At 44.6% G+C, this 54,471-nt stretch carries 59 protein-coding genes, 3 pseudogenes and 1 other annotated feature (1 of these 63 cut by a window edge); of the genes and pseudogenes, 43 read left to right on the plus strand and 19 right to left on the minus strand.

The window, feature by feature from the left end; all coding sequences use genetic code 11:
• The 3 genes in view from fdhF to AR335_RS14765 are tightly spaced (at most 15 nt apart) and all read left to right on the plus strand, a layout consistent with a single transcriptional unit that may run on beyond the window.
• Positions 1 to 254: the 3' portion of a formate dehydrogenase subunit alpha gene (fdhF, locus tag AR335_RS14755; RefSeq protein WP_062237318.1), read on the plus strand. Its footprint begins 2,722 nt before the window's first position; 254 of the gene's 2,976 nt are visible here — the last part of the coding sequence; its start codon lies off the left edge, out of view; its stop codon occupies positions 252 to 254.
• Entirely contained in the window at positions 229 to 726 is a 498-nt protein-coding gene (locus AR335_RS14760; protein WP_062237319.1) for a DUF1641 domain-containing protein, read from the plus strand. The genes fdhF and AR335_RS14760 overlap by 26 nt, the downstream gene beginning before the upstream one ends.
• Positions 727 to 741: 15 nt before the next feature.
• Positions 742 to 963: a heavy-metal-associated domain-containing protein gene (locus AR335_RS14765; RefSeq protein ID WP_062237320.1), complete on the plus strand. Its 222-nt coding sequence runs from the start codon at positions 742 to 744 to the stop codon at positions 961 to 963.
• Here the strand turns inward: AR335_RS14765 and AR335_RS14770 are convergent.
• Positions 957 to 1,418 carry a hypothetical protein gene (locus AR335_RS14770; RefSeq protein WP_156419011.1) on the minus strand — a complete coding sequence of 154 codons (462 nt, stop codon included), beginning with the start codon at positions 1,416 to 1,418 and terminating at the stop codon, positions 957 to 959. The two genes, AR335_RS14765 and AR335_RS14770, sit on opposite strands and share 7 nt — an antisense overlap.
• Positions 1,419 to 1,646: 228 nt before the next feature.
• Between AR335_RS14770 and AR335_RS14775 the strand changes: the two genes are divergently transcribed.
• From AR335_RS14775 to AR335_RS24160, 8 genes are all read left to right on the plus strand, one after another.
• Positions 1,647 to 3,149, plus strand: a complete 1,503-nt coding sequence (locus AR335_RS14775) for a spore germination protein (protein ID WP_062237993.1) — start codon at positions 1,647 to 1,649, stop codon at positions 3,147 to 3,149.
• The gene (locus AR335_RS14780; RefSeq protein ID WP_062237328.1) at positions 3,139 to 4,260 is read left to right on the plus strand and encodes a GerAB/ArcD/ProY family transporter; all 1,122 of its coding nucleotides are present in this window, start codon (positions 3,139 to 3,141) and stop codon (positions 4,258 to 4,260) included. Before AR335_RS14775 ends, AR335_RS14780 begins: the two co-directional genes overlap by 11 nt.
• A gap of 1 nt (position 4,261) precedes the next feature.
• Entirely contained in the window at positions 4,262 to 5,338 is a 1,077-nt protein-coding gene (locus tag AR335_RS14785; RefSeq protein WP_062237331.1) for a Ger(x)C family spore germination protein, read from the plus strand.
• 212 nt (positions 5,339 to 5,550) lie between these two features.
• Positions 5,551 to 7,062 carry an FTR1 family iron permease gene (locus tag AR335_RS14790; protein ID WP_156419012.1) on the plus strand — a complete coding sequence of 504 codons (1,512 nt, stop codon included), beginning with the start codon at positions 5,551 to 5,553 and terminating at the stop codon, positions 7,060 to 7,062.
• Complete coding sequence (locus AR335_RS14795) at positions 7,052 to 7,444, plus strand: hypothetical protein (protein WP_062237333.1); 393 nt, start codon at positions 7,052 to 7,054, stop codon at positions 7,442 to 7,444. Before AR335_RS14790 ends, AR335_RS14795 begins: the two co-directional genes overlap by 11 nt.
• A 243-nt stretch (positions 7,445 to 7,687) precedes the next feature.
• On the plus strand, positions 7,688 to 8,116 hold the full coding sequence (locus AR335_RS14800; protein ID WP_062237340.1) for an ASCH domain-containing protein: 429 nt from the start codon (positions 7,688 to 7,690) through the stop codon (positions 8,114 to 8,116).
• Positions 8,117 to 8,301: 185 nt separating this feature from the next.
• Complete coding sequence (locus tag AR335_RS14805; RefSeq protein WP_062237343.1) at positions 8,302 to 8,709, plus strand: DUF2690 domain-containing protein; 408 nt, start codon at positions 8,302 to 8,304, stop codon at positions 8,707 to 8,709.
• Positions 8,710 to 8,744: 35 nt separating this feature from the next.
• Positions 8,745 to 8,891, plus strand: a complete 147-nt coding sequence (locus AR335_RS24160) for a hypothetical protein (RefSeq protein WP_156418804.1) — start codon at positions 8,745 to 8,747, stop codon at positions 8,889 to 8,891.
• 73 nt (positions 8,892 to 8,964) lie between these two features.
• Here the strand turns inward: AR335_RS24160 and AR335_RS14810 are convergent, their stop codons facing one another.
• The gene (locus AR335_RS14810; protein ID WP_062237344.1) at positions 8,965 to 9,837 is read right to left on the minus strand and encodes an AraC family transcriptional regulator; all 873 of its coding nucleotides are present in this window, start codon (positions 9,835 to 9,837) and stop codon (positions 8,965 to 8,967) included.
• A gap of 282 nt (positions 9,838 to 10,119) precedes the next feature.
• On the opposite strand from AR335_RS14810, the gene AR335_RS14815 reads away from it, so the two are divergent.
• The 9 genes from AR335_RS14815 to AR335_RS14850 all read left to right on the plus strand — a co-directional run bounded on the left by AR335_RS14815 (position 10,120) and on the right by AR335_RS14850 (position 17,656).
• Positions 10,120 to 11,037: a phytanoyl-CoA dioxygenase family protein gene (locus AR335_RS14815; RefSeq protein WP_062237346.1), complete on the plus strand. Its 918-nt coding sequence runs from the start codon at positions 10,120 to 10,122 to the stop codon at positions 11,035 to 11,037.
• A gap of 152 nt (positions 11,038 to 11,189) precedes the next feature.
• On the plus strand, positions 11,190 to 11,756 hold the full coding sequence (locus tag AR335_RS14820; protein WP_062237348.1) for a GNAT family N-acetyltransferase: 567 nt from the start codon (positions 11,190 to 11,192) through the stop codon (positions 11,754 to 11,756).
• A 447-nt stretch (positions 11,757 to 12,203) separates the two neighbouring features.
• Positions 12,204 to 13,178, plus strand: coding sequence for a nuclease-related domain-containing protein (locus AR335_RS14825; protein WP_062237350.1), 975 nt, complete (start codon positions 12,204 to 12,206; stop codon positions 13,176 to 13,178).
• Between the two features lie 210 nt (positions 13,179 to 13,388).
• Positions 13,389 to 13,796 carry a hypothetical protein gene (locus tag AR335_RS14830; protein WP_062237352.1) on the plus strand — a complete coding sequence of 136 codons (408 nt, stop codon included), beginning with the start codon at positions 13,389 to 13,391 and terminating at the stop codon, positions 13,794 to 13,796.
• A gap of 118 nt (positions 13,797 to 13,914) precedes the next feature.
• Positions 13,915 to 14,871 carry a Gfo/Idh/MocA family protein gene (locus AR335_RS14835; RefSeq protein WP_199805097.1) on the plus strand — a complete coding sequence of 319 codons (957 nt, stop codon included), beginning with the start codon at positions 13,915 to 13,917 and terminating at the stop codon, positions 14,869 to 14,871.
• The gene (locus AR335_RS14840; RefSeq protein WP_062237356.1) at positions 14,868 to 15,836 is read left to right on the plus strand and encodes a Gfo/Idh/MocA family protein; all 969 of its coding nucleotides are present in this window, start codon (positions 14,868 to 14,870) and stop codon (positions 15,834 to 15,836) included. Before AR335_RS14835 ends, AR335_RS14840 begins: the two co-directional genes overlap by 4 nt.
• 474 nt (positions 15,837 to 16,310) lie before the next feature.
• On the plus strand, positions 16,311 to 16,691 hold the full coding sequence (locus tag AR335_RS14845; protein ID WP_062237357.1) for a VOC family protein: 381 nt from the start codon (positions 16,311 to 16,313) through the stop codon (positions 16,689 to 16,691).
• A gap of 49 nt (positions 16,692 to 16,740) precedes the next feature.
• Complete coding sequence (locus tag AR335_RS24165) at positions 16,741 to 16,887, plus strand: hypothetical protein (protein WP_156418804.1); 147 nt, start codon at positions 16,741 to 16,743, stop codon at positions 16,885 to 16,887.
• Between the two features lie 397 nt (positions 16,888 to 17,284).
• Positions 17,285 to 17,656: a cyclic-phosphate processing receiver domain-containing protein gene (locus AR335_RS14850; protein ID WP_062237359.1), complete on the plus strand. Its 372-nt coding sequence runs from the start codon at positions 17,285 to 17,287 to the stop codon at positions 17,654 to 17,656.
• 359 nt (positions 17,657 to 18,015) lie between these two features.
• Here AR335_RS14850 and AR335_RS14860 read toward each other — a convergent pair whose 3' ends face one another.
• The 3 genes and pseudogenes from AR335_RS14860 to AR335_RS14865 all read right to left on the minus strand — a co-directional run bounded on the left by AR335_RS14860 (position 18,016) and on the right by AR335_RS14865 (position 19,890).
• Positions 18,016 to 18,951: a bifunctional helix-turn-helix transcriptional regulator/GNAT family N-acetyltransferase gene (locus AR335_RS14860; protein ID WP_062237363.1), complete on the minus strand. Its 936-nt coding sequence runs from the start codon at positions 18,949 to 18,951 to the stop codon at positions 18,016 to 18,018.
• 202 nt (positions 18,952 to 19,153) lie between these two features.
• A pseudogene (locus AR335_RS25555) lies at positions 19,154 to 19,238 on the minus strand (NAD(P)H-binding protein); the annotation flags it as partial.
• Between the two features lie 181 nt (positions 19,239 to 19,419).
• Complete coding sequence (locus tag AR335_RS14865) at positions 19,420 to 19,890, minus strand: DinB family protein (protein WP_062237365.1); 471 nt, start codon at positions 19,888 to 19,890, stop codon at positions 19,420 to 19,422.
• A 517-nt stretch (positions 19,891 to 20,407) separates the two neighbouring features.
• On the opposite strand from AR335_RS14865, the gene AR335_RS14870 reads away from it, so the two are divergent.
• Positions 20,408 to 21,754, plus strand: coding sequence for an MFS transporter (locus AR335_RS14870; RefSeq protein ID WP_082316109.1), 1,347 nt, complete (start codon positions 20,408 to 20,410; stop codon positions 21,752 to 21,754).
• Between the two features lie 198 nt (positions 21,755 to 21,952).
• Positions 21,953 to 22,175: a binding site (T-box leader), on the plus strand.
• 180 nt (positions 22,176 to 22,355) lie between these two features.
• Positions 22,356 to 23,624, plus strand: coding sequence for a threonine ammonia-lyase IlvA (gene ilvA / locus AR335_RS14875; RefSeq protein ID WP_062237367.1), 1,269 nt, complete (start codon positions 22,356 to 22,358; stop codon positions 23,622 to 23,624).
• A gap of 178 nt (positions 23,625 to 23,802) precedes the next feature.
• On the opposite strand, the gene AR335_RS14880 is transcribed toward ilvA, so the two are convergent.
• From AR335_RS14880 to AR335_RS14890, 5 genes are all read right to left on the minus strand, one after another.
• Positions 23,803 to 24,357: an MEDS domain-containing protein gene (locus tag AR335_RS14880; RefSeq protein ID WP_062237369.1), complete on the minus strand. Its 555-nt coding sequence runs from the start codon at positions 24,355 to 24,357 to the stop codon at positions 23,803 to 23,805.
• A gap of 62 nt (positions 24,358 to 24,419) precedes the next feature.
• A partial coding sequence (locus AR335_RS24990; protein ID WP_234293309.1) for a hypothetical protein occupies positions 24,420 to 24,614 on the minus strand: 195 nt, incomplete at its 5' end.
• Positions 24,615 to 24,674: 60 nt separating this feature from the next.
• Positions 24,675 to 24,821 carry a hypothetical protein gene (locus AR335_RS24170; RefSeq protein WP_156419006.1) on the minus strand — a complete coding sequence of 49 codons (147 nt, stop codon included), beginning with the start codon at positions 24,819 to 24,821 and terminating at the stop codon, positions 24,675 to 24,677.
• A 124-nt stretch (positions 24,822 to 24,945) separates the two neighbouring features.
• Positions 24,946 to 25,167: a hypothetical protein gene (locus AR335_RS14885; RefSeq protein WP_062237371.1), complete on the minus strand. Its 222-nt coding sequence runs from the start codon at positions 25,165 to 25,167 to the stop codon at positions 24,946 to 24,948.
• 226 nt (positions 25,168 to 25,393) lie between these two features.
• On the minus strand, positions 25,394 to 26,287 hold the full coding sequence (locus AR335_RS14890; RefSeq protein WP_062237373.1) for a PdaC/SigV domain-containing protein: 894 nt from the start codon (positions 26,285 to 26,287) through the stop codon (positions 25,394 to 25,396).
• Positions 26,288 to 26,606: 319 nt separating this feature from the next.
• On the opposite strand from AR335_RS14890, the gene poxB reads away from it, so the two are divergent.
• The 3 genes and pseudogenes from poxB (at position 26,607) to AR335_RS24175 (ending at position 29,747) form a co-directional block, all read left to right on the plus strand.
• Complete coding sequence (gene poxB, locus AR335_RS14895; RefSeq protein ID WP_062237376.1) at positions 26,607 to 28,331, plus strand: ubiquinone-dependent pyruvate dehydrogenase; 1,725 nt, start codon at positions 26,607 to 26,609, stop codon at positions 28,329 to 28,331.
• A gap of 496 nt (positions 28,332 to 28,827) precedes the next feature.
• A pseudogene (locus AR335_RS14905) lies at positions 28,828 to 29,530 on the plus strand (polysaccharide deacetylase family protein).
• 37 nt (positions 29,531 to 29,567) lie between these two features.
• Entirely contained in the window at positions 29,568 to 29,747 is a 180-nt protein-coding gene (locus AR335_RS24175) for a hypothetical protein (protein ID WP_156419013.1), read from the plus strand.
• Positions 29,748 to 29,813: 66 nt separating this feature from the next.
• Here AR335_RS24175 and AR335_RS14910 read toward each other — a convergent pair whose 3' ends face one another.
• The 3 genes from AR335_RS14910 to AR335_RS24995 all read right to left on the minus strand — a co-directional run bounded on the left by AR335_RS14910 (position 29,814) and on the right by AR335_RS24995 (position 32,555).
• On the minus strand, positions 29,814 to 30,263 hold the full coding sequence (locus tag AR335_RS14910) for a hypothetical protein (protein ID WP_062237382.1): 450 nt from the start codon (positions 30,261 to 30,263) through the stop codon (positions 29,814 to 29,816).
• 107 nt (positions 30,264 to 30,370) lie between these two features.
• Positions 30,371 to 32,113: an ABC transporter ATP-binding protein gene (locus tag AR335_RS14915; protein ID WP_062237384.1), complete on the minus strand. Its 1,743-nt coding sequence runs from the start codon at positions 32,111 to 32,113 to the stop codon at positions 30,371 to 30,373.
• A 109-nt stretch (positions 32,114 to 32,222) separates the two neighbouring features.
• Complete coding sequence (locus tag AR335_RS24995) at positions 32,223 to 32,555, minus strand: hypothetical protein (RefSeq protein ID WP_062237386.1); 333 nt, start codon at positions 32,553 to 32,555, stop codon at positions 32,223 to 32,225.
• A gap of 88 nt (positions 32,556 to 32,643) precedes the next feature.
• Here AR335_RS24995 and AR335_RS14925 point away from each other — a divergent pair, with 88 nt between their 5' ends.
• The 5 genes from AR335_RS14925 (at position 32,644) to AR335_RS14945 (ending at position 36,728) form a co-directional block, all read left to right on the plus strand.
• A complete protein-coding gene (locus AR335_RS14925; protein ID WP_062237388.1) occupies positions 32,644 to 33,036 on the plus strand; it encodes a hotdog fold thioesterase in 393 nt (130 codons plus the stop codon).
• A gap of 201 nt (positions 33,037 to 33,237) precedes the next feature.
• Positions 33,238 to 34,194, plus strand: a complete 957-nt coding sequence (locus AR335_RS14930; protein ID WP_062237390.1) for a sugar kinase — start codon at positions 33,238 to 33,240, stop codon at positions 34,192 to 34,194.
• A gap of 21 nt (positions 34,195 to 34,215) precedes the next feature.
• Positions 34,216 to 34,863 carry a bifunctional 2-keto-4-hydroxyglutarate aldolase/2-keto-3-deoxy-6-phosphogluconate aldolase gene (locus tag AR335_RS14935; RefSeq protein ID WP_062237391.1) on the plus strand — a complete coding sequence of 216 codons (648 nt, stop codon included), beginning with the start codon at positions 34,216 to 34,218 and terminating at the stop codon, positions 34,861 to 34,863.
• 82 nt (positions 34,864 to 34,945) lie between these two features.
• Entirely contained in the window at positions 34,946 to 35,947 is a 1,002-nt protein-coding gene (locus tag AR335_RS14940) for a LacI family DNA-binding transcriptional regulator (protein ID WP_062237393.1), read from the plus strand.
• A 22-nt stretch (positions 35,948 to 35,969) separates the two neighbouring features.
• A complete protein-coding gene (locus tag AR335_RS14945; protein WP_062237395.1) occupies positions 35,970 to 36,728 on the plus strand; it encodes a sugar phosphate isomerase/epimerase family protein in 759 nt (252 codons plus the stop codon).
• Positions 36,729 to 36,734: 6 nt separating this feature from the next.
• On the opposite strand, the gene AR335_RS24180 is transcribed toward AR335_RS14945, so the two are convergent.
• Positions 36,735 to 36,887 (minus strand): hypothetical protein, encoded by a 153-nt coding sequence (locus tag AR335_RS24180; protein ID WP_156419014.1) that lies wholly within the window; start codon positions 36,885 to 36,887, stop codon positions 36,735 to 36,737.
• Positions 36,888 to 36,948: 61 nt separating this feature from the next.
• Here AR335_RS24180 and AR335_RS14950 point away from each other — a divergent pair, with 61 nt between their 5' ends.
• The 12 genes and pseudogenes from AR335_RS14950 to AR335_RS15000 all read left to right on the plus strand — a co-directional run bounded on the left by AR335_RS14950 (position 36,949) and on the right by AR335_RS15000 (position 47,441).
• Positions 36,949 to 38,235 (plus strand): MFS transporter, encoded by a 1,287-nt coding sequence (locus AR335_RS14950; protein ID WP_082683546.1) that lies wholly within the window; start codon positions 36,949 to 36,951, stop codon positions 38,233 to 38,235.
• Positions 38,232 to 38,873 (plus strand): 3-hexulose-6-phosphate synthase, encoded by a 642-nt coding sequence (gene hxlA / locus AR335_RS14955; protein ID WP_062237399.1) that lies wholly within the window; start codon positions 38,232 to 38,234, stop codon positions 38,871 to 38,873. The genes AR335_RS14950 and hxlA overlap by 4 nt, the downstream gene beginning before the upstream one ends.
• Positions 38,866 to 39,414 (plus strand): 6-phospho-3-hexuloisomerase, encoded by a 549-nt coding sequence (gene hxlB, locus AR335_RS14960; protein ID WP_062237401.1) that lies wholly within the window; start codon positions 38,866 to 38,868, stop codon positions 39,412 to 39,414. The genes hxlA and hxlB overlap by 8 nt, the downstream gene beginning before the upstream one ends.
• A gap of 250 nt (positions 39,415 to 39,664) precedes the next feature.
• On the plus strand, positions 39,665 to 39,757 hold the full coding sequence (locus AR335_RS25000) for a putative holin-like toxin (RefSeq protein ID WP_231689193.1): 93 nt from the start codon (positions 39,665 to 39,667) through the stop codon (positions 39,755 to 39,757).
• 80 nt (positions 39,758 to 39,837) lie between these two features.
• Positions 39,838 to 40,400: pseudogene (locus tag AR335_RS14965) on the plus strand (shikimate kinase).
• A 347-nt stretch (positions 40,401 to 40,747) separates the two neighbouring features.
• Positions 40,748 to 41,413, plus strand: a complete 666-nt coding sequence (locus tag AR335_RS14970; RefSeq protein ID WP_234293311.1) for a M15 family metallopeptidase — start codon at positions 40,748 to 40,750, stop codon at positions 41,411 to 41,413.
• Between the two features lie 57 nt (positions 41,414 to 41,470).
• Positions 41,471 to 43,060: an ABC transporter substrate-binding protein gene (locus AR335_RS14975; RefSeq protein ID WP_062237405.1), complete on the plus strand. Its 1,590-nt coding sequence runs from the start codon at positions 41,471 to 41,473 to the stop codon at positions 43,058 to 43,060.
• A 22-nt stretch (positions 43,061 to 43,082) separates the two neighbouring features.
• The gene (locus AR335_RS14980) at positions 43,083 to 44,087 is read left to right on the plus strand and encodes an ABC transporter permease (protein WP_062237407.1); all 1,005 of its coding nucleotides are present in this window, start codon (positions 43,083 to 43,085) and stop codon (positions 44,085 to 44,087) included.
• A 10-nt stretch (positions 44,088 to 44,097) separates the two neighbouring features.
• Entirely contained in the window at positions 44,098 to 44,979 is an 882-nt protein-coding gene (locus AR335_RS14985; RefSeq protein ID WP_062237409.1) for an ABC transporter permease, read from the plus strand.
• Between the two features lie 12 nt (positions 44,980 to 44,991).
• A complete protein-coding gene (locus AR335_RS14990; RefSeq protein ID WP_062237411.1) occupies positions 44,992 to 45,957 on the plus strand; it encodes an ABC transporter ATP-binding protein in 966 nt (321 codons plus the stop codon).
• On the plus strand, positions 45,954 to 46,895 hold the full coding sequence (locus AR335_RS14995) for an oligopeptide/dipeptide ABC transporter ATP-binding protein (protein ID WP_082683547.1): 942 nt from the start codon (positions 45,954 to 45,956) through the stop codon (positions 46,893 to 46,895). The genes AR335_RS14990 and AR335_RS14995 overlap by 4 nt, the downstream gene beginning before the upstream one ends.
• A 12-nt stretch (positions 46,896 to 46,907) precedes the next feature.
• A complete protein-coding gene (locus tag AR335_RS15000; protein ID WP_062237413.1) occupies positions 46,908 to 47,441 on the plus strand; it encodes a helix-turn-helix domain-containing protein in 534 nt (177 codons plus the stop codon).
• A gap of 184 nt (positions 47,442 to 47,625) precedes the next feature.
• On the opposite strand, the gene AR335_RS15005 is transcribed toward AR335_RS15000, so the two are convergent.
• The 5 genes from AR335_RS15005 to AR335_RS15025 all read right to left on the minus strand — a co-directional run bounded on the left by AR335_RS15005 (position 47,626) and on the right by AR335_RS15025 (position 54,005).
• Positions 47,626 to 48,153 (minus strand): DinB family protein, encoded by a 528-nt coding sequence (locus AR335_RS15005; RefSeq protein ID WP_062237415.1) that lies wholly within the window; start codon positions 48,151 to 48,153, stop codon positions 47,626 to 47,628.
• Between the two features lie 119 nt (positions 48,154 to 48,272).
• Positions 48,273 to 49,670, minus strand: coding sequence for an amino acid permease (locus AR335_RS15010; RefSeq protein ID WP_082683548.1), 1,398 nt, complete (start codon positions 49,668 to 49,670; stop codon positions 48,273 to 48,275).
• Between the two features lie 47 nt (positions 49,671 to 49,717).
• Positions 49,718 to 51,094: an NAD-dependent succinate-semialdehyde dehydrogenase gene (locus AR335_RS15015; RefSeq protein ID WP_062237417.1), complete on the minus strand. Its 1,377-nt coding sequence runs from the start codon at positions 51,092 to 51,094 to the stop codon at positions 49,718 to 49,720.
• A 19-nt stretch (positions 51,095 to 51,113) separates the two neighbouring features.
• Complete coding sequence (locus tag AR335_RS15020) at positions 51,114 to 52,454, minus strand: aspartate aminotransferase family protein (RefSeq protein WP_062237419.1); 1,341 nt, start codon at positions 52,452 to 52,454, stop codon at positions 51,114 to 51,116.
• A gap of 153 nt (positions 52,455 to 52,607) precedes the next feature.
• The gene (locus tag AR335_RS15025) at positions 52,608 to 54,005 is read right to left on the minus strand and encodes a sigma-54 interaction domain-containing protein (RefSeq protein WP_062237421.1); all 1,398 of its coding nucleotides are present in this window, start codon (positions 54,003 to 54,005) and stop codon (positions 52,608 to 52,610) included.
• A 205-nt stretch (positions 54,006 to 54,210) separates the two neighbouring features.
• On the opposite strand from AR335_RS15025, the gene AR335_RS24185 reads away from it, so the two are divergent.
• Positions 54,211 to 54,384 (plus strand): hypothetical protein, encoded by a 174-nt coding sequence (locus AR335_RS24185; RefSeq protein WP_156419016.1) that lies wholly within the window; start codon positions 54,211 to 54,213, stop codon positions 54,382 to 54,384.
• Positions 54,385 to 54,471: the final 87 nt, after the last annotated feature.

Raw genomic sequence — 54,471 nt, forward strand, 5'->3', positions numbered from 1 at the left:
AAGCGGTAAATAAGTTAACGAGCAGCTACCATGACACGATTACACATACACCGGCCTACAAAGAAATGGATGTCAGGATGGAAGTACTGGAGGCGTCAGGAGAACCGCCGCTTCCGAAAGTGAATCACCGTTTTGGCAACCGCATTCCCCAGATCAGTGTTCGTGTAGAAGGCAAGTGGAAGCGTTCGGATTTTACGCCAATAGAAGATTTAATAAGGGGGGACGAATATGGCGAAAGCAATCAAGCAAATTAAAAAGCAAATTCACACCCGGGAAGAAGTGCAGGAAGAAGCGGTTTCAGGCATTGTCAATGAGCTTGCAAACAACAGCGAGGCCATTCTGACCATGATAGGAATCGTGAAAAACCTCCATGAAATGGGTGCCCTGGATACGCTTTCGGCACTGATTGAAAAACGCAATGATGTGGGAGTGATCGCCGTTCAACAATTGAATAAGCCTGAGATGCACAAGACGATAAAAAACGGAATCAACGCTTTTAACTTCTTAGGCACCTTAAACCCGGATCAACTGAAAACCATGCTGTCGGGACTCAGCAAAGGGCTGGAACGGGCGGCCGAATCCGTTGAAAAACAGGAAAAGCCAAGCCTCTGGGAATTAGGCAAAAGGATGAGAAACCCTGAAACGAGGGCAACGATGTCGATGATGACAGAGTTTTTGCAGGGCATGGGTGAAGGTATTTCGGATGTACCAAGACATAATAAATAAAGGGTGAAGCCAGGATTGGAAACAAAAATCATAAAAATCAAAGATATCGTAAATGAACAGGATGCCGATAAAATTGCCCATGTGCTTCAGCACGTGTGGGGGATTGGACAGCTTGATGTAAATATAAAACGGGGAGAGGCAACCATAAGTTTTGATAAAAATATGGCTTCCTATGAGGACTTTGTTCAAGCCATCCATGAAAGCGGCTATGCTGTTGAAGATGGTGGGCTTCAATAATTCTGATAGGCTAAAGGAGAAGGCACATCATGAAGAAATGTGAAATCTGTGGAATGGAAGAACAGAGGGAAAACGACCAAACCAGTATTCCTGCTAAAATCCTGCACATCTGTGAAAACTGCCAAAATGACCGTAAGCTGGATATGTACGATGGAATCGTATAAGAGCGCGATAAACGGGGCTGTCCTGAAAGTCAAAAATTGACCTTCAGGCAGCTCCTTTTTTGCGCAAAAAATCTTCAATGAAAAGTTGATTATAGTGGAAGGTGCGAGATCCTCGAAAATGAAAATCACATTTTCTTCGTGCGACGCACCGCTGCCGCAGCGTTCCTTGTCCTGCGGGACTAGCGTGACAGGTGAGACTCCCGCCGGTGCTTGCACCAAAAAGTAGGCGTTCACGCCGGTAAGGCTCACCGCACGCCCCGCGGAAAGCGAGCAGCCTGGAACGGAAATCAACGTCTTCCAGACTTCTTGGACAGCCCCTGTTTTTTTAGCATGTACCATACGTTTTTTATTCTTCCAAACTTAACGCCGATTTACATCATCTAGTTAAGGCTTTTTTTATTTTCAACCTAATACTAACCTAATACGATCAACCGTTAAAACCATTTGGATAAAACTGCATCTCCGGAACATAATAAAAAGAAGAGACTATCCGAGGAATTTGGCAGGTGGGATTTAATGATGTTTTGGAAAAAGAAGAAGGCAGCAACCAGCCAAGAAGAAAAAGAACAGAAGACGAGTGTTCCACATGAAGCCGTTACACTGGAAGCATTTAAAAAAATTACGGCAAAAATGGATGATGCCGAAATCGTTCAACGGCAAACCAACAGTGGCATTCCCTTTTCTCTTGTCTACATACAAACCTTAATCGATCATGAGAGGTTGAATGAATCAATCCTCAATCCGATCATTCATAGCACGAACAAACAATTTGTCCAATGTATCGCTACGTGCAAAGTAATAAAGATGAATTCCATGGAAGAAGCAAAGAATTATTTGCTGATTGGGTGTGTCCTTGTCCAGGATGTGGAGAAGAACGAGTGGTGGGCCATTAAACTGGAGAACCCGTTAAGCAGGGCCATCGAAAATTCGGAAACTGAAACGATCGTGTATGGACCGAAAGACAGTTTTACGGAAAGAGTTGAGCATAATCTATACATGATCCGCAGGCGGCTGCCTCTGACTGAACTGAAGACAGAAAAATTTCAAGTGGGTTCCCTGACAAAAACACAAGTTCAATTGTTGTACATAGAGGGGATTGCCAATCCGGATATTGTAGATATTGCAAGGAAAAATATTTCGGAAGTGAATTTTGATCTTATTCTGGAGTCATCGAACCTTTCAGCTTTTATGGATGATCATACAAATAGCTTGTTTCCTCAGTCTATGCAGACGGACCGTCCAGATTCATGTGCTTATTCTCTCGGGCTTGGTAAACTCGTCATTTTGCTTGCCAATACACCATTTGCCCTCATAGCTCCCATTACTTTTTTTCATCTTTTCCAATCACCAGAAGATTATGTTCACCGCTGGGTCATTGCTAGTTTTTTAAGAACCCTTCGCTATTTAAGTTTCCTTATCGCCATTTTACTCATTCCGCTTTATGTAGCGTTAGCGACCCATCATTATCAGATGATCCCGCTCCAAATTCTATATGTGATGATGGAATCGCGGAGCAAATTGCCGTTTACTCCGTTTTGGGAAGCGTTGATCATGATGATTATCATTGAAATCATTAAAGAAGCCAGTTTGCGGATGCCGACCAAAACGAGCCAGACGATCGGGATCATTGGCGGTATTGTTATCGGACAGGCCGCAGTAGAAGCAGGGTTTGCAAGTAAGGTATTGATTGTTCTTGTGGGAATATCTGCGATTGCTTCCTTTTTGGTGCCAAATTATTTAGTAACAAAAGCTACAACGGTCATACAATTCCTATTTCTAATTTTATCGTCGTTTATCGGTATTTTGGGAATTGCGCTCGGGTTAATTCTCCTATTGGCCCATCTGAATGGACTATCTTCCCTTAAACAGCCTTTTTTTGCTCCCGTTGCACCTCTTCATTGGAAGGATTGGAATGACCTTTTTGTTAGAATACCGTTACCCTGGATAAAGCAGCGGCCGCAATATTTACAGCCACTGCAAAAATGGAGGGTGAAAAGAAGGAGGGGATCGAATGAGCAGTAGGTTTGTCTTATTCGATAATACGGCCATCACGGGAACCGGCTATATATTTGCCATGGTGAACCGGATGCAAATGCTGTATTATATTCTCATTTTGCCGAAACACTTAATGCATCCCTATATGATTTTAGGAATTATCGGAGTGGGGATCCTTTCGCAGATTAACCTTTTGATCTTGTCTTACTATTTAAAATCAAATTATTCCTCTCAAGGTTATCTTGGCTTTGTACAGTTATTTGGTGAGAGGCTCGTCCGTTTGTTTGCATTTTTTGGTCTTTTTGTCATTTTAGTAAAAGTAATTGTAACAGCATTGGGCTATGTTGAGATTATTCACCAATTTATGTTTCCCTCCATGAAGACGAGCTGGCTCATTTTCTTCTTGATGGCCTCAAGCTTTTACATTGCCTCTCAAGGAATGGAGAAGACCATCCGGCTTGGCCTTATTGCTTTTTTAGCAACGATCTGGATTATTGTCCTTTATGTCCCTTATTTCCTGCCTCCCATTGCCGAGATACATCATCTGTATCCATTGGTACCTGGAGAGATTTCGATTCATTCCTGGTATGGGTTTCTAATGATTTGGTCAGCTCTTTCCGGACCGGAATATTTAATCTGTTTAGGCCCATGGATTGGACCGAAGGAAAAGATTTTAAAAGGGTTAAGTATTGGGAATGCTCTCTCTGTCATTGAATATCTCATTCTATTTGTCGCTTGTCTTTTATATTTTGGTTCTAATTATCTCGAGAAAATCAGTTTTCCTGTTGTAAACATGCTCCGCTATTTGCAGTCACCGGTGTTTGAGCGCATTGATCTGATAATAATTTCTCTCATCATGATTTACGTTTTATTTTTGATCGCTCTCTTATTATTGTATTTCTATGGTGCAGTAAGAATTGCAGCAGGGAGAATAAAAGTTCCCACGAATCGTAAAGGCTTTTTGGGAAGCGCTGCCGCCATTTTTATTTGCATGCTGATTATTGATGGCTGGTACTGGAGGGAAGGGAAAGAGCTGAATATATGGACAACATTGCAGCTCTGGCTGGGTGCGATTACTTATTTTCTCGTGCCTTCATTCCTTCTTATTGCAATGAAATGGAAGAGAGGTAGCTCCTAGTATGAGATATATAAAGAGGGTTATTTTGCCGCTGCTTTGTTGTGTACTGGTTCTTTCGGGCTGCTCCTCACCATTTGTTGAGGATAATACAGTTGAAGAAGTTGCTCCGGTAACCTTTTGGTCGCTGAATAAAGGGGAAAATGGCAAATTGGAAATTACTACACTTGTTCCTCCCGTTATGAATGAGAAAAAGCGGCTATTTACACTGGATGTGGATTTATTAAAGCAGGGAAAAAAGGATTTCAACTTAAAGTTTTACCGGGAACTAAAGCTTGGTCAGCTCCGAATGCTGTTAATCAATGAAAATCTGGCGAAGAAAGAAGTCATTTCTTTAATGAACACCATCCTTTCAGATCCGGATGTATCCCCTCGTCTTTATGTTGTGCTGGTCAGAGGGAACTTTGAGAAGTACTTAGAGAAGGAAAAGAACGAACACAAGAACTTGGATTATTTTCTATATCGGATGTTCAGGCATTATGAAAGAAGAAATCAGGGAGAAATGACGATTGTCAATATTCATGAGTTTATGGAAAAGGTCTATTCTCCTTATTCGGATCCTGTGCTGCCGATATTTAAAGTGAATGAAAAAAAAGTTACGTACGAAGGAACAGCCTTTTTTAAAAATAATGATTATGTGGGCTCCGTTAAGGATATGGAAGATCAGATGTTCCAGCTGTTAGCCAACGACCATTACTTAAAGAATCTTCCTCTTTCTCCTTTGAAGGTTTCCTTGGGCCAAGTACGTTCCAGGGTTCATATGAAGGTGGACAGGAATTATAAAACGTTATCCATCAAGGTACATGTGAAAGGAAGAATAGATGAATACAGAGGACATCGAAATATACTCAGCAGCAGTGAAATGAGAAAGCTTAACAAAGACATCGAGTCCTATTTGCAAGGACAATCAATGGATTTGGTGAAGAAAACACAAAAATTAAAGGCAGAGCCTCTTGAAGTAGGAGCACATACTCTTTCTCCATTGCTGCAGCCGATGAGCCGAAAAGAATGGCTGAATTATTATGAGAACATGAAAGTCAAAGTGGATTATATTGTGAAAATTGAACCGTTGAGTTTATAAGACAACAGGAAGAGGAGGGCTTATAAAAAAACCCTTATTATTAAGAGAAATCCTTTGATTTTTAAGGATTTCTCTTTTTTGCATACAAAAATCTTAGTAAAATGTAATTGACAATGATTATCATTAACAATATAATTTGAAAGTGAGTAACTGACAATGATTTTCATTAACTAAAAATAGATATAACATTATTGAGAAGTGAGGGGATTACATTGAAGAATAAGGTTCAAATCATTCTTGCCATACTTCTGGCTGGTGTCATGATTTTACCTTTACATAGCTTTGCGAAGGGGAATGCAAAGGGTGATATGGCAGAAGCAAACAAGCTCGTAACACAAGCTATGAATGCATCTCAGCAAGGGGATATCACCAAGGCATCCAGCAAGTTCAAAAAGTTTTCAAGCACTTGGCTGTCCATTGAGGATGGAGTAAAGGATCAATCGACAACTGCTTATCATGATATTGAGGATGCGATGGGACAAGTTCAGTTCGCTCTCGCTCAACAGCCAGTAAACAAGAAAAATGTAACCGCTGGGCTGGAACAATTAAAGCAAATGAACCAAAAATTCATCGACGGGAAGTTTCCTGCCGCATCCAAGGATAAAAAAAGCGGTTCAAGTAAAGAGGGAGACGTGGCTGGCCTTGTTTCCTTACTGGACCACTCTTTGAAGAATATCGATCAAAACAATATTCAAGGGGCTAAAGCCGACATTGAAAAGTTTAGAAAATCCTGGTTAAATGCTGAAGGTGCTGTACTTACCCAATCTTCAAAAGTTTATAGCAGCGCTGAACGGGATATGGTTACTTCTTATGCCCAGCTATCATCAAACAATATAGACGGTGCTAAAAAAACCATTCAGGATATGCGGGATTATCTGGCTCCCATCGCCATGAAAACAAGCTATAACATGATGGATGCCACAACCATTCTGCTTCGTGAAGGACTTGAGGCTTTGCTTGTCGTAGTAGCACTGCTTGGTTTCTTGAAAAAAGCCGGGCACGAAGACAAAAAACAATGGATCTGGATGGGTGTAGGTTCAGGAATTGGCGTCAGTATTATCCTGGGTGTCATTGTGAATCTCCTCTTTTCAGCAGGAGCCTTTGGAAGCAACAATTTCTTGATTGCAGGCTGGACAGGAGTTTTTGCGGCTGCGATGCTGCTATACATGAGTTATTGGCTTCACAGCAAATCCAGTCTTGCGGAATGGCAGCGATACATTCGCACAAAAAGTACAAATGCACTGAACACAGGAAGTTTATTTTCACTAGCCGCCCTGTCTTTCCTTGCCGTTTTCCGTGAAGGAACAGAAACGGTATTGTTTTTCATAGGAATGGCGAATTCGATCAAGCTGCCTTCGTTATTAACAGGTATTGGTATAGGAGTTTTGGTTCTTGTTATCCTTTCTTATTTCATTCTTAAGCTAGGGTTAAGAATTCCGATGCGCCCTTTCTTCTTAGTATCCAGTGTTCTCATGTTTTACCTCTGCTTCAAGTTTACAGGTATGGGGATTCACGGATTGCAACTTGCTGGATTATTGCCTGTGACACAAGTGAATTCTTTAACAACTATTGATTTTCTTGCGTTTTACCCAACGCTCGAAAGCATGATTCCACAGGCTTTTCTTATTTTGGTCGCCATAGTGGCAGCAATTTTGAATAGAAAAAAAGATATCAAATTAAAAATCGAACTCAAACATCAGGGGGAACTTCGAAATGCAAACTAAAAAATACATCGTACCTATCGTACTAGCAGCTTCTCTTACATTATCAGCTTGTGGAACTAAAGATAACGGATCAGAAAAACCGAAAGAACCGACGATCGCTGAAGGATCCAAAGAAATGAAACAAACACTTGCCGACCTCAAATCTCAATTAAAAGCGAACGAAGCAGATAAAGTGAAAGAATCTGGAGAACAGTTAGAGGAATCATGGGAAAAATTCGAAGACGGCGTTAAAGAAAAAGACGCCGATCTTTATGAAAAAGTAGAAACGCCGCTGCACACCATTGAAGCGGGTGCAAAATCAAAGCCTCTGGATGCAAAGACTTTAACTAAGGCATCTGATGAATTAAATAGTGTTTTATCAAAAGTTGAAAAACTGAAGTAAAATTAAAAGCCCAAGAATGTGGATACATTCTTGGGCTTTTTTCATGGTTGGTTTTATTGAAGATAAAGAGTTAAAAAGCATAGCCGAAAGTATTGAAGGAGCCCTTATCAACGTTTTGGACAGAAGCAAGTAACGATTTTAAGCCACTTTCTCTAAATGGAAGGTGGCTAAAATACTTATATTATTCTTTTACATGGACACTCTATAGACATAGTAAACTTTCATAGGTTGGAGGCCGCGAGAATGAAGGTTTTATCAATGATCCAGCCTTGGGCAAGTCTATTTGTCCTGGGGGAGGCCATATATGAAACAAGGTCATGGAGAACGAATTATCGTGGTCCGCTGGCGATTCATACAAGTAAAAAAATGGATAAGACTTTCTGCAGCCATCCGTTAATTGAGTTATTGCTTGGTAAGCATGGTTACTCAAAGGATAATCTTCCAACTGGTATGATCATTGGTGTATGCAACCTTGAAAATTGTTTGAAGGTAAAGGAAAATAACGGAACGCAGGCAATACTGGAAAATGGACAAGTGGTAACAGGCAATACTTATTTTTTAGGAGACTTTCAAGTGGGAGGATACGCTTGGGAAGTGCAGGACATGCAGCAGCTGGATGTCTTTATACCAGCGAAAGGAAAGCTTGGATTATGGGAGCATGTTTTAGAATGATGGACAAAGAATAAGAAATGATTCGGGTGCAAAAAAACTGGTTATCATTTTTTATTTCTACAGAAGGCATTACGAGCCTCTTGATTAAAATCATATAACCTAACTTTCAACTAGCTTCCAGCTCTGCCTCTACGATGAGGTGGAGCTTTTTTATGAGAAAATAAATTCCTCCGGTTTATATTACAATGGCTTCTTATAACGGTAAGAACCCTATTTCCACCGGATGTTCAAAGGACGATAGAACCGCTCGTTCAGCTGACATCGTACGTGAAGAAACTGATTTAGTGAGAGGAGAAGTTTATATTCGTCATAGTAACAAATGTCATGCCTCATGGGCGCAGGTTTACTTTGGATTCCCTTTGGAAAAGGGTGAAACCGGAAACGCTGAAATACGTCAATTCGATAGTCACAAAAATTTCATGAGATTATATGACTGTGCAAGTCCAGGCGGAAACGGAAAAGTCCGTCCGGGACAACTCAGCTGCTATTCTGCGATGGTCAATAACCCTGCAGGAAACTATGCCAGAGCCCAGGGTGCTTGGTCTAAAAACGGCATCTACTTTTGGGGTTTTGGCAACACAAGTTATTATTAAACGGACAAGGGGCTGTCCAAGAAGTCTGTAAGCTGTTGATTTCCGTTCCAGGCTGCTCGCTTTCCGCGGGGCGTGCGGTGAGCCTTACCGGCGTGAACGCCTACTTTTTGGTGCAAGCACCGGCGGGAGTCTCACCTGTCACGCTAGTCCCGCAGGAGTCCCGCATCTTCCACTTCAATTAACTTTTCATTGAAGATTTTTCAAGCCAAAAAGGGGCTGCCTGAAGGTCGATTTTCGACTTTCTGGACAGCCCCTCTATTTCTGATAATACAGCCTCTCCATATGCTTCTCCTTAAACTTCTTAGCCGACTCTCCCGTAAACTTTTTAAACAGCATCGTAAAATAATTCGGGTTGTCATACCCGACCAGCTGGGCGACTTCTCTTATTTTCAGGTTAGTTGAGACGAGCAGCCGTTTGGCCTCACCCATTCTCCTTGTAATGAGGTAGTGAATAGGCGACAGGTTCATGTCTTCTTTAAATACATGCGAGAGGTAGTAAGGGCTGATGAAGAATGCTTCGGCCAAGTCATCCAATGAGAGGTTCCTTGTATAGTGTTTATCAATATATTCTTTTATCCGATGAGAGAGGGAGTCTTGCTTTTCTGCAGACGCGTCTTGATGATGCAGATGGATGATGCGATGGATGACCGTAATGAGTGACGTAAGCAGGTTCTGGCAGATCATCTCATATCCTTTTGCTTGAAGCGCCGCCTCATCAAAGATTTCGGACAGGTATGTTTCTATTTTAGAAGAGTATTTATTGCGGCGAATAACGGGCTCGATGTCAGATGGGATGACATGAAAATCCTTCAAGCCCTGAATGGATAGGTTGGTGATCCCGCAAAAATACGTTTGTAGTGGGTGGTCAGGGTTGGACCATTCCTCGTGGAGCACGTCTTTATTGTAGACCAGGATATCTCCTTGTAAAGCTTCATATGTTATTCCATCAATAATGAACGTCCCTTGCCCACCACTAATATAGACGATTTCACTCAGGTTATCATGTTTATGGCTCGAAAATTTCCAATGTGGATTGTCACTGATCTGCCCGGCATATAAAAGCTGCGGGGCTTTTTTTATATTCAGAGTTTCTGGGGAAGATGCATTCTGATTCATTGAAAACTTCATACGATGACCTCCCTGGTATGGTTCCTTTAAGTGTAAAGGATTTGATGGTTGTTAACCATAGTTCAGAGCAAGATATGATAGTTTTTATGGAAAATAAACAAGATATTGATACTGCATGATTGGAAACGGATACATGACAGTAAGAAGCATTGTTTATTCTTGATGGAACAGCAAGATATCTTAGTTTTATTAAAGAGACAGCAACATCGTTTATTGTATTGGAAGCTCGTGGGGCCTAACATGGAAATCAAGAAAAGCTACTATACAAAAGGAGGAAGGAAAATGAACCAGAAGCTGAATAATATTCTTGAGATTGCTGTTCCGTTGAATGAGAGGAAAAACAATGAACCGTTGCGTGTGCTTAGTGAGGAAGGTTGGAAGTTTTGGAAAGAGAACGGTTATGTGATTGTTCGTGACGCCGTTCCACAAGACCATGTCGATCGCTTGGCGAAGCTGATTTGGGACTTTGAAGAAAAAGATCCGAACGATTCCTCTACTTGGTATACAGCAGCACGGCGTGAAATTCAGATGGAAGAATTGAAGAATACAGGGATGGTCGAGCTTTACAACCATCAGTATCTTTGGGATAACCGCATGCATCAGAGGGTGTATGATGCCTTTGTGGACATTTGGGGAACGGAAAAATTGTGGGCCAGCATTGACCGGTGCAATCTCAACCTTCCAATGAAGCCTGGGCATGAATATAACAGCTTTATCCATTGGGATGTGGACACATCGCTTGATCCGATTCCGGTAAACGTTCAGGGTGTTCTCTCGCTTGTTGATACGGACGTGGACATGGGAGGATTTCAGTGTATTCCTGAATTGTACCGTGACTTTGATGAATGGGTAAAAGATCAGCCAGCTGACCGTGATCCGCACAAGCCGGATACGACGGGCTACACACCTACAAAAGTGGTAACCAAAGCAGGCGATTTGCTCATCTTTAACAGCATGCAGCCGCATGGCATCCGTCCAAATTATTCGGATAAGCCGCGCCTTGCCCAATACATCTCCATGTTCCCGGCGAAGGAGGGGAATGAGCAGCTGGTCGAGACAAGGGTGGAGTCATGGAAAGAGAGAATTCCGCCAAGCGGCAAGGCTTTCCCTGGCGATCCGCGCAACCTGGAGCACGAAAGATATGATACCGCGCAGTTGACTGAGTTAGGGGAGAAGCTGTTGGGGTTGAAGAAGTGGTAGAGTGATAGGAAGGGCAGTTCCTTTTTGAAAGGGTGCCTTGAAAGGGTGCCAGGCACCGGTTTTACACACTTGTGTAATCTCGGTGCCTGGCACCCATGTTCCTTTTTATTCCTTTTTAGCCTATAATGGTTAAAAATAAGGGGGGCTACTACATGCGAGAATTGCAGACTGAGAGATTATTATTGAGACCTTGGAAGAAATCAGACGTCAAAGACTTGTACGAATACGCGAAAAGTGATTTAGTGGGCCCGAATGCCGGCTGGAAACCGCATAAAGATGAGGAAGAAAGCAAAGAGATCATTCAAATGTTCCTTGAGAGCACTGATATGTTGTATGCCATTGAACTGCTCTCTGAACATAAGGTGATCGGCAGCATCGGACTGCATGATCGAAAACCGGATGAAACCTTGTCCCATTTGAACCAAAAGGAAATCGGCTATGTTCTCAATCCAGCCTATTGGGGGAAAGGCTATGTTCCTGAAGCGGTAAACCGAGTGCTGGAGCATGGTTTTGAAGATCTGAATTTAGATATCGTTTGGTGTGGACACTATGATTTTAATCATAATTCCAAGAGAGTGAATGAGAAATGTGGATTCAACTACAGATTTAGTGAAAATAAGATATTAGAGCGATTGGATGGGCAGGAAGTTGTCTGTCTGTACTATAATATTTTGAAGTCGGAGTATCAGAATGGAAAGAATGTTACGGATGCATCTTGATAGAAAATGCCGTTGAGAGACGGCGTTTTTTTGTGGCGTTTTAACTGATTTTATAGGGCGAAGCATGATCTCGAAGTCTATGCTGGCGTGCAGTTTTTATGAAAATGATGTGTTTTGCAAGTAAGTGGTGTCGAACCGCAAGTAAAGTCGGAGTTTTCGCAAGTAATGCATGCAGAATCGCAAGTAAAGAGGGCATTTCCGCAAGTAATTCATGTCGAATCACAAGTAACAGCCAACAGGAGGGTCTCAATACCCCAAAAACGGGTTATTGATGAAGGTTTGGACAAGCTGGAGGCCGGCTAAGCCCGAGAAACCAATATAATTAGTTAAATGCATGATCAATCGCGGGCTATGATACATATTTTCAACTCATTTTTGCACCATGAGCAGGAAAATCCTTCTCACAATTCGAATTTCCTTCTTATTAAGAAAGGGAGTTGATAGAATTTGATTGTAAAAGAACGAAAAGTTCCTATTACGGTACGCAAATTGGAGGCTTTGCTGAGAAGGCTGCCGCCGGATCACCGGAAACGGCCCGATATTAGTGACCAATTAGCAAGGCGGATGGCGGGTTACAGAGGGGAGCTTGCCATAGACTATCATTTGGGCTATCTCCTCAAGAAAGACTACCTCATTTTCAATGATCTCCGGCTTACAGATGGCGAACGGTTTTTCCAGATAGATACGCTCATCCTTTCTCCTCATTACTTTCTCATTTTAGAAGTGAAAAACATCTCAGGAACACTTGTTTTTGATCATAATTATAAACAGCTCATTCGTGTGTCTGGTGAAAAAGAGGAAGGCTTCGCAGACCCAGTTTTGCAGGCCGAACGTCATCGTGTACAGCTGCAAGATTGGCTATCCGCACAAAAACTCCCACAGGTTCCCATTGAAATGCTTGTTGTCATGAGCAACCCCAACACGGTAATTAAAAATACCCTCCTGAATCTGGATCCTTCCACTTCCAAACGAGTCATTCACGGTGCAAATCTCCTCTTGAAAATAAAAATGTATGAAAAGATGCATGTCAAAGAGCAGCTGAATCCCCAGCAATTAAAGAAGCTCTCCCGTAAACTTGTGAACAGCCACACTCCATCTGACCCTCAAATTCTCCAGCAGTTTCAAATCTCCAAAGTTGAAATTTTGACCGGTGTAGAGTGCCCTGAATGCTCTGCTCTCCCGATGGTTCGACTGCATGCGAAGTGGGTTTGCACCCAGTGTGGCTCATTTTCAAAGGATGCTCATTTTGCTGCCATTACCGAATATAAACTGCTTATCGGTCTCTCGATCTCCAATTGTGAACTCAAGAATTTTCTGCACCTTCCGTCTGTTTTTGTTTCCTCCCGAATGCTCCACTCGATGAATCTGCATTATTCCGGCTCTTACCGAAACCGGATTTACATGCTGCCTCCCGAAGATTGAAACATCCAACTTTCTTCGTCTTTTTTTTCAAAGCATCATCGTGTAAAAATTTGGTTGTACTAACACTCCCGAAGGACTTTTGACTGAAGATTTCCCGTATAATTTGTTCTTGGATTGTGTCCAAAATGTGTCTAAACTATGATTACAATAAAAACCAATGTTGTTATAATTTTCTGAGTACTCTATTAAAAAACTAAGGGAGATGAGGTATTGAAAAAGTTGACTGCTTTTTTTGCTTTGGTTTGCGGATTGGTACTCTCTGCTTCACCAGCTAATGCTGCAACAAATGGATTAGCTAATGCACCTTTGCTTTCCGGATCAGGTTCTTGGGATTACATAGGCTGGGATACGTTTACGAAGGAGAGTGAAATTTTCCGCTCTGGTGGCGGGGATTTCAAGTATTGCCGGGATAAATATGATTCAGGTACGGATGTGATTGAGCTGTGGGAGTATGATCCTGAAAGCTACAATGATTATGTCGGAAGCCGAAGCGTAGCACCTGGAGATTGTGAAGTGTTCAAAAGTATCGGCGGTTTTACAGACGGGACTGACGGCCAGGCGGAATTTTTCTTGAAGAAGAGCAGCTCTCGATATGCGAATATTTACTTTTATGATTGATCACTTTAAACGGCCTTCCTAATGGGAGGACCGTTTTTTTTTGCAAGTGAATTTGTTGCAGGTCTCCCCGTTAAAACAGGGAATCTATATAAAAAGTCCTTTGAAAGGAGTGGCTGCTGTGAAAATTGTTATTTTAGGTTACGGCTTTATCGGAAACATCCACCTGAACGCGTATCTGCAGATGAAGGATGTGGAAGTAGCAGGGATTTATTCAACGACCCAAACCGGTGATATACAAGGGATTCCCGTTTATAACGATTTAGAGAAGTGCCTGGAGCTCGGGGATGTGGTTGACGTTTGTCTTCCTACATTTATGCACCGGGATGTTTTTGAAAAAGCGGTGGAGAAAGGCAAGCATGTTTTTCTCGAAAAACCGATGGCGCATACCGATGAAGACTGCCGGCGCATGCTGGAGCTGGAAAAGCGCTGCAGCTCAAAAGTGATGGTCGGGCAGGTGCTGCGCTATTTTCCTGAGTACCGTAAGCTGAAGGAATGCATTGATCCGGATAAGCCTGCGTCCACCTTACTTTCAAGGCGCTCTCAATTACCTGTGGGCGCAAAAAACTGGTCTCTCGACCGCAGCAACAGCGGCGGGGTTATTTTGGATCTCAGCCTGCATGATATCGACTTCGCTCGGTGGGCGTTCGGGCCGGTAACGCGTGTTTTTGCACAGACGGATCCCGATCATTACTATGCTCTCATCACATTGCGCCACGAGAATGGGTCTATCAGCCGTATTGAAGGCAGTTGGAGATATGACGGCGGATTCGCGCAGGAAGTGGAGATCGCGCAGGAAAATGAACTGTTTACGTTTAACAGTCAGGAGGTTTCTCCGCTCTCTGTTCACCGGAATATTTCGCTTAAAAAAGATTCCACAGAGGTTCCGCCAGTCTTGCTGCGGGATGACCCTTGGTCTCTCGAATTGAGAGATTTTATTGATAGCATTCGAAATAATGAGCCGGCTCCTGTCACGCTGCAGGATGCCTATGAGAGTACGAAACTTGGACTTCTGGCATTACAGTCTGCAGAGGAAAAGCGGCCGATTTCCTTAGAAAAGGAGCTGTACACACGATGAGAATCTCCATTTTATCAGCGGCTCATGTTCATTTAGAGGCGTTTGCAGCTGCCGTAAAACTGTGTCCAGGCACAGAACTGGCGGGCATCTATGACGATGATGCTTATCGCGGGAAGAAGAAAGCGGCAGAGCATTCCACTATTTTTTATGATGATTTGGGAGTGGCGTTGAACGAATGTGAAGCGGTGATCGTCTGCTCGGAGAATGTCAAACATGATGAGTTGGTACTGGCAGCTTTAGAGGCGAACAAGCATGTCCTTTGTGAAAAACCGTTGGCTGTATCAACAAAAAGTGCCACCATCATGGCGCAAAAGGCTATTGAGCAGGATGTTGTTTTGGCCACTGCTTTTCCGTTGAGGTTCAATACGCCGGCTGTTCAAATGAAACGGGTCATCGATCAAAAACAAATTGGTGATGTTCTGGCTTTTCACGGCAAGAATCCGGGGCAATGCCCGAAAGGATGGTTTATTGATAAGAACCTGTCCGGCGGGGGCGCACTGATGGATCATATCGTTCATCTCGCGGATTTGATGAGATGGCTGACAGGAGCTGAAGTGACACGGGTATATGCGGAGGCAGATTCGTTCTTGGTCCCGTGCATCACCATTGATGACGTCGGCCACGTGCAGCTGGAATTTGAGAATGGAATCATCGCTGACATCGATCCGAGCTGGTCACGGCCCGAGGGCTATCCGACGTGGGGTAGCATTGATCTTCGGGCGACAGGAACGGAAGGGGCCATCGACTTAAAAGCGTATGCCCAGAACATCATCCAGCATAACAGCACGAAAACGGTCCACCATAACTTTGGTGACTTTGAATATCTTCATATGATGAATGCATTTGTTGAGACGATACGGAAAAATCCGACAGAGCTGGCCACTGCTTGGGACGGGGTGGCGGCAACAAAGATTGTTGAAGCGGCATATCTTTCGGCGAGGGAGCATGAGGTCGTAGAAATTTGAAGGGAATGAGTAAGTCCTCAGAGGGGGCTTACCTTTTTATTAAAGAATATTAAGGTATAAGTTTTAATTTTTATTGTAATTCTTCTTAAAAGCTGCCCTGATGGAAGCTTTTCTTTTTGAACGTAAGAGCAGGTTAATACAAAAAGAACTTGAACAATTAGATTACGACGGAGATAGTTATTTCATTTTCTTGAGTGCACCTTGTTCATTAAAAAAAAGATGCCCAATAGGACATCTTTTTTGTGCGTTTTGCGGCGAGAGACAGCACTCCACATAGTGCATTGCCTTAAAGGCGCGTCAATCTCGTCTTATGCAAATTAGCTCATCGCTTAAATAGTATACCACAGTTCGTGTTGAAAGAGTAGTTGAAATCATAAGGGTTCAAAACGAAAAAAATTATTTGAAATCGGGGGGTGATGCAAGTGCAAGATATGATAATTTATTATTAAGAAAGTGGACAAGGGAGTGAAATAAATGATTAATAAAGTCGGTCAAATTATGCTGTATGTAAATAACCAAGATGAGGCAGTGGATTTTTGGACAGAAAAAGTAGGATTTAGTGTAATTTCTGAAGAAGATAACGGTCAGGGAATGAGATGGATTGAAATTGCTCCAACAAAGGATGCAGAAACAAGTATTATTCTACACAGTAAGGAATTCGTTGCAAAAATGTCGCCTGAATTAAATCTTGGTACACCTTCTTTAATGTTTTTCTCGGAAAATTTCGATCAATTACGTAGCGACTTATCAAATAAAAATGTCACTGTCGGAGAAATTGTAAATATGCCTTCTGGCAGAGTATTTAACTTTGCAGATAGTGAAGAAAATTACTTTGCAGTAATGGAAAAAAAGTAAATGCCAATCATGCAGTTTAAGCGGGGCTGTCCAAGAAGTCTGTAAGCGGTTGATTTCCGTTCCAGGCTGCTCGCTTTCCGCGGGGCGTGCGGTGAGCCTTACCGGCGTGAACGCCTACTTTTTGGTGCAAGCACCGGCGGGAGTCTCACCTGTCACGCTAGTCCCGCAGGAGTCTCGCATCTTCCACTTCAATTAACTTTTCAGTGAAGATTTTTCAAGCCGAAAAGGGGCAGCCTGAAGGTCAATTTTCGACTTTCTGGACAGCCCCGTTTAATATTTTAATTTCCTGGTTAGTTGAAGAAGACAATACTTTATCAAGTTTCCATATGCTTCTTTTTATCACATAAAAAAGGCCCTCTTAAAGAGGGACTGGATCACATCAAAAGTTCTCTAGCAAAGTCATCGATATTTCTCGATTAAACTAAATCCTCTTCTTAATCATGAAATGTTTGTCAAATATTAGCTTTAAAAGTCGTTTATGTCCCATTCAAATAGCATCTATGTTAAGGTTGATTCAAGATCTATTTAAGATCTATTTATCTAGGGATTTTCGACTTCTCTTAGTCACCCCTTTATAAGGGAAGGAGTCTGAAATGGGTAATATTAGCGTTTTCTTAGATGACTACCGGACTGCACCTGAAGGCTATGTTTTAACGGAGACGATTGACGAGTGTTTAGAGCTGCTGCGAAATTGCACTATCGAACATCTTTCTTTGGATCACGATTTAGTAAATAAAGACAGGAATGGATTAATGCTTGTTCAAATGATGGTGGAAGAAAAACGATTTGCTAACCGCATCACCATTCATTCTGCCAATTCAGTTGGCGGCAAAGCGATGTACAACTGTCTAAAACAGGCACAACAGGATTCGATCCTTTCCCCCTCCACCATTGTATCCTTAAGACCCCTGCCCCTGAAATATTTCCCGCCAAGGGTTCTGCAGCATTATTTAGACGTACAGTAGGCCTAACTGAAGAACAAACCTGTTCAGAAATCATTTTGATGGAGAGGTTCAGTTTATTACAAAGGTAATCTCAAATTGGGGAGTTGATGGTTATTAATGACTACAACTATGAACTAATGTTTGAGAACCAAAGAATTTTTGAAGGAAATGGACAAGCCCTGTCATTATTTGTTTCCAGCGAAGATATTACAATAGGACAAACTTTATATATAAACAGTTATGTTTATTTTATTAAAAGAGGAGAATTAATAAATAAGAAGAATAAAATGAATCTTATTAAGTTTTATCTAGAGGCATCCATTTAATAGGGTGCTTCTTTATTTTGGATAATAAAGGAATATGCATCCTTTTCTCTCTCTTTACGATGTTTGCTCTTCATCGAGGTCCAAATCCCATCGTTCTTCCATCAATAACGTTTCGGTCCAATCTTCATTTGGTTTCTCTTCCGTTAATTTAAAATTGTATTTTTGGTAAAGGTAGCGAGCTGCGGCAAGTATATTTACTGTCCATAAGAAAATATGTTGATAGTGTTGTTCCTTACAAAACTTGATGGCTGTTTCCATAAGTTTCTTTCCTATGCCCATCCCTTGATAATGTTCATCTAAAATAAACCATCGCAGCTGAGCCATTGTATCAGAGGATTTAGTAATAGCAATGGAACCAACGATTTGCCCATTTACTTCAGCAACCCATAAATCTCCCCCATTGGTATTATTCATAAATTCCGTTAATCCCTTCATTACGTAATATTCAAACATCCGTCCAAACTTATAAGTTTCATCATAAAGCCGTCCATGAAGGTGTGCCACGAATCCAACATCACCCGGTTGAAAGGAGCGAATTGTTACTTCGGAATGAGAAGAATGATCCTTTGATAAGATGTCCTGTATGGTTGCCATGGAGGTTAGCAGCTTGGAAAGTAAAGGTTCCGGTATATCTTCAATCATTCTACCTACTTCCCGGTTCGCGTGTTCAACCAATCCATTATAGATTTCTTTACCGTAATCCGTTAGGTAGAGCAAGTATTGACGTTTATCATTTGATGATTGCTTTTTAACGACAATATTTTCTTCTTCAAATCGCTGAACCATCCTACTCATATAACCTCGGTCAATACCCAGAGTTTCTCTGACTTCAGTCGCTGTACAACCACTTTTCGATTGAATTTCAGTGATTACGCGAGCTTCTGTTAAAGGAAAAGACTGGTTATAGATTTCTTGATCTATTCTTCCTAAGATGTTTGCATAATACCTGTTAAATTTTCTTATTTTGTCTATTTCGTTAAATGAACTCATAAAAATTCTCCTCCTTAAATAAATGTTGACTAAGTCAACCATATTATAAAATCATATAGTTGATTGAGTCAACTATATGATTCAATCTTTTGTTCATATAAAGAGAAAGGGGACTTGAAATACACCTTCGAAATAGAAAAAGTGGGCTACTAATACCGCAGCCCACGAAAAAATCAACGTCTCGTCTTTAGACCTCCTCTTTCGTTATCTCATAATCAATTTCTTCTTTATTGGTACCATCCGGGTCTCAGAATCGTATAGTCGAGGTCGGAGGCTTCAATGATCTTAGCTGAATTTAGATATGGATCTCGTACTTATCGCAATAAGGAGAGTAATCTCTTTATTTTATTTTCGTAAACAGTTCCTTGAATTCCTTATCGAAGAATTTAAGACTTGGTCCTTTGTGTTACTTTTTGTACTCGATATATCCAAATCTCAAAGCTGAGTCTTTTTGTTTTTTCGTTCGGGTCAGCGGTGGGAAGGCCAGGATCCTTGCATTTTTCTGATTTGAATAATTTGGCCTGTATGGTAAGCGTCATGAAGCATTATGTCCAGTAACTTTCCCTCAAGGGAATTTTGGTCAAGCTCTTCGACGGAAGTTTTACTCAGTATCTGTCTTAAACTTCGTTGTACGTTTTCGGCACGTTCAACGACTTTCTTCCATTCCTTATCGTCATTTGATTGTTCGGTGAGATAGAAGGTTTCATTACCGTCGAGATTATGTGGCCATTCACGGCCTTCCATGTTTGCTGCAAGTCTCTCTTTGTAATAAATGAGATGATTAACGTTCTCCCAAATTGTTTTAGTTGCCTCTCCAGTTGGTCGCCAGTTAGCCTGTTCTGCCGTGATTCCTTCTAATGCATGCTTGAACGGTGCATACCAACTCTCCTTGTCGAAGGTTGTATCTAGCACGTTTAGGAGCAAGCCAATTCGATTCAAAGTCATCTCCTCCTCGAATATATAATCTAAATTTATTGTTACATGGGAAGTGTATCATTACATAAAGGAAATTGGCAATATTTTCATGAGGGAGAGGCGATTTAGCTGTGGGGGTCTTTTCTCTTGTCGATGTAAATTAACAGGTTTTACATTCCAATCTGTCTGTTGCTGTCGAATGATAAATGGTATAGTTTTAACAAAGAAGCTCTGTTAGTAAATGTTGTTGTTTTCTAGTGGGGTGTGATTGGAAACGCCTTGTGAAAAGCAGAAGGGTATAAGTAAGCTTACTCTCTTCTGCTTTTCAGGCGCTTCATTTGTTTCACAAAACAGCCGTATAAAAAACTTGAGGGCCTCTTTCAATCATCAGTATGCGATGCCCACTTGGAAAGAAAATCAACAATATGCTTTAGCAAAGCCAAAAAAGAAAGCGGTTTCAGGTAGTTTCAAAGCTTGTGAGTGTTGACGGAGTCAATAAACCGAGTGTCTAACACTGGCACATCGTGAGGAGGATTTAACAATGTCTCAATCTATTGATCGCGCAAAGACGCGGCGCATTACGGGAAACATCTTCAAGGGTTCGGTTGGAAATCTGATCGAATGGTACGACTGGTACGTCTATTCTGCTTTTGCCGTGTATTTCTCTGCAAATTTCTTCCCTAAGGGAGACCCGACCAGCCAACTGCTCAACACTGCGGCGATCTTCGCCGTCGGATTCCTGATGCGGCCGATTGGGAGTCTGCTGATGGGCCGCTACGCCGATCGACATGGCCGGCGTGCAGCGCTGACGCTTTCCATCACCATCATGGCCGGTGGGTCTCTGATCATTGCCTGTACCCCAGGTTATAGCGCCATTGGTATACTAGCACCTATTATTCTGATTCTCGCCCGCCTGCTACAAGGGTTGTCGTTAGGTGGAGAGTATGGAACCTCGGCAACGTATCTGTCCGAGATGGCCAGCTCCGGTCGCCGCGGCTTCTACTCTAGCTTCCAGTACGTGACACTTGTTGCCGGACAGTTAGTGGCTCTGGGTGTTCAGATCATCCTCCAGCAAGTGCTCAGCGAATCCGATATGATGTCCTGGGGCTGGCGTATTCCGTTCGTCATTGGAGCAATGGGAGCATTGGCTGTATTGTGGCTGCGCCGCACGATGGACGAATCGGAGCAGTTCGAAAAAATGGGTTCTGAAAACCGGGCGAACGCAGGGACCGTTAAGGCTTTAATGAAACACCCCAAGGCGGTGCTGACAGTGGTCGGACTAACGCTCGGCGGAACCGTAGCCTTCTATACCTACACGACGTATTTACAGAAATTCATGGTGAATACTGTGGGCCTCCAAAAGGAGGTCGTCAGCTGGATCAACTTTATTGCTCTGCTGGTATTCGTCGTTCTTCAACCGCTCGCCGGCATGCTGTCTGACCGTATAGGACGGCGCCCTCTATTGATCAGTTTCGGTATCCTTGGTACATTGCTGACTGTGCCGCTGTTTATGATCATGGAGCAGATGAAGAACCCTATCGTTGCTTTCTTGCTCATGATGGTGGGTCTCATCATTGTCACCGGTTACACTTCCATCAATGCAATCGTGAAAGCCGAGTTATTCCCGACAGAAATCCGTGCCCTTGGCGTGGGTTTCCCCTACGCACTCACTGTCGCTGTGTTCGGCGGGACGGCGGAGTTCATCGCATTATGGCTGAAGAGCATTGGAGCCGAGTCGCTTTTCTACTTCTACGTAGCTGCTTGCATTGCCGTAAGCTTCATCACCTACTGGCGTATGGGTGAGTCTTCGAAGGTCTCTCACATCGAAGCCGAGCTGGTCGCTGAAAATGACCAGCTGTCCGTGAAGGGCAGGTCACAGCACTCTTAAGTATCATGAGTACAATGGAAAAGCATAATTTAAATGAATTCGTTTATGTGCAATACTTTAAGACCAGCTGCCTTTTTAGGTGGCTTTTTTTATTGGATTTCTATTGGTTGCGCTTTCATAAAAAGAATATTCTAAATTTACAATAAATTTGTTGACGTGGCATTTTGAAGCTGTTAATCTTAGTTTTAAAATCTAACACGAAAGTCGATGACGAGAACAGTAGGATAATATTTTTGTTCCAAAGAGAGTCGGATGTGGTGGGAGCCGATGAACAAACATTATCTGAAAATCATCTCTGAGATACAAAGCTGAAATGAGAGTAAGCTTTGTCGGGTAGTCCGTTAACAAGTCTTTTTGACTAAAGTGCCGGAGTTTTTTGCTTCGGAACTAGGGTGGTAACGCGAGCTGACTCGTCCCTATTATGGGAGGAGTTTTTTTATTGGAGTAAAAAAATGAGATTTTTTTTATTGAAAAGGCTCTTTTCTAAAAGATTGTTGCTTTGGGAACATTTTTGTAATGACCTTCATCAACCACTCCCAAGAGCAGCAAAGGTTACGAAAACAGCCATTTTAAAAAAATGATTGTAGGAAGGAAGAGGAACATGGAACAGGTACAGCAACAGCAAAAAACGGTGCTCGTCGAAGACATCATGATCGCCAATCAACGAATCAAAGATGTGGTCCTCCATACGCCGCTGCAGTTTAATCCACTTTTGTCCGCGCAGTATGACTGTAAACTCTATTTGAAACGGGAGGACTTGCAGGTCGTCCGTTCCTTTAAGATCCGCGGTGCGTACAATCGGATCAAAAAGCTGAGCCAGCAGGAACTTGAGAACGGCATCACGTGTGCGAGTGCAGGAAACCACGCACAAGGTGTCGCTTATTCCTGTCATCTGCTGAAAAGCAAAGGGAAGATCTTTATGCCTACGACAACACCAAAGCAAAAAGTGAATCAGGTGAAGTTTTTTGGCGGAGAACATGTGGAGATCGTTTTAGTCGGGGATACATTTGATGATGCGTATGAAGAAGCGATCGTTTGCAGCCAAGCCGAAAATCGGACGTTCATCCATCCATATGATAATGAGGATGTGATCGCGGGTCAAGGCACTGTGGCAGTGGAGATTTTAAACGACTGCGACGAGAACATTGATTATGTGTTTGTTCCGATCGGAGGCGGAGGACTTGCTGCCGGAATCGGAACGTATTTGAAGAGTGTTTCTCCGCAAACGAAGGTGATCGGTGCTGAACCAGCGGGTGCACCGGCGATGAATGAATGCATGCTTCAGGGAAAACATGTATGTCTCGACCGCATCGACCCGTTCGTCGACGGCGCGGCTGTAAAAAATGTCGGGGCGATCACGTACCAGATCTGTCAGGAGATTCTGGATGACATTGTTGTTGTACCAGAAGGAAAAGTTTGTTCCACGCTGCTGGCGCTGTACAATCAAAACGCGATTGTCGCTGAACCAACCGGCTCTCTTTCTCTCGCTGCTCTTGATGAGTATGCCGATCAAATTAAGGGAAAAACAGTAGTATGTATCGTGAGCGGCGGCAACAATGATATCGGCCGTATGCAGGAGATCAAGGAACGTTCCATGATCTACGAGGGTTTGCAGCATTATTTCATCGTTCATTTTCCTCAGCGTGCCGGTGCGCTTCGTGAGTTTTTGGATGAAGTGCTCGGACCGGAAGATGACATCAACCGGTTCGAATATACGAAGAAAAATAACAAAGAAACCGGGCCGGTGCTGGTCGGCATCGAGCTGAAACATAAAGAGGATTATCCGGAGCTGATCCAGCGCATGAACCGAAAGGGCTTTGCGTATCAGGAAGTGAATAAAGACAAGACACTGTTTCAGCTGTTGATTTAATGGTAAAGACGATGTGCGAGTGGGCACGTCGTTTTTTTCTTTTGTAATAGGTAATTGAAGCATAAATAAGAATGCATCTTCACAATCCTACTTCAAAAATAAAAAAGAGTTGCCTCAGCAACCCCTTTAGCAATAAGCCACAAATAACATAATTAAGTTAAAATTTAATACTGTTTTTTTAAGAAGATGTTCTATTATACAAAGAGGACAGCGAGAAATTGTTATCTGTCATAAAATATTTATGTGCTTGTCTTAAAAGAATGCTCAATTCAGAAGTTAAACGTTCAGAAGGGTATGCGCATACCGACAGTGTATTTTTCTGTAAGACAAATTCATCTGCGATTGTTTCAAAATCGTTGAGCAACTCAGCATCCGGTTCAGAGGAATACCATTCAACATGTGCCCAAGTCCGAATAGGTAAATTGCGATTCTTTAAAGCGGATAAATCACTTTCAAAGTGGTTCACTATTGTAGTTGTATTAAAATCTCCGTTTGAAAGGTAATAATCAAAATTATTAACCATTCGGACATATGTTAGTTGTTCTTTGGTGAATAACACGTTAAGCTTCTCTTTTAATTTGGGAAGAACTTTCATGTTCTCAATAACTAGAATAATTTGATGATTCTCTAAGCCAGAGAGTATATAAGATATTAAATTTTCTAGATAAGTATCTTCGTCATTAAAACTATAAAAAATATGTCCTTCGGTAATTTTTTCATCTGAATAGTTCATAAGTCACCTCTAAGTTTAAACTTATCAAACATTAAATCAAAGGTAAATAAATTCGTACTGTTTCAAGAATGAGAAGCACCCATAACGGCCAGCAGTGGATTGCGATACTTGGGCCGACCAATCAGACCGTTGATATTCTTTAATTCAAGAAGAAAAGGGGCTGTCCAGAAAGTCGAAAATTGACCTTCAGGCAGCCCCTTTTTGGCTTGAAAAATCTTCAATGAAAAGTTAATTGAAGTGGAAGATGCGAGACTCCTNAAGTCGAAAATTGACCTTCAGGCAGCCCCTTTTTGGCTTGAAAAATCTTCAATGAAAAGTTAATTGAAGTGGAAGATGCGAGACTCCTGCGGGACTAGCGTGACAGGTGAGACTCCCGCAGGGGCTAGCGCCAAAAAGTAGGCGTTCACGCCGGTAAGGCTCACCGCACGCCCCGCGGAAAGCGAGCACCCTGGAACGGAAATCAACAGCTTACAGACTTCTTGGACAGCCCCGACCAGTAGTTAAAGAAATAATATTACCACTGTACAGATTTCTCTTGATTGGCCTAAATAAATGGGACGTAGTCACTTTCCGTAAAAGCTGCCATGTTTAATTACGAACGAAAAGCAGAATATTTGAACTTTCAAAAACGACCCGAAAGTTATTTCTTAAAAGACAGCTTTCAGCATGTACTACATCTTCCCCTATTTTTAGAAACTCCCTACATCGGCCTGCACTGCCGATAACGGCAAAATCAGAAATTCGAAATCGTCTCGTTCTTGGAACGCTTTCAAACACAATAAGGACTACATCATTTGTTCGAGGTGACAATAGCTTACCTCCTTATAGTTGATACATTATAGGATGCGGTGAGCTGACGAACCGCAATGGACAAACATGGAGTATTATCAATTATATTATAGTGATTAGTCTGATTCGCTTCCTATGGCCAGACTGTTGATGAGTCACTAGTACAATCAATCAGCTTTAGGACTCACCTGCTGGACCTAAAGAAATTAAAAAAGGAGAAGGGCATATCCCTTCTCCTAAGAATTTTTTATTTGTAGACAGACCTGGGTATGTCTACTGCTGGAGTTCCTGCTGCATAAGGGGCAACAGAATACTCCCCGAATTTTAAGGTAATGCCGTTAAAGTTAAAATAAAACTGGGCATCACGTTTTATGTTCACATCACTTTGGCTGGTTACATAAAAAATATCTTTATGCTTTTTCATATAGTTATACGCATATTTTTGTACGGCTTTGTATTTCGCATTACTTGTAAGAATGTTGTTCAGTTTCAATTCTTTGCCGTCGCTGATCGTAAAGTTATACCCTTCGAGGGATGACATTCCGTGTGCACCGCCGGTATATTCATAGTCTTGAAAAAGGATACTCAGCTGCTTGCCATCATTGTATTTTACGGAATAACTGGATGAGTAATCATAATCACAGGAAAAAGGATATTCCTTGCACATTTTATCTCCCTGAATTTCCTTTTCATCTTTCAGCAATTGTAAATATTCATTATACGATTGTTTCGCATGGCTCAGCAGAGCGGCGTTGATTTTATCCTGAGCTTTTTTGCTTTTTAGTCCCTTCACTTGAGGATAGGACACAGCCTTTGTATTTTTATACTGATGCTTACTGATCGTTACACCCGTGAAAAATTTAAGATACTTGGTAGAGACATAAGCCTTCTTGCTTTTGTATCGGATTTCAGACCAGCCGGATTTGGTTTTTGAATAAACGGATACGGTGGCGCCGGATTTTAAAGAGCCGATGATGGTGGCTTTCTCACTTGGAGCATTTCTGACATTCAGCGATGTTTTAACATTTACAAAAGCTGTCTGTACGGATGCGGCCTTTGCTTCACTATTCACAAAAAATACGGAAGCAATCAAGGCAATAGCAATGGTAACCATGGTTAGGCGGAAAATTGATTTTTTCATAAAGACTCCTTTTCTTTTTTTGATTAATGATAGAATGCGAACTTTAGTCGATCATCGATATGTGTTACATTTATGTTACAGTGATTACATTAAAATTACAACAAGTATTTTGGGTTCATTTTCCAGAATGGCATGATCCATTATTACTCGGTCATTTGTCACAATAGAACACCTTAACGAAGGTTTCCTTAAGCAAACGTCAGGGTAGACCTCTTTTAGGGAAGCTTTATGCTCAAACCTCCGAATATTCCTACTAACACAAGGGATAATATGGAAGAGTTTATTTGATTGAGGCAATAACTAAAAAGGAGACTACATAATGAAGAAAACCGTTGCTGATCTACTGGTCGATTCGTTGAGACATGCTGGAATTGAGCGGATCTACGGGATTGTGGGCGATTCACTGAACGCGGTGCTGGATTCCATCCGCCGTTCCGGAAAAATTGAATGGATCTCGGTCCGCCATGAAGAGGTAGCGGCCTTTGCTGCAGGTTCGGATGCGATTTTAAGCAATAGTATCGCCGTCTGTGCGGGAAGCAGTGGTCCAGGGAACCTGCATCTGATCAATGGATTGTACGACTGCCATCGCAATCGGATTCCGGTGCTGGCCATTGCGGCGCACATTCCAAGCAATGAGCTCGGCGGAGAATACTTTCAGCAGACCCGTCCGGAGATGCTGTTCAGGGATTGCAGCCATTATTGCGAGGTACTGACTCGTCCGGAGCAGATGCCGCGCATGGTTACGATGGCGATGCAGCATGCGATCGGCCGCAAAGGCGTTTCAGTGATTGTATTGCCGGGTGATGTGGCTTCTCTTCATGATGAACAGACTGTGCCGGAACAAGTCATACACGTGACAGAGCCAGTCATCCGTCCATCAGAAAACGAGCTGCAAAAGCTTGCTGATTACTTGAATAAAGGAAAAAAAGTAACGCTGTTGTGCGGAGCGGGGTGTGAAGGAGCACATACCGAGGTGATGGCTCTTTGTGATGCGCTCAAATCACCGATGGTCATCGCGCTTAGAGGGAAGGAGCATCTGGAGTACGACAATCCTTACTCTGTCGGACTGACGGGGCTCATCGGCTATTCGTCCGGTTATCATGCCATGATGGACTGCGATGTGCTGCTCATGCTCGGGACAGATTTCCCGTACCGCCAGTTCTTCCCAGAGAAAGCGGTTATTTTACAGGTTGATATTCGGGCGGAGCACCTTGGCCGCCGGGCTGCGTTAACGTATGGGCTATGCGGGGATGTGAAGCATACGGTGGAGTCGCTGCTTCCATTAATAAAAGTGAAGAAAAGCACGAGTCATCTGGACAAGCATGTGAAGGACTATGCGAAAGTACGGAAGGATTTGGACAAACTGGCCACCGGGAAAAAAGGGAAGGCACCCATCCATCCGCAGTATTTAACAAAAGTGGTCAGTGACCTCGCAACTGAGGATGCGATCTTTACCTGTGATGTGGGAAGCCCAACCTTATGGGCGGCGCGTTATTTGGAGATGAACGGAAAACGCCGGCTGTTGGGATCGTTCAATCATGGCACGATGGCCAATGCGATGCCTCAAGCGATAGGGGCCCAGGTTTCAAAAAGAAATAAACAAGTCATTGCCCTTTCCGGGGATGGCGGGCTCTCGATGCTGATGGGTGATCTTTTGACCATCAAGCAGCATCAATTGCCGGTAAAAGTTGTCGTGTTCAACAATGAGGCACTTGCCTTTGTGGAGCTGGAAATGAAAGCGGCGGGATACTTGGAAACCGGTACGGGCCTTGGACAAACCAACTATGCCGCAATCGCCGAAGGCATGGGGATCCAGGGTATACGTGTTGAGGACCCGGGTGACCTGGAGGGTGCCGTTAAACAAGCGTTTAAACATAATGGCCCCGTGCTGCTTGATGTGGCCGTCAACCGTCAGGAATTAGCTCTGCCGCCAAAAATCGAGTTCGAACAGGCGCACGGATTTACGCTCTGGATGCTCAAAACCGTGCTCAACGGCAAGGGAGACGATCTGATCGATCTGGCGAAGACTAATCTATTTAGATAGCTATATGAAAAGAAGTGACATGCGGTGTTAGCGCATGTCACTTTTTTTAATTTCATGAAAAAGATTCCCCATCAATAGAACAGGTAGAAATATCCAGAAAATAGAGAGTGTAATCCAACGTTATTAATTATGTGGGAGTTGCAGTTTATTATATTCAAACCTCGGCCGATGCCAATTACAAAGCAGAAAAGCTTTACTATCAAATCAAAAAGCCCCCGGGATGAAGCAGATGGGTGCTTTGTTTGTTGGCTTTGTGGTGATACTCTTTTTTTGAAAATGACATGTTTTGCAAGTAAATCTTGTCGAATCGCAAGTAACGGAAGCATTTCCGCAAGTAATTGGTGTCGAACTGCAAGTAATGGATGAACTTTCGCAAGTAAACGATGTCGAACCGCAAGTAAAATTCCATCAGGGTATATCAATCACCGGGAAAGAGGGTCCTGAGAGGTCTTTTTTGAAGTTTGCTATAATAAAAGCAAAAACACAGAGGATTATCATGAAAAAACGAATAGGAATCACCGTGTCTGTACTTCTCGTTAGTCATTTTTATATTATTCGGCACCTATAAATTAATGAACGCCCGCAATTTCCAGTTGTTCGGCGGGCTGACAAGCCATGTTGAAACGAAGCAAAAAGCGGTTGCGGTCACGTTTGATGACGGTCCGACAAACAAGGTGGATAAGCTGTTGCCGGTACTGGAACGATACCACGCCAAAGGGACCTTTTTTCTGATTGGAAACGAACTTCGGAAGAACATGGCGGAAGGGAAGAAGCTTGCACAAGCTGGCCATCAGATCGGCAATCATACCTATTACCATAAGCGGATGGTGTTCAAGTCGCCTTCCTTTATCAAGCAGGAACTGAAGAAAACGAATGCGCTGATCCGCCAGACGGGTTATGAAGGGACGATCGACTTCCGGCCGCCTAACGGTAAGAAGCTGATCGGACTGCCTTACTATACTAATAAATTGCACATGGATACGATCACGTGGAGCCTCGAACCAGATACGTACTATACGTCTGTCTCGGATAAGGTTCGTTATGTTACGAAAAATGTGAAACCGGGCTCGATCATTCTGTTCCATCCGATGTATGACAAAACCGGCAATGAGCTGGAGTCGATTGATAAAACACTGTCTGCTCTGAGCAAAAAAGGCTACAAGTTCGTGACGGTAAACGAACTTCAGAAATACGAGTAAAGAGCAATAAGGGGCTGTCCAAGAAGTCTGGTAGCTGTTGATCTCCGCTCCAGGCTGCTCGCTTTTACCGGCGCGAGCTCCTACTTTCGCGGGGCGTGCGGTGAGCCTTACCGGCGTGAACGCCTACTTTTTGGCGCAAGCGCCTGCGGGGAGTCTCACCTGTCACGCTAGTCCCGCAGGAGTCTCGCACCTTGCACTCCAATCAACTTTTCATTGAAGATTTTTCACGTCAAAGGAGCTGCCTGAAGGTCAATTTTCGACTTTCAGGACAGCCCTTTTTTATTTATTCAGTATTTTTATGGCAAGGTTTACTGTTTGGATTGGATAAGATGCGCTGTGCCTTCTCGATATTTGACACGTCCATATATAAGGTATTGTCTTCTCCGATATAAAAAGCATTAATGGTCACCCTGCACCACAGTAGATTATATACAGCGCTAAACTGGCCGGGTACGTCTGGTGTGAAAATAAACTGAATGACGGTTTTCTGCTTATAATATACACCAAGCTTTTTTAGTATCTTTTTCAAGGTGCGGAGATCATCGCTGTTTTCACCTTCAGCATTTCCACTGACCAGCCTCACCGTATTCAGGAATGTCCGGTTTCCTGCTGCACGTGTCTGTTCAAAAGCCGTAATGTTTCCGCCTTTGTCAGCGAGTGCACTTAACATACAAGCAATGGTTTCGTCACTGGCGGCAAAAAGGAACTGTTCCCTCAATCGATAATTAAACATTTTGTTGTCCCCCCTAGGATGCTATAGTATATGCCAGCATTCAGAACTTGTCCTAGGACAGATCAACTAAAGAAAATCGGCCCCGGAGATGGGAGCCGATTTTTCAATTATGCTTGTAATTCAAACTGCTTGGAATACAGGTGCGCATACGCGCCACCGCGGGCAAGCAACGCCTCGTGTGTGCCTTCTTCCTCAATGCCATCCTCTGTTAAGACGATAATCCGCTCTGCATTGCGAATGGTGGAAAGGCGGTGAGCGATGACAATCGTTGTGCGCCCTTTTGCCAAGTATTCAAGTGAGTCTTTAATGATGCTCTCACTCTCGTTATCCAGTGCACTCGTTGCCTCATCCAAAATGAGAACGGGCGGGTTCTTTAAGAATACCCGAGCGATGCTTAGCCGCTGCTTTTGGCCTCCGGAAAGCATGACACCCCGCTGTCCGATTTCGGAGTGGTAGCCGTTGGGCAGACTCATGATAAAGTCATGGGCATTGGCATGTTTGGCTGCCGCCATAATTTCCTCATCACTCGCTTCTGGACTGCCGTAGCGGATATTATCCATCACGGTTCCCGCAAAGAGATAGACATCCTGCTGAACGATACCGATCTGACTTCGTAACGACTTCAGGTCAAGTTCCCGGACACTCCATCCGTCGAGCAGCACATCGCCGTCCGTCACATCATAAAAGCGGGGGATGAGCGAGCATAATGTCGTTTTTCCCGCGCCGGAGGGACCGACCAATGCAACATATTCTCCCGGACGTACATGAAGCGACAGATTAACGAAGACAGGGTCCAGATGGCCTTCGTAACGGAAAGAAACGTGCTTGAACTCAATGTCGCCATGTACCTTTGTTAGTGTCAGGGCATCCGGCTTGCTTTCAATCGCCGGTTGTAAGTTCATGATTTCCATAAAGCGCTGGAAGCCGGTTATTCCTTCCTGTAACTGGGTACTCATATGGGTCAGCTTTTGAATCGGTTCGACCATATAACTGATATAGAGAAGAAACGTGATCAAATCCGCCAGATCCAGCGTGTGGTGGACGATACTGGCACTGCCGAAGACGATTACCGTGATCGTAATCAGCTGAATGAGCGTCTCAACGCCATCGTAATAGATGGCCTCAGCTTTGTACGTACTCTTTCGGCTTTCGAAAAACCGCTGATTTTCCTGGTTGAACTTCCTGACTTCTACATGTTCATTGGCAAACGATTTGACGACCCGGATTCCGGAAAGGCTATCCTCAACCTGTGCGTTCACGTCTGCGATCCGCTCTTTGTTTCTTTTAAATAACCGGTTAAGCTTTTTATTGAGAACCAAAGAAAAGATACCGATGACCGGCAAGAAACAGAAAACAGCGAGCGTTAATGGCGCATTGATCATAAACAAGATTACAAAGGCCCCAAGAAAGCGGACGAGATACTTCATGTAGTCTTCGGGTCCATGGTGATAAAGCTCGGAAAGCAGCAGCAGGTCATTCGTTATGCGGGACATGAGCTGGCCTGTCTTTTCCTTATCGTAAAAGCTGAACGAAAGCTTTTGCATATGCGCGAACAGCTCACTGCGCATATCACGTTCCATCCGGCCGCCGACTTCATGGCCCTTGTAGTCCACAAAGTAGTTTCCGATATTCTGAACGGCAGCTAAAAGGAGCATCAGCCCGCCGATCCAGTACACTTTACTCAGCGCAATGGACAAGTCTCCTTCGAGAACATCCTTCGTAATGTACCGAACGAGCAGCGGAAGAATCAGAGTCACAGCGGACGCGATAAAGGCACAAGCCAATACCGAAAGAAACAAACGTAAATACGGTCTGTAATAGGAGAGAAATTTTTTTATTGGAAAATGCATGATTTACCCCTTTGTGTTTTTAGCTAGGCACACATTAGGGGGCACGCCGTTTACATTTAAGAACGTGTTCCACCCTTATATGTTTGGAGTGTTTGAGTTCTCATGTTTTTCATTTGAATTCCTCCTTGTTCTTAGTTGCTTCTATTGTAAGCGATTTCTCAAAAAATTTAAATCGCAAATTATTCAGTTTTTTTAAATATAAATAAGGTAAGGGTTTACCACGGAAAAAATGAACTGAGATGGAACAGACGAAAATGAGAGATGCGGGGGGTGCGTTTTTATGAAAATGATGTGTTTCGTGAGTTAATGAGGCAAAATCGAGAGTAAAGTCTTCATTTTCGCGAGTAATGGCAGCAAAATCGCAAGTAATCAAAGCGTTTTCGCTAGTAATTTTGTCGAATCGCGAGTAACGCTCCAGCAACCCCTGAATAGCGGCTTTCATTCTCATGGGAGTGGCATTTTTGTTGTCTGCCGGCCCATATTCATATATTCTGAAAATATAGTCAATTTACATAAGGGGTGTATTTGGTATGGAGATGAAAAATTTGAAAGATACGATGCTGGGAGCACTGGGAATTGAAATTGTGGAACTGTCCGACGACCAAGCGGTAGCCACCATGCCGGTGCACTCAGCGACCCATCAGCCGTTTGGTTTGCTGCACGGCGGGGCGTCTGTCGCGCTGGCAGAAACGATCGCCAGTATCGGAACCTATCATTTTATCGATGAGGAAACGGAGATGGCAGTCGGAATGGAGATCAACGCCAACCATCTGCGAGGCAAGAGGGACGGGATTGTTACAGCTACAGCCACACCGTTGCATAAAGGCAGAACGTCCATGGTCTGGGATATCAAAATTACGGATGAGGAAGGGAAGCTTGTTTGTGTTTCCCGGTGTACGATGGCGATTATGAAGAAGAAATAGATATGATCAAAAAGAGGCTTCCTGGAAGTCTCTTTTTATTGATTTCAAGTTTAAAAAGTTGATAGAAAAATAATGATTGCATTTGTAAGGGTTTTCATTTAGAATTCTACTAAACCGGTTTACCAAACCGATTTAGTAATTTTTTAATACCCTTGCAGCAAGCTCTTCTTGCCGTAATTAGAAAAAGAAAGGGGTATGAATTTGTCATTGAACTATGGAATCCTAACTTTAGGTGACGCAATGATCACCTTAAATCCAGCAAGCACTGGACCATTACGATTTGTTTCGACCTTTGAAAGAAAAGTAGGAGGAGCAGAACTGAACTTTGCCATCGGCTGTGCCAGACTGGATCTTCGTTCAAAATGGATCAGCCGGCTCGGAAAGGATGAGTTTGGAAGAGTTATTTATAACTTTGCCAAAGGTGAAGGGGTGGATGTGGATGATGTTGCCTTTGTGGAAGGGTATCCCACTTCTTTAAATGTAAAGGAAATCCGTGAAGATGGTTCAGGAAAAACCTTTTACTACCGCCATCAATCACCTGTTTTAACCCTTGAACCTGATGATATAAAGGAGGAGATGTTTGAAGGCATTGATGTTGTTCACCTGACAGGTGTCTTTCTGGCGATTCACCGAAAAAATATGGATATTGTCCAAAAAGTGATCGCCATAGCGAAAGAAAAAGGCCTACTGATTTCTTTTGATCCGAACATACGGTTAAAGCTGTGGAGCATAGATGAAGCAAGAGCGGCGTATCAAACACTATTTCCAGCCATCGATATTTTGCTGACAGGCCGGGATGAGATCAAGAGCATTATCGGAAGTGATGAGGAAGAGGAATTAACATCATTTGCTGAACGTTATTCCATCAGCCAGCTTGTCATTAAGGACGGAGCCCAGGGTTCGGCACTTTATTCCCATCATCAATGGCTGCATCAGGAGGCATTCCCGGTAAATCCTGTCGATACAGTTGGGGCTGGGGACGGATTTGATGCCGGATATTTGTACGCTCTTCTTCATGGATTTGAACCGGAAAGACGACTGGAATTTGCCAATGCTGTGGGAGCTCTTGTCACCACGGTTTCCGGTGATAATGAAGGCTTGCCGCAATTGGAAGAAGTTTTTTCTTTTATCAACAAGGAAGCAGTGGTTGAACGCTAAATGACGAAAGGAGGAGAAAAGATGCTGCCAAAATACTCAGTTTTTCAGAAGCTGATGGAATCACAGGTCGTTGCAGTCATCCGCGGCAAAGATAGCCATGAAGCTGTACAAGTGTCTAAAGCGGCCATCGAGGGAGGAATTAGGGCTATTGAGCTTACCTATACGACCCCTCAAGTAGAAGAGGTATTTAAGGAACTAAGACAGTTGAATGTTCTCTTGGGGGCAGGCTCTGTCATGGATTCAGAAACAGCTCGCCATGCCATTCTCTCGGGAGCTCAGTTTATTGTCAGTTCCCATTTCGTGAAAGAAATTGCAGCACTCTGTAACCGGTACAGTGTTCCATATCTGCCGGGCTGCATGAACATTGGAGATATGGCAAAAGCGCTTGAAGCTGGGTGTGACGTGCTAAAGCTGTTTCCGGCAAATGCTTTTGATCCTTCTTTTATCCGCTCGGTTAATGGTCCTCTGCCGAATGTGCGCATCATGCCTACCGGTGGAATATCGCTGAACAACATGAATGAATGGCTCAATGCAGGAGCAGTTGCTGTCGGTGTTGGCAGCAATCTGACAAAAGCCTATCAGAAGGGCGGCTATGAAGAAGCTGTGTCGCTAAGCAGAGAGTATATCCAAACATTAAATCAATTCTCGGAGGTGGCGGCGGATAGGTGAGACCCATCAAAATCCCCGATTGTAAAGCACTTTCAGGTGTCTTATAATGTTTGAATTGAATGGATAAGACAGGGATGATGACATGAAAAACATTACGATAGCTGATGTAGCCAAACATGCGGGAGTATCAAAAAGCACCGTATCTCAATTCTTAAATAACAGATTTGATTATATGAGTGAAAAAACAAAAAGAAAAATTGAAGCAACCATTGAAGAATTAAACTATCAGCCTAATATTGTAGCGCGAAGTTTAAAGCAAAAAGCAACGTTCACTGTCGGAGTAGTAGTTGCCAATATTCTTCACACCTTTTCCACGCAAATTATAAGGGCAATGGAAGATGCGTTTCACGAACAAGGCTATCAGATTATTGTGTGCAATGCAGACGACGAGCCGGAAAAAGAAAAGAAGTATATTGAGATGCTTCTGGCCAAGCAAGTGGATGGAATCATGATTTTCCCGACAGGAAGCAATCTTGATCTGTATGAACGTATGAAACAAATGCAATTTCCGGTTGTGTTTGTTGACAGGACGATTAGGGATATGAATATTGCCACGGTTATGCTTGATAACCATATGGCAGCAAAACTGGCTGTTGATCAATTTGTGAAAAATGGCCGGAAGCGAATCGCGCTGGTTACCACATCGATTATTCGCAACATCAGTCCGCGAGTTGAACGGCTTGAGGGGTATAGAAATGCTTTGAATGCCCACGGCTTTCCGGTAAAAGAAGAGTATGTGAAGAGTGCAGCTGCCGATCAGCTGCCGGCGGTACTTGAGGAAATGTTTAACCTTCCTGCACCCCCGGACGCGATATTGGCCGGAAATGATATTGTCCTCAATGAAGTGCTGAGATTTATGAAGGAGCGGAACTTAAGCATCCCAGACGACGCGGCAGTGATTGGCATTGATGAAGTGCCGTTCGCAAGCTTTTTTACGCCTCCTATTACAACAGTAGCGCAGCCAGCGGTTGAAATGGCTGAAAAAGCCGTTGACCTGCTGCTGAGCCAGATCAAAAACAAAGACGAGCGGGATTTAGGGGTCTTTCGCTATAAGCCAAGTCTTATCGAAAGAGATTCAGACTGATCCCTCGGGTAAGGGGGAGTATATGCAGAATATCTTTATTACGTTAAATTCCTTTCTGGCAGAAGAAGTCTTAAAGAAGGGACAGGAGCACTTCCTTCCGCTTATTGCTCAAGCAGGTGCCCACGGTGCGGAGATCAGGAGAGAACTTTTTACTGGCGATTCGTTCTCCTTGCAAGAACTTCGCACCCAATTGGAGGAGTATCATTTAACCTCCGTTTATTCGGCACCTGTTGAATTATTTAATGAGTCAGGATCGTTAAATAAAGAGGCGGTTGCATTGACTATTATGGAAGCGATTACAATTGGTGCCTCCATTGTGAAATTCTCACTCGGCCATTACAACATGCAAACATCAAGCGTCATGGAGTTAAAAGTATGGCTTGCTTCATTAAAAATAGAGAATCTCGATTTGCAAATTACGATTGAAAATGATCAGACGGAAAATGGCGGTTCCATTAAAAAAATCCATCATTTCCTTAAGGAATCAAAGACACAGCAGGTTCCTGTAAAAATGACATTTGATATTGGGAATTGGGCGTTTACAGGGGAAGATGTTTTGTCTGCCGCAAAAGTACTATCTGAATATGTAGTCTATCTGCATTTTAAATACGTAGACCAACGGAATGATAGACTTGTAACCTTGCCATTGCCCAAGGATGATTCTTCCCAATGGAAGAACCTCATTCAGTATTTTTCAACTGATATTCCGAGAGCCATTGAGTTTCCTTTAACGGATGGTGATGAAGCGTTAAATTATACTTCTCTTCTTGCCCATGCATGACCATACTTACTTTGTAAGAAACCTCATTGACAAGTTGATTGGAGTGTAAGGTGCGAGACTCCTGCGGGAGCAGCGGGACAGGTGAGACCCACAGGCGCCTGCGCCGAGGAGGCTCACCGCCCGCCCCGCGGAAAGCGAGCAGCCTGAAACGGAGATCAACCACTACTAAGAGCAACAAAGGTTACGAAAACAGCTTAAAACTGAAGGAGTGTGTACTGTGATGAAGAGTATCGATCCATTAGCAAGCAGAAAGCGCTGGATGATCTTAATTCCAATCGCTTTTATTACCTATAGCTTAGCGTATCTTGATCGTGCGAACTATGGTTTTGGTGTTGCAGGTGGAATGGGTGAAGATTTGAATATTACAACCTCTGTTTCATCCCTCCTGGCTTCCTTATTCTTTTTAGGTTATTTCTTTTTTCAGATTCCCGGAGCGATCTATGCTGAAAAGAAAAGTGCAAAGAAGCTCGTCTTCTGGTCATTGATTCTTTGGGGAGGTCTTGCAACAGCTACCGGTTTTGCAACCCATGTCACCTGGCTTTATCCTATCCGTTTCTTTCTGGGGGTTGTTGAAAGCGCTGTTATGCCGGCGATGCTCGTCTTTTTAAGCGGCTGGTTCTTAAAGGCTGAGCGTTCTCGTGCCAACACATTTCTAATTTTAGGAAACCCGGTTACGGTTTTATGGATGTCTATTTTATCCGGTTATTTGTTAAAAGCGTTCGATTGGCGTACAATGTTTATTTTTGAAGGGGCTCCTGCCATTCTATGGGCGTTTATCTGGTGGAAACTTGTGAATGACCGTCCTAAGGAAGCGAAATGGCTGACGGCTGAGCAGAAAAAGAACTTGGAAACTGAGCTTCAAAAAGAACAAACAGGGATGAAACCTGTGAAAAATTACCGTGAAGCCTTTAAAACAAAGAAAGTCATATATCTTTCTCTGCAATATTTCTTCTGGAGCATTGGTGTTTATGGTTTTGTGATGTGGCTTCCTTCCATTATTTCAAAAGCGTCCAAAATGGACATCGTGGCCACAGGCTGGCTTTCAGCTGCCCCTTATGTTCTTGCGGTAATTGGAATGCTGCTCGTTTCCTATTACTCTGATAAAACCCTCAATCGTAAAAGCTTTGTATGGGTTTCACTGCTGATCGGTGCCCTCGCATTTTATGGTTCCTATGCAGTAGGCACGTCAAACTTCTGGGTATCGTTTGGTCTCTTAGTGATCGCTGGCGGGGCAATGTATGCACCATATGGGCCGTTCTTTGCCATCATTCCAGAGATTCTGCCGCGAAACGTTGCGGGAGGAGCCATGGCCTTGATCAATAGCATGGGTGCTTTAGGATCATTTGTAGGCAGTTATTTTGTAGGCTACCTGAACGGAGCGACGGGCGGACCAAGCGCATCCTATATCTTTATGGCAGGTTCCCTTGTGCTATCTGTCATCTTTACGTTGCTTGTGAAAATCAACAATGAGCATAGCGTTCAAAAAATGGAGGCTCAGTCCCTGTGAATATTCAACTTGCTCTGGATCGGTTATCGATTGAAGAAGCTTTGTCCATAGCTGAAAAAGTGGAGCCGTATATCGACTGGATTGAGGTAGGCACTTCGTTGATTAAAGAATTCGGTATGGAAAGTGTACGGAGTTTAAAGGAAGCTTTTCCTCATAAAACGATCGTGGCAGACAGTAAGACATTTGATAATGCCGTTTATGAATTTGAGCTTTGTTTTGCAGCAGGTGCCGATGTGGCAACGGTGCTCGGAACAGCCCCTCTTGTCTCTATTGAAGCCTGTATGGAGACCGCTAAAAAGCATGGCAAACAGGTCATGATTGATCTGCTTAACACATCAGAGGAACAAGTAAAGATGTGCAGTCAATTGGAGGATGCTATCCTTTGTACACATGTAAGTAAAGATCAGCAGGAAAGCGGAGAAGATCAAGGCCGTTTGCATGTCCCGTCTTTTTCTGGCCAGCAAGTAAATACAGCGGTCGCCGGCGGGATTTCGATTGATTCCTTTTCTGACACAGCAAAATATGATCCTCACGTTGTCATTATCGGGTCTGGCATCACAAAGGCTGAGGATCCAGCGCTTGCTGCTAAAACCTTTTATGAGATGGCAAAACAGCATAAGGAGAATGCTCATGAATGATTTGAACAGCATATTGCTTGAGATACAAGGTGTGTTGAACCAGGTTGAGCCCAATCTCGTAGAGTCTGTTTCGGAGCAGATAGGATTGGGGGAACGTATTTTTGTAACAGGTGAGGGAAGATCAGGATTTATGGCGAAATCTTTCGCTATGAGATTAATGCATTTAGGCGCATCCGTTTTCGTGGTGGGGGAGACGATTACTCCGGCTTTGGAATCAGGTGATGTGGTTGTAGCAGTGTCCGGATCAGGAACAACCAAAAGTGTAGTGAATACGGCTGAAAAGGCAAGAGAGCTTGGATGCCCGGTCATTGCCATTACAACAAAAACGGATTCTGAATTAGCTGGGCATGCAACCCTTGTGGCGTACCTTCCTGCAGCTACAAAGTACAGAGGAGAGAACGAAGCAGCAAGCATTCAGCCTTTGGGTTCTCTTTTCGATCAATGTGTACACGTTTTTTGCGACGCGGTTTGCTTGAGCTATGGGGCAAGGCAAACAGAAGATAATGAATCGGCTTTTATGAGGCATAGTAATTTGGAATAGTGCTGATTAAAACTAAATCGATTTAGTGAGTGTTTTGAACCTCGAAGTCTTGGTGACTTCGGGGTTCTTTTTTGTAAGGAGGGATTATTGCTTGTGTGGAAAAGTCTGAATTTTCAGATCGGATCTATTAATTGCCAGTTAGGCTCAATTCCATCCTCAAACCGCTCCAGATTCAGCTGAAATTTTCCAAAAAAAACTGTATAGGACAAATTTGGTGCCGGGGAGACTGAAAATAAAGGAGGCGATGTTAATGAACACATTCGAAGTCATCTCGTTAATGCTTAGTTTTGGAATGTTTGTTATCGCTGTTCTCGATTTTCATAACCATGATAAGAAGTCCTAGTAAGGAACGGTCCGTTACAACAGGAGATAAGCCTTTCTTTATGGAATAATAGGATGAAACCATACAGCGCAGGAGGAACTATGAAATTCGTATTACTATTTGGACCTCAGGCGGTCGGGAAAATGACCGTTGGACACGAGTTAACTAAACTAACAGATTTAAAGCTGTTTCACAATCATATGACGATTGAATTGGTTCATCACTTTTTCGATTACGGGTCAAAAGCTGGGAGCCGGCTCGTCCATTCCTTCCGTGAGCAAATTTTTGAAGAAGTGGCCAAAAGTGACCTTTACGGGTTGATTTTCACCTATGTTTGGGCGTTTAATGAACAGAGTGACTGGGACTATGTAGAGAAGGTTTGCAGGATATTCGAGTCCAGGGGCGCAGAGGTTTATTTTGTCGAGCTGGAGGCCGATGTGGACGAACGGCTGGAACGGAACAAGAGCGAGTTTCGTTTGGAGCAGAAGCCGACGAAACGCAATCTGGAGTGGTCGGAAAATGACCTTGTAACCTCTATGGATAAATACAGGCTTAATTCCCTTGAAGGTGTGAGATTAAGAGAGAGAACTATTTGAGGATCAATAATACACATTTGAGTGCTGGTGAAACAGCGAGGATGATTAAAGAGAAGTTTCAGCTGTAAAAGTGAAGTATTTTAGTAATATTGCCTCAAAGTCGCATGAAATGGAGCAAAACTAGTTACGAAACCCACCCGGCTAAGACCGAGTGGGTTGTTTTTGTGGTGTGGGAATGAGAATACAAGCCGAAACGCGAGATTTACTGTCCGAAATGAGGGAAATACTGTCCAAAATCAAAATTTACTGTCCAAAAACAGATATTTACTGTCCAAACTGGGATTATGGTAAACTGCCAATCTAAACCTTACTCACAAATATTCCAATTGATTATTGCAATAATTTGTCATTAAATATATCATTATCTTTAATATATTGTTAGAAAATTCAATTTATTGAAAAGAGGTGTAACTATTTGTCAGACGAAACCAATCCGGATTTAACTGGCCCATTAACCGATCAGAAGGACCCCTTACTCTCCCTATCCAACATCTCGCCGAACATTGAAGTGTATCCTTACTATTACCACATGAATCTGCCTGGATCAGAAAATGACTGTTTTTTGCGAAAAGGAACAGTCGGAAAACTCATCAAAGCAGCCAATTACTTACCTCAAAACTTAAAACTGGTCGTCCTCGACGGCTGGCGATCCTATGAAACTCAGCTGTCCATCTATCAAGCTATTAAAGCAGACCTTGAAGAACAAAACCTTACCCAAGAAAAAATCCAGGAAGAAATCTCAAAATATGTGGCGGTGCCGACTCGTGATCTTACGAAGCCTTCGCCGCACCTTACGGGTGGAGCGGTTGATTTGACGATTGCGGACGAGAACGGCTGGGTCGACATGGGGACGGACTTTGATGATTTTACTGAAAAGGCAGAGCTTGAGTGGTATGAAAAAAAGGATAAGCTGACTCAGCAGGAAGAAACCATTCGGGATAACCGCAGACTGCTGCGGAAGGTGATGGAGGAAGCTGGCTTTGTGTCGAATTCAGTAGAGTGGTGGCACTATGATTATGGGAATCGGAGGTGGGCCAGCGCAACAGGCAACAGCATTCTCTATTTTGGTATTTCGAAATAGGCTCCTAGAATCGGCATAACTTTTTCACAAAACTATTAAGGGTTATGGAGGAGAACGATGAAAAAGAAACTTAGTTTGTTACTCATTGCTGTAATGATTCTTGCTTTGCTATCGGCCTGTGTGAAGAATTCAAACGCAACACCATCCAACGGCGAAGGTTCGAAGGATTCAAAAGCCGCAAGCGGAAAGGATGTCCTGACGATTGCGACGACTGCTGACCAAGGTACCATTGATCCCGCAGTAACAATGGATAATTCCGCATGGAAACTTACATATCCGGCATATGAACGCCTTGTGGAATATGACGGAGCAAGCACGAAAGTAAAACCTGGACTCGCTAAAGAATGGAAAGTAAGCAAGGATGGCAAGACGTGGACGTTCACCCTGAACGAAGGCCATAAGTTTGCCGACGGAACCCCAGTGGACGCACAAGCGGTCCAAAAAAGCTTTGAACGCCTCAAGAAAATTGCAAAGGGCCCCTCAGAAGTATACAGCCTCGTTTCCGAAATTAAGGCTGAAAATCCTGCAACCATCACGTTTAAACTCAAAGAAAATTTTCCTCCCTTTTTATCAACACTGGCAGCGAACTACGGAAGCATTGTAAACCCAAAAGTCATGGAGCATGAACAGAACGGTGACTCAGGGCAAAACTATCTTGCGACAACAACGATGGGAAGCGGCCCCTATAAACTCGCAAAATGGAAGAAAGGCGAGTATGTGAGACTGGATCAGAACAAGTATGCCGCTAAAAAACCAGCGTTTAAGAAGGTTTATTTTAAAATTGTTGCCGATCCATCTGCACAGCGTCTACAGCTGGAAAAAGGCGAGATTGATGTCGCGGAAGGCATTCCTGTAGATCAGGTCAACAGCGTGAAGAAGATGAAAAACGCCAAGCTGCTTCAGGAACCAAGTCTGCTCGTGGAATATGTGTACGTCAACTCCAGCAAAGGCAATAAAGCCCTTCAGAACAAGAAAGTACGTCAGGCTTTGAACTATGCTATCGACTACAATAAATTGATCGACGCGGTACAGCAAGGGTACGGAACACAGATGCGCGGACCGATTCCTAAAGGTTTATGGGGCCATGACGACCAAGCACAGCAGTACAAGTATGACAAAGCAAAAGCAAAATCGCTTTTGAAAGAAGCAGGCGTATCCAATTTGAGCCTGGACCTTCTGTATTCGGACAACAAAACCTGGTGGGAAACGGAGGCGTTAACCATTCAGTCGAACCTGAAGGACATTGGTGTAAAAGTGAACCTGAAAAAAGTAGCATACGCGACTTCAAGGGAAATGATCGACAAAGGCGATTTTGATCTGGCGCTTGGAATGTGGAGCCCGGACTTCGGTGATCCGTACGCGTTCATGAACTACTGGTTTGATTCCAAGAACTTCGGACTTGCCGGTAACCGTGCGTTTTACAAAAGTGATGCCGTCGATCAGAAGCTGAGGAAAGCGGCCACGTTAAACGATGAAAAGAAGCGTGAGGCCCTGTATCAGGAGGCTCAGAACATGGTCATTGATGATGCACCTTATATTCTTCTGTATCAGAAGGACTTCCTGCTTCCGATGAACAAAAACGTAAAAGGTTTCGTGTACAATCCGATGCTCGAGAGCATGTATAACCTTGCAGATATGTCCAAATAACAGACAAGTGGAGTGTTGAAACATGAAGAAGATGATTCTAAACCGAATGGGCCTCCTTCTCTTCGTCGTGTTTGGCGTCACTTTGGTCTCCTTTCTGCTGTCACACGTCATTCCGGGTGATCCTGCCCGGATGATGGTCGGGCAGCGGGCCAATCAGGAAACCCTGCAGCAGGTACGCCAGCAGCTCGGGTTGGACCAGCCCCTTTGGATTCAATATGAAACGTACATGAAAGGAATAGTTAGTGGTGATCTCGGAACGTCTATCCGTACGCAAAAGCCGGTCCTGGATGATCTGGAAGCCTTTTTTCCTGCCACGATGGAACTGGCGGTGCTTGCTTTTATCTTTGCCTTAGGCATCGGCATTCCTCTCGGCGTGCTGGCGGCAGTGAAAAAGAACAGCATCTGGGATCATGCCAGCCGGATCTTTTCCATCAGCGGAGTTTCCACGCCTGTATTTTGGAGCGGGCTTGTTATTATCTTAATTTTTTACGGCTATTTGGGATGGTTTCCAGCCAACGGACGTTTGGACATCAACATCCATCCGCCGACTCACATCACAGGCTTTTATATTTTGGACAGTCTGCTGAGCGGAGATATGGTCGCACTGAAAAGCAGTCTTCATCATATTCTGCTGCCGGCCATCGTGCTGTCTTACGCGCAATTAGCGGTCATTACGCGGCAGGTGCGGGCAAGCATGCTTGAAATTATGGAGCAGGAATACATTCGTACAGCGATTGCCAATGGCATTCATGGGCCTTTCTTGTTCTTCCGTTACGCACTAAGAAATGCGTTGATTCCCACTATTACCGTCGTCGGCATTTCCTTTGGCTCACTCTTAGGGGGAGCCGTGGTGACTGAAACGATTTTTGGCTGGCCGGGTATGGGAAAATACGTGGTCGACTCGATTGCTTATCTTGATTTTCCGGCCATGATGGGCTTTACCCTGCTGATCGCGGTCGGTTACGTCATCATCAATCTCATTGTGGATCTGACGTATTACGTTTTGGATCCGCAAATTAAAGGATAGGAGGGAGGACATGGAGACACCTCTGCACAGGGAAACCAATCAGCCCCAGCAATTTAAGGCGGTTCACCCTTTCTGGTACAAGCTGAAACAAAACCAGTTGACGTGGGTGGGCATAGGCATTCTGGCATTCATCGTCCTCTGTTCGCTGCTCGCGCCGGTCTTGACTTCCTATGACCCAACGCAAATTGATATCTCCCAAAAGTTTCAGGCACCGTCGCTTCATCACTGGTTTGGTACGGATGAAGTAGGAAGGGATATTCTAACGAGGATCTTGTACGGAGCAAGGATCTCGCTTGGTGTCGGGATTACCGTTATCATCATTGCGAGTATCATCGGAATTCTAATAGGAACGGTTTCAGGTTATTTTGGCGGCGTGCTGGACTTGATCATCATGCGGATCATGGATATGGTGATGGCCTTTCCGACGCTGATCCTGGCGATGGCTCTTGCTGCTGCTCTTGGACCGAGCCTGCAAAACGCGATGCTCGCCATAGCGATCGTGAAGATACCAGTCTATGTCCGGCTTGCTCGGGGGGAGTCGCTCGTTATTAAGGAAAAATTGTTCGTGAAATCTGCAGAATCATTCGGGATTGACCCATGGCGGATCATTGTGAAACACATCGTTCCAAACTCCGTGTCACCGGTCATCATTCAAGCGACTCTTGATGTCGGCGATGCCATCCTCATGATTGCTACGCTCGGTTTTCTCGGTTTGGGAGCTCAGCCGCCCACACCGGAATGGGGCGCGATGATCAGCATTGGCTGGAAATACTTATTGGATTATTGGTGGTACCCGGCGTTTCCTGGATTGTTCCTCTTCCTGTCTGCAGGTTCGTTAAATTTAATCGGTGACGGGATCCGTGACATTCTGGATCCCAAGGCCGGACGTTAGGAGGGGTGCATCATGGTATTGGAGATGAAAGATTTATGTGTGGATTTTACAGGCATGAGAGGTAAGGTTCAGGCCCTCCGCAATGTCAGCCTTTCGATTGATAAAGGAGAAATTTTAGGAGTTGTGGGGGAGTCGGGTTCCGGTAAATCGGTGACCGCTCTATCCATTTTAGGGCTGCTCGGCTCCAACGCTCACATCTCAAACGGCGAGATCTCCTATCTGGGGCAGAACCTTATGAGGCTTGGAAAAAAAGAGATGCAGAGCCTTCGGGGCAAGAAGATCGGCATGGTGTTTCAGGAGCCAATGACCGCCCTGCATCCAACGATGAAAGTTGGGAATCAGCTCGCAGAAGTGATGAAGCGCCATCGCGGCGTCTCGAAAAAAGAAGCGTACCGGCTGGCCGTTCAAGCCTTGCGTGATGTGCATATCCATGATCCTGAGTTTGTGGCTAAAAAGTATCCGTTTGAATTGAGCGGAGGCATGCGCCAGCGGATTGTGATTGCACTTGCGATGTCTGCACCACCCGATCTGCTGATCGCCGATGAGCCAACAACTGCCCTTGATGTTACCATTCAGCAGGAAATTTTACAGTTGATCAAAGAGCTGAATGCCAAAAGAGGGACGTCCGTCCTATTGATCACGCATGATTTAGGTGTTGTGTCCAGGGTATGTGACCGGGTCATGGTCATGTACGCCGGAGAGGTGGTGGAGGAAGGGAAGACAGAAGAGGTCTTGAACGCGCCTTCTCATCCATATACGGAAGCACTGCTGCACGCCCTTCCTGATCTGACGGATCCCGGCCAGCCGTTAAAGGCGATTCCAGGTGAAGTTCCAGATCTTCAGAACCGGCCGGCCGGCTGTGCCTTTGCTTCAAGGTGCAGCAAAGCTATCGACATTTGCGGTGTTTCTGCGCCTGCTCTTGAACCGGTCTCAGATAACCGTTCAGCAGCCTGCTGGTTGAGGGGGACAAGCCATTGAGCACACTCATTCAATTTGAAAAAGTGGAGAAGTCGTTTTCTAAAGGGAAGCATGTGATTCAGGCGGTCAGTGACGCTAATCTTCGTGTTGAGAAAGGAAGTGTTCTCGGACTTGTCGGTGAATCAGGCTCCGGGAAGAGCACGCTCGGAAAGATGCTGATCGGCCTGGAAGTGCCATCAAATGGAATAATTCATTACCAAGGGAATCCTTTATGGAAAAAGAACAAATTTAAGCGTCCCCGACCGGGCGAAATCCAAACCGTGTTTCAGGATCCGCAGTCTTCACTCGATCCGCGGATGCGGGTGAAGGATATTATTCTCGAGCCGCTGCTGGCACTGGACAGCAAGCAGCGAAAAGAAAAAGGAGAGCGCTTGCGCCTTATTTCTCTGATGAAACGTGTTGGATTAAAAGCGGAGCACCTTGACCGCTATCCGCATGAATTCAGCGGCGGGCAGCGGCAGCGGATTGCGATTGCCCGTGCACTCATCACTGATCCTTCGTTTATCGTGCTGGATGAACCAACCTCTGCACTGGATGTCTCGGTTCAGGCCCAGGTGCTGAACTTGCTGAAGGAGCTGAAGAGAGAACGTCATTTAACGTATCTGTTCATTTCCCACAACATGTCTGTGATTCGATACATGTGTGATCAGATAGCGGTCATGTACAAAGGCAGAATTGTGGAGCTGGGCCTTTCAGCTGAGCTCTTTGAACGGCCGCGCCATCCGTATACAAAAATATTGCTTTCGTCTTTGCCGAGTATTTTTGAGTCAAAGGATGCGGAAAAGTTAAGTTTTGCACAGCCTGCTGAAGTGAAAGCGGGGAATGAGGCGTGTGTGTTTTATGATCGCTGTCCTTTCCGGATGGAGGTTTGCCTGAAGGCTCCCCCGTTTGAAAATAAGACAGAGGAGCATGGCTTTGCCTGTCATCTCCAAGAATAAGGAGGAGTAGCTTTGATTCAGGGAGAGCGGCTTCGAGAACTGCGGAAGCAGCGCAACTTCACACTGCAGGAATTTGCATTGCAAACCGGATTAAGCCCCAGCCTGCTGTCTCAGATTGAGCGAGGACTGGTCGATCCCACGGTCAGCACGTTTTGGAAAATCTGCAGCAGTCTGAGTGTTCCTCTGCATTACTTTTTTGAAGGTGTGGAAGAAGATGAGCTCGTCGTACGGAAACAGCAGCGCCGGTTGATCCAGCTTTCTGATGAAAAGGTAAAGTACCATGAGCTGACGCCAAACCGCGGTGGGAAACTCGATTTTCTGATGGTCGAGATCGAGCCGGGGGAAATGAGTGAAGCAGAGCTTGTTTCTCACCAGGGTGAAGAGTGCGGGATTGTGCTGAAGGGTGAACTGAAGGTTATTTTGGGAGAAAAAGAGATTCATCTTCATGAAGGAGACAGCATACATTTCTCTAGCACGACGCCTCATCGGTATATTAATTCTGGAGAGGGTGTGTCGGTGTCGATTTGGGCGATGACGTCGATGTAAGTAAATTAGGAAACCCACCCGGCATAAGCCGTGTGGGTTGTATTGTGATGTGTGAGGGAAAATACTGTCCGAAATACAGGATTTACTGTCCAGAATGAGAGAAATACTGTCCAAAGTGAAGGAATACTGTCCAAACTCAGACATTTACTGTCCAAACTGCAATTATGGTAAACTACCAGCTGTTTTACTTCTTCAATATCCCCAAATATTCAACCCACGGCCCAACATCTGTCCTGTACCTTTCCGCCATCACACGCACGATTTGAGCGGTGTGCGTCATATCATGAACGACCCACGTAGAAATGAGTTCCCGCGCCTTTACCGGTCCAAATGCAGGGTGGGTTCCTTTCTTTTCAAGAAGCGCTCCGTCATCATCCATCAGCGTTTTTAGTTTATTGATATTTTCTGTTCTAAGAGATTTGAATTCAGCCAGCTTTTGTTTAATCGGCGTCTCAGGTTCATTATTTATATGAGCATAGCGATCAAACGGGGGAAAGGGTTTACTTTCACCGTCCCTAAGAATCATCTCCAGCCTTGGGATCCAGTTGCTTTTCTCTCCCTCAATGAGATGATCGATTACTTCATCTGCATTCCACGTTCCTTCGCCTTCATTGCATTGCAGCCAGCCAGGGGATAAATCGGACAAAAAATACGCTAATGATTGCGGGGTGCGTTCCAGAATTTCTATCGCTTCTGTCATACTAAAATTCATCATGCCACTCCTTTCTGTAAATGAAATTCAACTAAACGATCAGAAAATCCTCCAGCCATAAAACCGCAAAAACCCCACCCTCCAGCCAGCAAACCAGCAAAAGGGCGGGGCTTCCTTATTTAATCAATCATCGGGCTCGCCGTTTTTTCTTCATAACGGCTTCTCTCGGCTTCATTTCTCTTTTTCAATAAGAAATAGGAAGCGATGACCGCTGCTGTTACGAGCAAGGTAAGGAGCAGCTGTGAGCGCATGGAACTGATAAATGCCATCGACACGAGAATGACGACGATGCTTGCGATCACGAAGTACGATAAGCCCGGGAAGAGCCACATTTTCAATTCAAGGGCTTCGCCTTTAGCTTCTGCTCGACGCCGGATCACGATGTGCGAGATGGCAATCGCCAGGTATACGATCAAGGCGATGGCACCGGATGCGTTGACAAGGAACTGAAACAGCTTGTCCGGTGATACAAAGTTAAAGATGGCGGCGATAAAGGCAACGATGGTTCCTGCCCAAACCGCCCGGACCGGAACGCCTTGCTTGCTCAGCTTAAGGAATCCTTTGGGTGCATCTCCACGCTGAGCGAGAGAATAAATCATGCGTGAGTTCGTATAGAGTGCTGAGTTCAAACAGGAAAGCACAGACGTCAGGACAACAATGTTCATGATCAGGCCTGCACCTGGAATGTTGACCATCTTCAGCATCGTTACATATGGGCTTTCCAGCGCAGTTGTTGAGTTCCACGGCAGCAAGGTAACGAGAATGGCGACGGAACCGATGTAGAAAATGAGAATACGCCAGACAATACTTTTGATGGCGATCCGGATCGTCTTTTTCGGATCTTCTGATTCGCCTGCCGCAATGGCCGCAATCTCAGCTCCAAAGTAGGCGAAGATGACGGTTGCTACTCCAAGGAAAATAGAGCTTAATCCGTTCGGAGCAAAACCGCCTCTTCCGACCAGGTTGGCTGTGTCCGGAGATTTAATGCCCGGGAACAGATGGAAGATGATCGCCAATCCGATTCCCATAAAGAGCGTGATGGCGACAATTTTGATTAATGCGAACCAATATTCGAACTCTCCGAATGATTTAACGGAGAAGATGTTGGTCATGGTGAGCAAGACGGTTAAGATGAGGCTCCATGTCCAGATCGGAATGGAAGGAATCCATCCGTGAACAATCGCTCCGCCGGCTACAGCCTCGATGGCGATGACGATGACCCAGAAGAACCAGTAGAGCCAGCCGATGGTGTATCCTGCCCATGGCCCGATGGCTTCACGGGCGTAGGTGGCAAATGAGCCGCTGTCCGGATTGCGGGCGGCCATCTCGCCAAGCATCCGCATAAGGAACACGACGAGTATGCCGGCAAATGCATACGACATGACGGCGGCCGGTCCGGTAGAGTTGATGACGGAGCCTGCGCCGACAAACAGCCCTGCTCCGATAATGCCTCCCAAGGAGATCATGGTGATGTGCCTTGTTTTCAGTTGTTTCTGCAGTCCTTCTTTATTCTTCAATCGTTTTCGCCTCCCTAACTTTTATAGTGAAAGTATGGTTCAAAATGCTATAAGCCGATGGAAACGTATTTCACTTCCAAATACTCCTCGATTCCAAAATGGCCGCCTTCCCGGCCCAATCCGCTTTGCTTCGTTCCGCCAAATGGTGCCTGAGCGACGGATGGCAAGGCATCGTTCAATCCGACGATGCCATACTCGAGCTCTTCGGAAAGGGTGAGTGCCTGGCTTAGGTTTTCTGTATAAACATAAGCTGCAAGGCCATAAGGTGTGTTGTTGGCCCGCTCGATGACTTCCTCTGCCGTTTTGAACGTGGCGATTGGTGCCAGTGGTCCAAACGTTTCTTCGTTCATGCAGAGCATGTCGTCGGTTGCGCTTGTGATGACGGTCGGCTCCATGAACAGGGAGCCCTCATGAGATGATCCGCCGCAAGCAAGCGTTCCGCCTTTCTCCAGAGCGTCATGCACATGCTGCTGTACTTTTTCAACAGCGTTTAGATCAATTAACGGCCCGATGTCCGTTCCGTCTTCCAAGCCGTTTCCTACTTTTAGCGCTGAAACAGCTTTTACAAAAGCGGTGCTGAACTCCTCAGCGATCGAATCCTGAACATACACGCGGTTTGTACATACGCACGTTTGGCCGGCGTTTCGGTACTTGGAAGCGAGCAATCCCTGTACTGCTTTTTCAATATTGGCATCCTCCATCACGATAAAGGGAGCGTGTCCGCCGAGTTCCAGGGAAATCTTTTTTACGGTATCGGCAGCTTTCCGCATGAGCAGCTTGCCGACTTCAGTAGAACCTGTAAACGAGATCTTTCGCACGCGTGTGTCTTCCATCCAGGCGTCCGAGATCTCAGCTGCTTCTCCGGTTACGACCTGCAGCACGCCTTTTGGTATGCCGGCTTCCACAGCAAGTTCAGCCAGCCGGATGGCCGTTAAAGGTGTTTGTTCCGCTGGCTTGACGACCGCCGTACATCCTGCAGCAAGAGCAGGAGCCACTTTTCTCGTAATCATGGCGGCCGGGAAGTTCCATGGCGTAATCGCGGCGATCACACCGACGGGCTGCTTCTGCACGAGGATTCGCTTGTCTGGATGGGAAGCGGGAATGGTTTGCCCATACACCCGTCTTCCTTCCTCCGCATACCAGGAAATGAAGCTGTTGGCGTAGGTGATCTCGCCGATCGCTTCTTTTAACGGTTTTCCTTGTTCACTTGTCATGAGTTCGGCCAATTCCAGCTTGGATTCTTCAATGAGCTGGTGCCATTTCATAAGCAGGGCAGCGCGGTCTTCAGCGGTTCGTTTCGACCAGCCTTTAAACGCAATATAAGCGGCATCCGCTGACGCACGGGCTTCTTCTCGTCCTCCGTTCGGTACGGTATCGACTACGGCGTTTGTTGCCGGGTTGGTTACTTCGATCAGTGATAGCATGAAATCCCTCCTGTCGTTTCTAGTTAAATGTTGAAACGGCTTTGCTTTCTACCGCTTCGATCGCTTCGTTTAAAATCTGGATGAGTTCGCTGATTTCCTGTTTATTGATGATCAGCGGCGGTGCGAATACGAGCGTATCCTGGTTATCGAACGTAACAGAACGCATGATGAGCCCGCGTTTCGCCGCTTCTGCCAATACTTTTGGAGCGAGTGGCTCCGGGAATCGTTCGTTGGTATCTTTGTTCTTCACGAGTTCAACCGCTCCTATGAGGCCGAGTGCTCTGACGTCACCGACAATCGAGCGTTCTGACTGGATCTGTTTAAAGCCTTTCAGTAATTCTTCACCCATCACACGGGCATTATCGATTAAGTTCTCTCTTTCAAGGATCTCCAGATTCTTCAATGCAACGGCACAGGCCATCGGATGTCCGCTGTACGTGTAGCCGTGAAGAAGCGTTCCTTCTGACAGCTCGATAAAATCGTTGTGCATCGTTTCTGAGATCATGACACCGCCGAGCTGGGCATAGCCGCTTGTGATCCCTTTTGCGAAGCACATCATGTCAGGCGCAACATCATAATGGTCGATTCCGAAATACGTACCGGTACGGCCGAATGCAGTAATCACTTCGTCCGTGATAAAAAGGATGCCAAACTCGTCACAGATGCTTCTGATTTCTTTAAAATAACCATCCGGTGCGATATGAACGCCGCCAGCTCCTTGAACCGGTTCCGCGATATAAGCAGCAACCGTTTCAGGGCCCTCTTCCTGAATCTTGTCTCTGAGTGCTTGCGGTGAAAAATGATCCACATAATAAAAGTCCGGAGCCAAGGAGTTCGTGAAATCACGGAACGGCTTGAGGCCAGTCGCGCTTGTCGCTCCCATCGCTACCCCGTGGTAGGACTGCGATCTGGAGATGATTTTCTTGCGCTCCGGCTGGCCTTTTAAGATCCAATAGTGGCGTGCGAGCTTATAGGCCGTGTCGTTGGATTCAGATCCGCCTGATGTAAAGAAGGTCGCGGTCAGATTGCCTGGTGCGATCTCAGCCAGTTTTGCGGCCAGTTTGATTGCCGGCTCGTTGCTGAAGGTCGCAAAGCAAGAGCTGTAGCCGAGTGTTTTCATCTGCTCGTAAGCGACTTGAGCGATTTCCTCGCGCCCATGCCCGATGTTCACGTTCCAAAGAGAGGAGAGGCCGTCGATGGCGCTTCTTCCTTTTAGATCATAAAGGCGGATGCCTTCGCCCTTCGTTAAAATAAAATCAGGCCCGGTTGCCTGCTGCTGCTTGATTGCTGTTGTTGGATGCAAAAAATACTTTTTATCAAGTTCTGCCAATTGTCCATAGGATTTTTGAGTTTCCATCATAACCACCCTTTGCCAGTATGTTTGCACTTTTCAGATTTATAAGCGCTTTCAAAAGATAGTTGCAAGTTCCGTGCCAAACAGTGATTTAAGGTTTTGAACAAGTGTTTAATTCACTTGTGAATTAAACATTACGTATCTTGATTCGTTTCAGAATCAATGATTCGTTTTTGAATCGATATTGTATTTTTTAAGACGGCGAACGACAGTCGGCTGGCTCAGCCCCAGATAGTCTGCCATTTCATAGGTAGATTTGCAGTCTCGGCAGGCACGAAGCAGCCAGTTTCTTTCCACATGTTCCAACGCCTCCTGCAGGGAAGAGCTCTGTGCATCGTATTCTGGAACGCCATCTTCCTCCACTTTTTGCGTAAACGGCAGATGGTCAGGCAGGATCGTCTTGTTTTCGAGCGTGACGACGAGCCGTTCCATTAAGTTCTCCAGCTCTCTCACATTGCCCGGCCAATCATACTGCCAGAAGGCTTTAAGCGCAGATGGGTGCATCGTTTTATCGGTATCATACTTTTCGTTGAATTTGTCCAAGAAGGTTTCAGTCAGCTGATGGATGTCTTCTTTTCGTTCCCGAAGCGGGGGAATGGAGATCGGCACCACATTTAGCCGATAAAAAAGGTCATCCCGGAAGGTGCCTGCCTTCACCATCGCTTGGAGATCACGGTTTGTTGCCGCGACAAGTCGGAAGTTCACGGTCCGGCTCTTTGTGCTTCCCATTCTGGTTACCTTCTTTTCCTGCAGCACTTTGAGAAGTTTGACCTGAATGGAAAGCGGCAGTTCTCCGACTTCATCTAAAAAGAGTGTTCCTTGATCGGCGAGTTCGATGAGCCCCATTTTTCCTTTGCTGGCCGCCCCGGTAAAGGCGCCTGCTTCATATCCAAACATCTCGGATTCAAAGAGGCTCTCAGGAATCGCCCCGCAGTTCACCTCGATCATCGGCTTGTCTTTCCGGTCACTTCCGTTATGAAGCGCTTTAGCGAATACCGTTTTACCGACACCGGATTCTCCTTGAAGCACGACAGTGGCGTCACTTTTTGCGACCTTATGGACAAGTCCCCACACGGTTTGCATCGCTTTGCTGTTGATGACCACACCGGATGGCACAATTTCACGGCCGCGAAGCTGTTCGATTTCGTTTTCATAACGCATCATCTTCAGCCGGAGTTTCTCGTATTCGCTTTTCAGTTCTTCAATTTCCGTCATATCATGTGAAAAACTGATGATCCTCTTAATCTCGTTTTCTTCATTAAAGATGGGTACACCGCGGGTCATGATGATCTTACCGGTGCCCGTTTTCTGCATGAAGGTGACCGGCTTTTTCTGCTGGATTACCCTTAGTGTCACGGACGGATTAAAGATTTTCTTCTGCTCGAGCTCTCTGACGGACGTTCCGACAAGCTCCTCGGACGAGATGCCGTACATCTCCTCGCTGTTTTTGACCGTACGCAAAATAAATCCCTCGCTGTCGGTAACGATGATATTCTCGCCAGATTCGTTGATGATTCCTTCGATTTCAAGCTCAAGCAGTTCTCTTTGATCTGTCATACCCACATCTCCCTAACTATCGCAACATAATTCTGATAATTAGGATAACATAGATCGGAAGAAATGAGCGAAGTGGCTTTAATTACCAGGCTTTTACACCTGTAATTTCATAAAAGTAACGATTTATGTGACTTGGCTCACAGCTTCCTTTGAGTACATGATTTAAACTTAGAAGCAGGATAAAAATAGAGATGGAGTGATAATTATGGAAATGACTAAAAATGAAAAAGCAGAAAGGCTGCAGCACGTGCTTGATGAAGCATTGCTACCTTTAAAACAGAGATTGGACGTAATGGAAAAAGAGATGATTTCTGTTCGTGAAAATCAAGAGGAGCTTATAAGATTATTGAGCAAAAGGGGCTGTCCAAGAAGTCTGTAAGCTGTTGATTTCCGTTCCCGGCTGCTCGCTTTCCGCGGGGCGTGCGGTGAGCCTTACCGGCGTGAACGCCTACTTTTTGGTGCAAGC

Origin of the sequence: Fictibacillus sp. FJAT-27399 (genome assembly GCF_001510655.1) — a bacterium.
Classification (GTDB): domain Bacteria; phylum Bacillota; class Bacilli; order Bacillales; family Fictibacillaceae; genus Fictibacillus_C; species Fictibacillus_C marinisediminis.

What these genes read in the sequence shown, in the direction of transcription:
- AR335_RS14945 (WP_062237395.1), top strand. Translation starts at nt 35,970, where the DNA reads ATGCAGAATATCTTTATTACGTTAAATTCCTTTCTGGCAGAAGAAGTC.
- AR335_RS15005 (WP_062237415.1), bottom strand. Translation starts at nt 48,153, where the DNA reads ATGAATTTTAGTATGACAGAAGCGATAGAAATTCTGGAACGCACCCCG.
- AR335_RS14940 (WP_062237393.1), top strand. Translation starts at nt 34,946, where the DNA reads ATGAAAAACATTACGATAGCTGATGTAGCCAAACATGCGGGAGTATCA.
- AR335_RS14915 (WP_062237384.1), bottom strand. Translation starts at nt 32,113, where the DNA reads ATGCATTTTCCAATAAAAAAATTTCTCTCCTATTACAGACCGTATTTA.
- AR335_RS14775 (WP_062237993.1), top strand. Translation starts at nt 1,647, where the DNA reads ATGTTTTGGAAAAAGAAGAAGGCAGCAACCAGCCAAGAAGAAAAAGAA.
- AR335_RS14795 (WP_062237333.1), top strand. Translation starts at nt 7,052, where the DNA reads ATGCAAACTAAAAAATACATCGTACCTATCGTACTAGCAGCTTCTCTT.
- AR335_RS14980 (WP_062237407.1), top strand. Translation starts at nt 43,083, where the DNA reads ATGAAGAAGATGATTCTAAACCGAATGGGCCTCCTTCTCTTCGTCGTG.
- AR335_RS14845 (WP_062237357.1), top strand. Translation starts at nt 16,311, where the DNA reads ATGATTAATAAAGTCGGTCAAATTATGCTGTATGTAAATAACCAAGAT.
- AR335_RS14780 (WP_062237328.1), top strand. Translation starts at nt 3,139, where the DNA reads ATGAGCAGTAGGTTTGTCTTATTCGATAATACGGCCATCACGGGAACC.
- AR335_RS14860 (WP_062237363.1), bottom strand. Translation starts at nt 18,951, where the DNA reads ATGAGTTCATTTAACGAAATAGACAAAATAAGAAAATTTAACAGGTAT.
- AR335_RS14985 (WP_062237409.1), top strand. Translation starts at nt 44,098, where the DNA reads ATGGAGACACCTCTGCACAGGGAAACCAATCAGCCCCAGCAATTTAAG.
- AR335_RS14890 (WP_062237373.1), bottom strand. Translation starts at nt 26,287, where the DNA reads ATGAAAAAATCAATTTTCCGCCTAACCATGGTTACCATTGCTATTGCC.
- AR335_RS25000 (WP_231689193.1), top strand. Translation starts at nt 39,665, where the DNA reads ATGAACACATTCGAAGTCATCTCGTTAATGCTTAGTTTTGGAATGTTT.
- AR335_RS15020 (WP_062237419.1), bottom strand. Translation starts at nt 52,454, where the DNA reads ATGATGGAAACTCAAAAATCCTATGGACAATTGGCAGAACTTGATAAA.
- AR335_RS14760 (WP_062237319.1), top strand. Translation starts at nt 229, where the DNA reads ATGGCGAAAGCAATCAAGCAAATTAAAAAGCAAATTCACACCCGGGAA.
- AR335_RS14935 (WP_062237391.1), top strand. Translation starts at nt 34,216, where the DNA reads ATGCTGCCAAAATACTCAGTTTTTCAGAAGCTGATGGAATCACAGGTC.
- AR335_RS14805 (WP_062237343.1), top strand. Translation starts at nt 8,302, where the DNA reads ATGGCTTCTTATAACGGTAAGAACCCTATTTCCACCGGATGTTCAAAG.
- AR335_RS14785 (WP_062237331.1), top strand. Translation starts at nt 4,262, where the DNA reads ATGAGATATATAAAGAGGGTTATTTTGCCGCTGCTTTGTTGTGTACTG.
- AR335_RS15025 (WP_062237421.1), bottom strand. Translation starts at nt 54,005, where the DNA reads ATGACAGATCAAAGAGAACTGCTTGAGCTTGAAATCGAAGGAATCATC.
- AR335_RS14950 (WP_082683546.1), top strand. Translation starts at nt 36,949, where the DNA reads ATGAAGAGTATCGATCCATTAGCAAGCAGAAAGCGCTGGATGATCTTA.
- AR335_RS14810 (WP_062237344.1), bottom strand. Translation starts at nt 9,837, where the DNA reads ATGAAGTTTTCAATGAATCAGAATGCATCTTCCCCAGAAACTCTGAAT.
- AR335_RS14800 (WP_062237340.1), top strand. Translation starts at nt 7,688, where the DNA reads ATGAAGGTTTTATCAATGATCCAGCCTTGGGCAAGTCTATTTGTCCTG.
- AR335_RS14925 (WP_062237388.1), top strand. Translation starts at nt 32,644, where the DNA reads ATGGAGATGAAAAATTTGAAAGATACGATGCTGGGAGCACTGGGAATT.
- AR335_RS14840 (WP_062237356.1), top strand. Translation starts at nt 14,868, where the DNA reads ATGAGAATCTCCATTTTATCAGCGGCTCATGTTCATTTAGAGGCGTTT.
- AR335_RS14975 (WP_062237405.1), top strand. Translation starts at nt 41,471, where the DNA reads ATGAAAAAGAAACTTAGTTTGTTACTCATTGCTGTAATGATTCTTGCT.
- AR335_RS14870 (WP_082316109.1), top strand. Translation starts at nt 20,408, where the DNA reads ATGTCTCAATCTATTGATCGCGCAAAGACGCGGCGCATTACGGGAAAC.
- ilvA (WP_062237367.1), top strand. Translation starts at nt 22,356, where the DNA reads ATGGAACAGGTACAGCAACAGCAAAAAACGGTGCTCGTCGAAGACATC.
- AR335_RS24995 (WP_062237386.1), bottom strand. Translation starts at nt 32,555, where the DNA reads ATGAAAGCCGCTATTCAGGGGTTGCTGGAGCGTTACTCGCGATTCGAC.
- poxB (WP_062237376.1), top strand. Translation starts at nt 26,607, where the DNA reads ATGAAGAAAACCGTTGCTGATCTACTGGTCGATTCGTTGAGACATGCT.
- AR335_RS14820 (WP_062237348.1), top strand. Translation starts at nt 11,190, where the DNA reads ATGCGAGAATTGCAGACTGAGAGATTATTATTGAGACCTTGGAAGAAA.
- AR335_RS15015 (WP_062237417.1), bottom strand. Translation starts at nt 51,094, where the DNA reads ATGCTATCACTGATCGAAGTAACCAACCCGGCAACAAACGCCGTAGTC.
- AR335_RS14910 (WP_062237382.1), bottom strand. Translation starts at nt 30,263, where the DNA reads ATGTTTAATTATCGATTGAGGGAACAGTTCCTTTTTGCCGCCAGTGAC.
- AR335_RS14880 (WP_062237369.1), bottom strand. Translation starts at nt 24,357, where the DNA reads ATGAACTATTCAGATGAAAAAATTACCGAAGGACATATTTTTTATAGT.
- AR335_RS14990 (WP_062237411.1), top strand. Translation starts at nt 44,992, where the DNA reads ATGGTATTGGAGATGAAAGATTTATGTGTGGATTTTACAGGCATGAGA.
- AR335_RS14850 (WP_062237359.1), top strand. Translation starts at nt 17,285, where the DNA reads ATGGGTAATATTAGCGTTTTCTTAGATGACTACCGGACTGCACCTGAA.
- AR335_RS14815 (WP_062237346.1), top strand. Translation starts at nt 10,120, where the DNA reads ATGAACCAGAAGCTGAATAATATTCTTGAGATTGCTGTTCCGTTGAAT.
- hxlB (WP_062237401.1), top strand. Translation starts at nt 38,866, where the DNA reads ATGAATGATTTGAACAGCATATTGCTTGAGATACAAGGTGTGTTGAAC.
- AR335_RS24185 (WP_156419016.1), top strand. Translation starts at nt 54,211, where the DNA reads ATGGAAATGACTAAAAATGAAAAAGCAGAAAGGCTGCAGCACGTGCTT.